Origin of the sequence: Roseovarius tolerans, from assembly GCF_900109855.1 — a bacterium.
Lineage (GTDB): Bacteria > Pseudomonadota > Alphaproteobacteria > Rhodobacterales > Rhodobacteraceae > Roseovarius > Roseovarius tolerans.
In genome coordinates this window covers 1-41,631 of the sequence record NZ_FOBO01000025.1, presented here as the reverse complement: position 1 = coordinate 41,631, position 41,631 = coordinate 1, and the positions used below count along the sequence as shown (strand labels likewise).

The 41,631-nt window shown below is 60.8% G+C and carries 41 protein-coding genes and 1 pseudogene; 26 read left to right on the top strand and 16 right to left on the bottom strand.

The genetic code is table 11. The features are described 5' to 3' along the window. Positions 1 to 146: 146 nt before the first annotated feature. The 3 genes from BMX04_RS17675 (at position 147) to BMX04_RS17665 (ending at position 3,104) form a co-directional block, all read left to right on the top strand. Complete coding sequence (locus tag BMX04_RS17675; protein ID WP_074788191.1) at positions 147 to 1,232, top strand: PLP-dependent cysteine synthase family protein; 1,086 nt, start codon at positions 147 to 149, stop codon at positions 1,230 to 1,232. Between the two features lie 28 nt (positions 1,233 to 1,260). Then, positions 1,261 to 1,545 (top strand): nickel-binding protein, encoded by a 285-nt coding sequence (locus tag BMX04_RS17670; protein ID WP_074788190.1) that lies wholly within the window; start codon positions 1,261 to 1,263, stop codon positions 1,543 to 1,545. A gap of 65 nt (positions 1,546 to 1,610) precedes the next feature. Then, the gene (locus BMX04_RS17665) at positions 1,611 to 3,104 is read left to right on the top strand and encodes a pyridoxal phosphate-dependent decarboxylase family protein (RefSeq protein WP_244888584.1); all 1,494 of its coding nucleotides are present in this window, start codon (positions 1,611 to 1,613) and stop codon (positions 3,102 to 3,104) included. Positions 3,105 to 3,311: 207 nt separating this feature from the next. Here the strand turns inward: BMX04_RS17665 and BMX04_RS17660 are convergent, their stop codons facing one another. The 3 genes from BMX04_RS17660 to BMX04_RS17650 all read right to left on the bottom strand — a co-directional run bounded on the left by BMX04_RS17660 (position 3,312) and on the right by BMX04_RS17650 (position 6,398). Further along, positions 3,312 to 3,599, bottom strand: a complete 288-nt coding sequence (locus tag BMX04_RS17660; protein WP_074788189.1) for a hypothetical protein — start codon at positions 3,597 to 3,599, stop codon at positions 3,312 to 3,314. A 562-nt stretch (positions 3,600 to 4,161) separates the two neighbouring features. Then, positions 4,162 to 4,923: a hypothetical protein gene (locus BMX04_RS17655; protein WP_074788188.1), complete on the bottom strand. Its 762-nt coding sequence runs from the start codon at positions 4,921 to 4,923 to the stop codon at positions 4,162 to 4,164. Next, a complete protein-coding gene (locus BMX04_RS17650) occupies positions 4,923 to 6,398 on the bottom strand; it encodes a metal-dependent hydrolase family protein (protein WP_244888583.1) in 1,476 nt (491 codons plus the stop codon). Before BMX04_RS17650 ends, BMX04_RS17655 begins: the two co-directional genes overlap by 1 nt. Before the next feature lie 529 nt (positions 6,399 to 6,927). On the opposite strand from BMX04_RS17650, the gene BMX04_RS17645 reads away from it, so the two are divergent. Continuing rightward, positions 6,928 to 8,175, top strand: coding sequence for a mechanosensitive ion channel domain-containing protein (locus BMX04_RS17645; protein WP_244888582.1), 1,248 nt, complete (start codon positions 6,928 to 6,930; stop codon positions 8,173 to 8,175). A gap of 48 nt (positions 8,176 to 8,223) precedes the next feature. Here BMX04_RS17645 and BMX04_RS17640 read toward each other — a convergent pair whose 3' ends face one another. Both BMX04_RS17640 and BMX04_RS19870 read right to left on the bottom strand, forming a co-directional pair. Beyond that, positions 8,224 to 8,832 (bottom strand): calcium:cation antiporter, encoded by a 609-nt coding sequence (locus tag BMX04_RS17640; protein WP_074788185.1) that lies wholly within the window; start codon positions 8,830 to 8,832, stop codon positions 8,224 to 8,226. After that, positions 8,799 to 9,047, bottom strand: a complete 249-nt coding sequence (locus tag BMX04_RS19870; RefSeq protein WP_420876416.1) for a hypothetical protein — start codon at positions 9,045 to 9,047, stop codon at positions 8,799 to 8,801. The genes BMX04_RS17640 and BMX04_RS19870 overlap by 34 nt, the downstream gene beginning before the upstream one ends. Positions 9,048 to 9,296: 249 nt before the next feature. Between BMX04_RS19870 and BMX04_RS17630 the strand changes: the two genes are divergently transcribed. The 5 genes from BMX04_RS17630 to BMX04_RS17610 all read left to right on the top strand — a co-directional run bounded on the left by BMX04_RS17630 (position 9,297) and on the right by BMX04_RS17610 (position 15,087). Beyond that, on the top strand, positions 9,297 to 10,250 hold the full coding sequence (locus tag BMX04_RS17630) for a magnesium transporter CorA family protein (RefSeq protein WP_074788183.1): 954 nt from the start codon (positions 9,297 to 9,299) through the stop codon (positions 10,248 to 10,250). A gap of 569 nt (positions 10,251 to 10,819) precedes the next feature. Further along, positions 10,820 to 11,968 carry an ABC transporter permease gene (locus BMX04_RS17625; protein ID WP_083398229.1) on the top strand — a complete coding sequence of 383 codons (1,149 nt, stop codon included), beginning with the start codon at positions 10,820 to 10,822 and terminating at the stop codon, positions 11,966 to 11,968. Next, positions 11,968 to 12,756, top strand: coding sequence for an ABC transporter ATP-binding protein (locus BMX04_RS17620; RefSeq protein ID WP_074788182.1), 789 nt, complete (start codon positions 11,968 to 11,970; stop codon positions 12,754 to 12,756). The genes BMX04_RS17625 and BMX04_RS17620 overlap by 1 nt, the downstream gene beginning before the upstream one ends. Next, the gene (locus BMX04_RS17615) at positions 12,756 to 14,471 is read left to right on the top strand and encodes an MlaD family protein (protein ID WP_074788181.1); all 1,716 of its coding nucleotides are present in this window, start codon (positions 12,756 to 12,758) and stop codon (positions 14,469 to 14,471) included. Before BMX04_RS17620 ends, BMX04_RS17615 begins: the two co-directional genes overlap by 1 nt. Positions 14,472 to 14,475: 4 nt before the next feature. Next, complete coding sequence (locus BMX04_RS17610) at positions 14,476 to 15,087, top strand: ABC-type transport auxiliary lipoprotein family protein (RefSeq protein WP_074788194.1); 612 nt, start codon at positions 14,476 to 14,478, stop codon at positions 15,085 to 15,087. 374 nt (positions 15,088 to 15,461) lie between these two features. Here the strand turns inward: BMX04_RS17610 and BMX04_RS17605 are convergent, their stop codons facing one another. From BMX04_RS17605 to BMX04_RS17590, 4 genes are all read right to left on the bottom strand, one after another. Then, positions 15,462 to 15,827, bottom strand: a complete 366-nt coding sequence (locus BMX04_RS17605) for a copper-binding protein (RefSeq protein ID WP_074788180.1) — start codon at positions 15,825 to 15,827, stop codon at positions 15,462 to 15,464. 32 nt (positions 15,828 to 15,859) lie between these two features. Continuing rightward, positions 15,860 to 19,039, bottom strand: a complete 3,180-nt coding sequence (locus BMX04_RS17600) for an efflux RND transporter permease subunit (RefSeq protein WP_074788179.1) — start codon at positions 19,037 to 19,039, stop codon at positions 15,860 to 15,862. Next, positions 19,036 to 21,222, bottom strand: coding sequence for an efflux RND transporter periplasmic adaptor subunit (locus BMX04_RS17595; protein ID WP_074788178.1), 2,187 nt, complete (start codon positions 21,220 to 21,222; stop codon positions 19,036 to 19,038). The genes BMX04_RS17600 and BMX04_RS17595 overlap by 4 nt, the downstream gene beginning before the upstream one ends. 85 nt (positions 21,223 to 21,307) lie before the next feature. Further along, positions 21,308 to 21,634 (bottom strand): hypothetical protein, encoded by a 327-nt coding sequence (locus BMX04_RS17590; RefSeq protein WP_074788177.1) that lies wholly within the window; start codon positions 21,632 to 21,634, stop codon positions 21,308 to 21,310. Positions 21,635 to 21,922: 288 nt separating this feature from the next. Here BMX04_RS17590 and BMX04_RS17585 point away from each other — a divergent pair, with 288 nt between their 5' ends. Beyond that, positions 21,923 to 24,268, top strand: coding sequence for a heavy metal translocating P-type ATPase (locus tag BMX04_RS17585; RefSeq protein WP_083398232.1), 2,346 nt, complete (start codon positions 21,923 to 21,925; stop codon positions 24,266 to 24,268). Positions 24,269 to 24,331: 63 nt separating this feature from the next. On the opposite strand, the gene BMX04_RS17580 is transcribed toward BMX04_RS17585, so the two are convergent. The 3 genes from BMX04_RS17580 to BMX04_RS17570 are packed head-to-tail and all read right to left on the bottom strand — an operon-like array spanning position 24,332 to position 26,302. Further along, entirely contained in the window at positions 24,332 to 24,757 is a 426-nt protein-coding gene (locus tag BMX04_RS17580; protein WP_074788176.1) for a c-type cytochrome, read from the bottom strand. 37 nt (positions 24,758 to 24,794) lie between these two features. Next, the gene (locus BMX04_RS17575) at positions 24,795 to 25,691 is read right to left on the bottom strand and encodes a c-type cytochrome (RefSeq protein WP_420876414.1); all 897 of its coding nucleotides are present in this window, start codon (positions 25,689 to 25,691) and stop codon (positions 24,795 to 24,797) included. Between the two features lie 11 nt (positions 25,692 to 25,702). Further along, entirely contained in the window at positions 25,703 to 26,302 is a 600-nt protein-coding gene (locus BMX04_RS17570) for a c-type cytochrome (RefSeq protein ID WP_074788174.1), read from the bottom strand. 562 nt (positions 26,303 to 26,864) lie between these two features. Between BMX04_RS17570 and BMX04_RS17565 the strand changes: the two genes are divergently transcribed. The 4 genes from BMX04_RS17565 to BMX04_RS17550 all read left to right on the top strand — a co-directional run bounded on the left by BMX04_RS17565 (position 26,865) and on the right by BMX04_RS17550 (position 30,382). After that, positions 26,865 to 28,070 carry a permease gene (locus BMX04_RS17565; protein ID WP_175477407.1) on the top strand — a complete coding sequence of 402 codons (1,206 nt, stop codon included), beginning with the start codon at positions 26,865 to 26,867 and terminating at the stop codon, positions 28,068 to 28,070. A gap of 555 nt (positions 28,071 to 28,625) precedes the next feature. Further along, positions 28,626 to 28,979: a hypothetical protein gene (locus BMX04_RS17560; protein ID WP_074788172.1), complete on the top strand. Its 354-nt coding sequence runs from the start codon at positions 28,626 to 28,628 to the stop codon at positions 28,977 to 28,979. 58 nt (positions 28,980 to 29,037) lie between these two features. Further along, entirely contained in the window at positions 29,038 to 29,754 is a 717-nt protein-coding gene (locus BMX04_RS17555; protein WP_074788171.1) for a HupE/UreJ family protein, read from the top strand. A gap of 16 nt (positions 29,755 to 29,770) precedes the next feature. After that, positions 29,771 to 30,382 carry a transmembrane anchor protein gene (locus tag BMX04_RS17550; protein ID WP_074788170.1) on the top strand — a complete coding sequence of 204 codons (612 nt, stop codon included), beginning with the start codon at positions 29,771 to 29,773 and terminating at the stop codon, positions 30,380 to 30,382. Between the two features lie 345 nt (positions 30,383 to 30,727). Here BMX04_RS17550 and BMX04_RS17545 read toward each other — a convergent pair whose 3' ends face one another. Next, on the bottom strand, positions 30,728 to 31,495 hold the full coding sequence (locus tag BMX04_RS17545) for an IclR family transcriptional regulator (RefSeq protein WP_074788169.1): 768 nt from the start codon (positions 31,493 to 31,495) through the stop codon (positions 30,728 to 30,730). A 69-nt stretch (positions 31,496 to 31,564) separates the two neighbouring features. Here BMX04_RS17545 and BMX04_RS17540 point away from each other — a divergent pair, with 69 nt between their 5' ends. The 9 genes from BMX04_RS17540 (at position 31,565) to BMX04_RS17505 (ending at position 37,471) form a co-directional block, all read left to right on the top strand. Further along, positions 31,565 to 32,923 (top strand): selenium-binding family protein, encoded by a 1,359-nt coding sequence (locus BMX04_RS17540; RefSeq protein ID WP_074788168.1) that lies wholly within the window; start codon positions 31,565 to 31,567, stop codon positions 32,921 to 32,923. After that, positions 32,920 to 33,288 (top strand): 2Fe-2S iron-sulfur cluster-binding protein, encoded by a 369-nt coding sequence (locus BMX04_RS17535; RefSeq protein ID WP_074788167.1) that lies wholly within the window; start codon positions 32,920 to 32,922, stop codon positions 33,286 to 33,288. The genes BMX04_RS17540 and BMX04_RS17535 overlap by 4 nt, the downstream gene beginning before the upstream one ends. Before the next feature lie 3 nt (positions 33,289 to 33,291). Beyond that, positions 33,292 to 33,756 (top strand): CoA-binding protein, encoded by a 465-nt coding sequence (locus BMX04_RS17530; protein WP_074788166.1) that lies wholly within the window; start codon positions 33,292 to 33,294, stop codon positions 33,754 to 33,756. A 39-nt stretch (positions 33,757 to 33,795) separates the two neighbouring features. Continuing rightward, positions 33,796 to 34,185: a rhodanese-like domain-containing protein gene (locus BMX04_RS17525; RefSeq protein WP_074788165.1), complete on the top strand. Its 390-nt coding sequence runs from the start codon at positions 33,796 to 33,798 to the stop codon at positions 34,183 to 34,185. A gap of 188 nt (positions 34,186 to 34,373) precedes the next feature. Beyond that, positions 34,374 to 35,528: a glycine cleavage T C-terminal barrel domain-containing protein gene (locus BMX04_RS17515; protein WP_074788163.1), complete on the top strand. Its 1,155-nt coding sequence runs from the start codon at positions 34,374 to 34,376 to the stop codon at positions 35,526 to 35,528. Between the two features lie 42 nt (positions 35,529 to 35,570). After that, positions 35,571 to 35,762 carry a hypothetical protein gene (locus tag BMX04_RS19210; protein WP_139194614.1) on the top strand — a complete coding sequence of 64 codons (192 nt, stop codon included), beginning with the start codon at positions 35,571 to 35,573 and terminating at the stop codon, positions 35,760 to 35,762. 48 nt (positions 35,763 to 35,810) lie between these two features. Further along, complete coding sequence (locus tag BMX04_RS17510; protein WP_175477406.1) at positions 35,811 to 36,584, top strand: methyltransferase domain-containing protein; 774 nt, start codon at positions 35,811 to 35,813, stop codon at positions 36,582 to 36,584. Positions 36,585 to 36,625: 41 nt separating this feature from the next. After that, entirely contained in the window at positions 36,626 to 36,973 is a 348-nt protein-coding gene (locus tag BMX04_RS19205; protein ID WP_139194613.1) for a hypothetical protein, read from the top strand. Between the two features lie 165 nt (positions 36,974 to 37,138). Beyond that, positions 37,139 to 37,471, top strand: coding sequence for an arsenate reductase family protein (locus BMX04_RS17505; protein WP_074788161.1), 333 nt, complete (start codon positions 37,139 to 37,141; stop codon positions 37,469 to 37,471). Here BMX04_RS17505 and BMX04_RS17500 read toward each other — a convergent pair. After that, positions 37,383 to 37,967: pseudogene (locus BMX04_RS17500) on the bottom strand (tyrosine-type recombinase/integrase). The gene BMX04_RS17505 and the pseudogene BMX04_RS17500 overlap by 89 nt on opposite strands. Before the next feature lie 165 nt (positions 37,968 to 38,132). Between BMX04_RS17500 and BMX04_RS17495 the strand changes: the two are divergent. After that, positions 38,133 to 38,564 (top strand): GFA family protein, encoded by a 432-nt coding sequence (locus BMX04_RS17495; protein WP_338101080.1) that lies wholly within the window; start codon positions 38,133 to 38,135, stop codon positions 38,562 to 38,564. A 137-nt stretch (positions 38,565 to 38,701) separates the two neighbouring features. Here BMX04_RS17495 and BMX04_RS17490 read toward each other — a convergent pair whose 3' ends face one another. Then, entirely contained in the window at positions 38,702 to 39,163 is a 462-nt protein-coding gene (locus BMX04_RS17490; RefSeq protein ID WP_074788160.1) for a hypothetical protein, read from the bottom strand. 381 nt (positions 39,164 to 39,544) lie between these two features. Next, positions 39,545 to 39,751: a hypothetical protein gene (locus BMX04_RS17485; RefSeq protein WP_074788159.1), complete on the bottom strand. Its 207-nt coding sequence runs from the start codon at positions 39,749 to 39,751 to the stop codon at positions 39,545 to 39,547. 180 nt (positions 39,752 to 39,931) lie between these two features. On the opposite strand from BMX04_RS17485, the gene BMX04_RS17480 reads away from it, so the two are divergent. Further along, positions 39,932 to 41,146, top strand: a complete 1,215-nt coding sequence (locus BMX04_RS17480) for a helix-turn-helix transcriptional regulator (protein ID WP_074788158.1) — start codon at positions 39,932 to 39,934, stop codon at positions 41,144 to 41,146. A gap of 88 nt (positions 41,147 to 41,234) precedes the next feature. Further along, positions 41,235 to 41,411 (top strand): hypothetical protein, encoded by a 177-nt coding sequence (locus BMX04_RS19520; protein ID WP_175477405.1) that lies wholly within the window; start codon positions 41,235 to 41,237, stop codon positions 41,409 to 41,411. Positions 41,412 to 41,631 lie beyond the last annotated feature (220 nt).

Genomic DNA, 41,631 nt, shown 5'->3' with positions numbered 1-41,631 from the left:
TCACCGAAAAGCCAAGCCATGATACAGCATAGCCCAGTTTTACGCGTTTCTACACGAAATCTTCAGATCTGCATCAAGCGTTTCAAGATCAAACCGAGTCAAGATCGAGCAATGGGAAACGAATTAAGGAAAAAAGGGAGATTGCAATGACCGCCAAGAACATCCGTACGACGCAAGGAAGGGGACGCCTGTTTGGGTCAGTGCTCGACACTGTCGGCGACACGCCCGTTATCCGTATCAACAACTTGGCACCAGAAGGTGTACGGGTTTACGTCAAGGCCGAGTTTTTCAATCCTGCGGCGTCTATCAAGGATCGACTGGCGCTGAACATCATCGAGGCGGCGGAACGCGCAGGCACGTTGAAACCGGGTCAGACCGTGGTCGAGGCGACCAGCGGCAACACCGGCATCGGCTTGGCCATGGTCTGTGCCCAAAAAGGCTATCCCCTGGTAGTGACCATGGCCGACAGTTTCTCGGTCGAGCGGCGGCGGCTGATGCGGATTCTGGGGGCGAGGGTGGTGCTGACGCCGCGTGCCGAGAAAGGTACAGGCATGTATCGCAAAGCTGCCGAGTTGGCTGAGAAGCACGGATGGTTCCTGGCCCGCCAGTTCGAGACCGACGCCAACGCCGACATCCACGAGGCGACCACGGCGCGAGAAATCATAAATGATTTTAAGGACGACAGGCTGGATTATGTCGTAACTGGCTTCGGTACAGGCGGCACGGTTGCGGGGTTGGCACGTGTTCTGCGCAAGGAACGTCCTGAGACCAAGATCATCCTAAGTGAACCGGCAAATGCCGCAATGATCGCCAGCGGTGTCGCGCAGGAGCGCGGCGGCGACGGTTCACCCGCAGGCAGTCACCCTGCCTTTGAGCCGCATCCGATCCAGGGCTGGACACCCGACTTCATCCCGTTGGTGCTGCAGGAAGCACTGGACAATGGCGGCTATGACGAACTGATCCCTGTCACTGGGGCGGACGGTGTCGCCTGGGCGAAGAAGCTCGCAGCGCAAGAAGGTATCCTGACCGGGATCTCAGGCGGGTCCAGTTTCGCCATTGCCATGCAGATGGCGGAACGGGCGGAAAAGGGCGCGGTGATCCTCGCCATGCTGCCCGACACGGGAGAGCGCTATCTGTCGACCCCGCTCTTCGCGGACATCCCCGAGGACATGGATGACGAAGAACGCGCCCTGTCCGACTCGACGCCCGGCTACCGTATGGCGGCCGAGTAGATACTTTGGCAACCCAAGGAGAAGACTCATGGACCTCTACATGATACGCCGTCCCAGTGCTTGGGCAGATGAATCAGAGCTTGAAAAGACCGCCGAAACCTCGGCCCGCATCGGCAACGAAGATATGCCGGACAAGGTACGCTGGATCCGCTCCTACGTGATCAAGGAGCGCGACGGACGGCTCGGGACGGCATGCATCTACGAAGCGGTGGACGAGGACGCCTTGCGGGAACACGCGCGCTGCGTCGGCATGCCGGGCGACGACATCCTGCCTATTGGCGCAACTGTGGTCGTGCGGCCCGACCCTGCCTGAGAGACTTCGAAACTGGACCTGCTGGGGGAGGCAGGTCCAGTTTCCGATAGAACGGAGAGCAAAGTATGGCTCAAGATACGCGGATCGATACGGAAGGCAGTCTTGATCCAGCCGACTGGGAGGACATGCGCAGGTTGGCGCATGTCATGGTGGACGATGCCATCTCGCGCCTGCAAGGCCTGCGCGACGAGCCGGTCTGGCAACCGATGCCGGATGCAATGAAGGCAGAGTTTCATAGCCCGCCGCCTGCAGACCCCGCCCCTATGGAAGCGGTCTATGCCGACGTGAAAAACAAGCTCTACCCCCATGCTATGGGCAACATCCACCCCCGTTTCTGGGCGTGGTACATGGGGGCGGGCTGCCTTACGGGCGCGCTGGCGGACTTTCTTGCCGCCATTGACGGCTCGAATCTTGGCGGGGGCGATACCGGCGCCAATCAGGTGGACCATCAGGTCACGGACTGGCTGCGTCAGATGATGGGATTTCCCGAGGGTGCGAGCGGCACGCTGGTCAACGGCGGATCAATGGCAAATATAGTTGGACTGACGGCGGCGCGAAATGCGATGGCCGACGTGGATCTGCATCATCAGAGTGTCGCCGATATTGGCGCGCCGCTGCGATTTTATGCCTCGGACCAGGTGCATTCCTGTCACATGAAGGCGATGAACCTTTTGGGGGTGGGTGGTACCGCGCTGACTCGAATTGCTACAGACGACGCGTTTCGCATGGACCTTGATGCGCTGCGCGCAGCAATCCGGACCGACCGCAGCCAAGGTGTGCGCCCCGCTTGCGTGATCGCCACGGCCGGCACAACCAACACAGGCTCGATCGACCCACTGCCCGAGATAGCGGACCTGTGCCGCGACCAGGGTATCTGGCTGCATGTGGATGGCTGTATCGGGGCGATGTTCTCGATCGCACCATCGAACCGGCATCTGGTTGCTGGGATCGAAAGGGCGGACTCGCTCGCCCTTGACTTGCACAAAGGGCTGCACGCGCCCTTCGACGTCGGATGCGCTTTGCTGCGCGACCAAAAGGTGCACCGCGCGACCTTCGCAGAGAACGCCGAGTACCTGCAGGTGGCGACCCGTGGTCTGGCAGCGGCCGAGTTCCTGCACGACTACGGCCTCGAAACGACGCGTGGTTTCCGCGCGCTCAAGGTCTGGATGATGCTGCGCCATCACGGGATGGAGACCTTCGGGCACATCCTCGACCGCAACATTGCGCAGGCCTGTCACCTGACGGCGCTGATTGATGCCGCGCCGGAGCTGGAGCTTATGGCGCCAACTGCAACCAGCGTTGTTTGTTTCCGCCACGCGCCCGGCGTCATGGGCGAAGCCGACCTGCGCGCCCACAACACCGAAATCATGCTGCGTATCCAGGAAAGCGGTATCGCGGTCATCACCGACACCACGATCCGCGGCCGACACTGCCTGCGCGTCGCAATATGCAACCACCGCACAAAGGACGAAGATGTTGATCTCTTGGTGCAAGAGGTGCTCCGGATCGGTGCAAAAATGACCCTGGCCGGCGCTTCGGATGATGCAAGAACCGACTGAAGCGACGCAGCGGCTCAACCGAGTTGCTGCGCCTTTGATCAATGACCGGTTTGGAGAGGCCGCACCGCGGCGTCAAAGCGCGGAATGCATGGCAAGTTTGGGCCGAAGCTCTGAATGACCCGCAGTTGGGTGAGGGTATTCTGTCCGGCTCCGTGCAGTAACGTCTCACAGGTCGGCGGGATAATCCCGCCGAGCGAGCCTTTGACCTCAGTTCACCCAGTTGGCGATGACGTCGTAGCCCTCGGCCGTAGGTGGGCCTTCCAGGTGCTCTGCGAACTGGCCCCATAGTGCCTGCACCTGTTCCGCGTTCGCATCTGATGTCTCTTCGCTCTCAACCACCGAAATCACGTAGCCACTGCCGTCCTCGTTCATCACGTTGACGAAGTTGTGCATGCCGTTCATGCCCATGATCGAGTCCTTCAACCGGTTCAGCAACACGGTCGCGGTATCCTGTGATCCAGGCTTCATCTTGTACTTCGTCACGCGTGCAAACATCGTCTATCTCCTCAAGCTTCTCTTTGGGTATCAATCCGCCGCAAGCAGCCCGCCATATGCACCTTAGCACATGGCGACCAACCGGCTCAGAAAATTTAGATCGAAATCGATTGAACGCTGCACGGGTTACGAAAAGAAGAATTGCGAAAGCTGCACCGCAACGTCGGTCGCTGAAGGTAAGCACGATGTCGGTGTCTCTGGTGTTCAGCACGAGAGCGCCCGTTTCGCTATCAGCGAACCAACGGCCAGCGTGGTCCGTCGCCGCGCCTTCACTGGATGTGCGCCGCAAATGAAAAGCCTGTTCCGGCCACAGGTCGAGATGCCACGCGCGGGACTCACGTTTGCCAGTGTAAGTCGCCGGGGCAAGGGCCCCATGCGGGCCGATTTATGGAGCTATGGATTGGGCGGCAGAATGGCCAGTCACCTGCGCCAGCAGGGCCGCGGCCACGACAATGCGAAATCCGTGCACTGGAAACCAACCTTCTTCCGTGTTCGGCGTTCGCATAATACAGAACGTCAACCTTTGTTGAGGCCAGCGCCGAAGAGCGGCCAGCGACGATTTTCAAAAGCGAAGGGTCGCTCCGATCAGGGGGCCGGTCATGCTCCCGTCAAAATCGGCCCCGTTGTCGCTGTAATCGACATACAGATGACGCCATCCCACCGAGAGGTAGACTTGATCGCTGACCTTGTAATTCGCAGTCACCGCAGCCTGCCATGTTAAATCGGAACCAACGCCAAAACCGCCTGCATCGAGATACGCCAGCAGGGACCAGCGCGGCGATAGCTGCGTGTTTGTCCGCAGCGCGAGGATGGGATCGGCAAAATTGGCCTTCCGCGCGACACTCACCCCTACGAGCGGGACAGACACCAATCCGTCAATGCTCCAAAACCGGGCGCCACCAAGTAGGTCAAGCGTGGTCTGTGGTCCGGCCTGGACGCGCTTGCCTGCCGCCAATGTTGCCGAGCGCATAGTCAACTTGCCCGAGGCCGCGATGCCGGGTGGCACGCGCCCGCTTCGTGACGAGGAGGAATACGTCAGATCGCTGAACAGGACGAGATCGCCCCGACGCGCGAGCGTCGTCATGAAGAAGGCCGCGTCAAGATCTTCGAGCACATCGGAAAAGGAATTGTCGAAAGACAGCCGCGGCGCACCCGGCAACGGCCTGAAATCTCCCAAAACGCCCGCGCCCCATCCATACAAGGTGACTTGCCCGGACCAGTCGCGCGGCCCCGCCTGTACCCCGGAGGATGCCAAGCACGTCGCGGCGCATAGCAGCCCCGCAGCGGCAATTGAACGGATTCTCGCAAGGCGCTCGAAAAGCATCACAGCGTCTCCTTGAAGACGCGCCCACCCTTCATGACAAGGCGCAAATTCGTTTCGGGATCGGCGAGGAAGTCCAGATTGGAGGCCGGGTCACCGTCCCAGACGAGTACATCAGCGAGCGCACCCTCTGCGATAACACCGAGCTTGCCGGGGTAGGGGGACCGCTCGCCCGACATCTCAAGCAGTCGGCCCGCATCGCCAGTGGCCATGCGCAAAGCATCGAAGGTCGACATGAAGCGCCCCAGCTTGCCAAGCTGGCGGCCCTGCGTGGCCGCACCGGTCGGGTTGAAAAGGACATCCGTACCAAAGGCCATGTTCACGCCTTCGGCGCGCCCTGCTTCGAAGGCTCGAACGGTGCCTTGGGCGACTTGTTGCTGTTTGGCGCGGCTTCTGGGATCGGAATATTGGTTCGCGTCCTCGTCGGCAAGGAACGGCTGAATGCTCCACCAAGCATCAGCCTTGGCCATGGCCTTGATGGTCGCTTCATCGGCCAGCTGTCCATGCTCGATGGACCGGACACCGGCCTCGAGACAGCGCATGATACCGGTGGGCGTGTAGACATGCGCGCAGACATAAGTGCCCCAGTCGGCTGCGGCCTCGACAGCTGCGCGCATCTCGTCCAACGTGTATTGAGCGGTATCCAGCGGGTCGTACGGCGAGGCGACGCCGCCACCGGCCATGATCTTGATCTGGCTCGCACCGCGCATCAGCTGTTCGCGGGTCCGGCGCAACACTTCGGTTCGCCCGTCCGCGATGGCCGCGACGCCCGAGCGTTCTGTATAGTCCAACGGATCGCCTGATGATTTTGGCAAAGCGGTCGTCATGCGAAAGTCACCATGGCCCGAGGTTTGCGACAACATGGCTCCGGACGGAAAGATGCGCGGTCCGGTCACAGCCCCCTGATCCACCGCCATCTTCAGGCCGAAGACCGGCCCGCCAGTGTCGCGCACGGTGGTGAAACCACGCATGAGCGTGGCGCCTGCCTCTCGGCCCGCCATGAGGTGGACCCAGCCGATATCCTGCGTAAGCGCTGCGACCTGACTGATGCCGACCAAGGTGGCATGCCAGTGGCAATCTATAAGCCCCGGCGTAACGGCGCGTCCGCCGCAGTCGATGACATCGGCGTCCTCGGGTCCCGTCCCGGTGGCTGGCATGGCGACAATGCGGTCCGCCTCGACAAGAATGTCGCGGCCTGTCTGCATTTCAGGCGTGGTGCCATCAAAATAGCGCAGGTTCGTCAGCAAGGTCGCCCGGCCCGGGGTCTGCGCCCGAAGATCGGTAGGGGCCAGCCCAAACCCGGCGAACATACCCACAACAGCCGACATGCCGCCCAGCATCCTGCGCCGCGAAATGTCGGCCTCTATTCGCTGCATGGCGGACTGTGTTTCGGGCGCCCCGCACAGGCATGGATTTATCGGCTCGATGCCGGCCTCTATGCTTTCAACGCATGACAAACACATAAGGTAGGCCTCCAAAACTGTTTTCGGCCCAGCCGAATATTCATTGTAAAGTAGTTTAGGTTGCTTGAAGTTATAGGCAACCAGAATGGGTGTATAATATCAGGAAATGGCCTTCGGGAACGTTCTTTGACCGATCCGGCGCCGGTTCGACTCAGCCTCACTTGAGGCCGTTGGAGCAGCCCATCTGAAAGCCATTGTCGCAATGGGTCATGAGTTTCTCGGACACGGCACGTCTCAAGGCGCATTGCGACCTTGGATTCAAGGCGGGCTGCACGAACGACGCGACACAACTGCCGCGTCGGAATTAGCTCCCGACTGCCTTAGGATGGATGACGTCGAGCGTCAAAAAGCCGTCGTGATAGGCACGCACCCAAATCTCAAAGGCAACTTGTAACGTGCGGCTGATGCATTATGCTCCCGAAGGAAACGTTTCGGGATAGAGATTATTCTGCGCACAATTTTTTCTTCGTTCGCTGCCTTTATCGTGCTGATTGCTCTCACGAACAACATAGCTCTTGCCCAACCGATTTCCGGCAACGTAGACTTGCCGGACACCACAATTGAACTCGAGTTCGGCGCGGAGAAGGACGCGGCCATCGTCGGCCGGATCCGGGCCGCGTTGGCTGCGCTGGACGGCTATGAGGCCGTCGACGTAGAAGTTGATGCTGGCGTAGTCACGCTCTCCGGCTCGGCAGTGGACGAAGCCGCAGTTCTTAGGCTCGAGCAGATCGTAAGGCGCATTGACGGCGTGGTGGCGGTGAACGACCGTGTCGCCGCTTCGACCGATCTTGCCGAGCGGCTCGCACCGATACGGGGCCGCTTCGTCAACCGGCTTTGGCAAACGGTATCCTATCTGCCGCTCCTCACCGTCGCTGTGGTCGTCTTCATCCTCGTTTATCTGTTGGGCGCGGCGATTGGGCGGATAACCAGCGTCTGGCGGTCACTCGCACCCAACGCCTTCATTGCAAGCATATACGCCCAACTCGTCCGCCTCGTCTTTGCGATCCTGGGCATCGTGGCCGCACTCGACATCCTCGGTGCCACGGCCCTGCTCGGCTCCATCCTTGGGGCAGCCGGTATTATCGGGCTTGCGATCGGCTTCGCGGTCCGTGACACGGTGGAGAACTTCATCGCTTCCGTCATGCTTTCTATCCGACAACCTTTCAGTCCCTTCGATACGATCGGGATAGATGGTGACGTGGGCAAAGTGGTCCGGCTGACGTCGCGAGCGACGATCCTCATTTCGCCAGAAGGTAATCTTGTCCGAGTGCCGAACGCCACGGTTTTCAAGTCCCGGCTTGTGAACTTCTCGCGCAATCCTGAGCGCCGCTTTTCCTTCTCGCTTGACGTTGATCCCGGCGCGGAACTGGCAGGGCTGCGGGACGCGTTGCAGGCGAAGCTCGCCGCGCTGCCCTTTGTTCTTTCCGAACCTGCCCCGCTTGTCTGGTTGCAGGAAGACGCGGGTGATAGAGTTCGGCTTGGCTTCGCCGGTTGGATTGATCTGCGCCAGACCAACTGGGACCTTTCACGCGGCGAGGCGATCCGGATCCTGCGCGCAGAAGTGGCTGCGAGGAACGCCACCGTGCCGCCTCCACTCAGCCGCGTCATTACTGTCGATCCCGGAAGAGATGCTGAGGCTGCACAACATTTGGCCGCGACGTCCGATCTCGACGAAGCTACGCTGCCGGAGCTCTCGAACCGGGAGGAGCGGGACCTCGAACGCCTCGTGGAGGCCGAACGGCAGGAGCCGCAAACCCACGACCTTCTTGCCACCGAGGCCCCAAAGGAGTGAAGATCACGATCTTGACCGGGGTATGCTTGGGCCTTGCAATTCAGTGCGTCAAGGGATTGCAGAGAGCGTCAGGAAGGCGCCGAAGATTACCAGATGAATGCCGCCCTGCAGTGAGGTGGTTCTACCGTTGGCCAGAGACAGCGTGGCCATGAACAGGCTCAACACCAATAGCACGATATGCTCGGCATCGAGGCCGAGAACCAGGTCCTGCCCCAGTGCCAGTGAAAGGATTGCAACGGTCGGAATGGTCAGACAAAGGCTTGCGAGGGCGGAGCCCAGGGCGAGATTGACGCTTGTTTGAAGCCGGTTCTCCCGTGCGGCACCCAAGGAGGCCAAGCCCTCCGGCATCAGGATGATAAGCGCGATCGCGACACCGACGAGCGCCTCTGGAAGCCCTGCCTGGCCGATGGCCCCCTCGACGGGAACCGATAACATCTCTGCGAGAAGCACGACCGCAATCAGCGCCAGCGGTAGAAGGAAGAGGGCAACAAGAAAGTCCCGACACGCGATCGGTTCGTGTTGCGTCCCGGCGTCGGCAAGATCCTGATAGTCATCGCGGTGGAGAACCGTTTGGGCATGCAAGAAAAAGCCGTAAAGCGCCAGTGAAACCAGTGCGACGAAGATCAGTTGGGCGGGTGCGTAGAGTGGTCCGGGCACGGCCTTTGTGTAGTTCGGGAGAATAGAGCAAGGACTGCGAGAGTTCCCAGAACACCAAGGGCCGCGATCGCACTGTGGGGCTGAACTGTCTGCCGATGATATTGGGCCCCGCCGACAAGAAGACACAGACCGACAATTCCGTTGAGCACGATCATGGTGGCAGCAAAGACCTTGTCGCGAGCGATCGTGCTCTCGCCCTCGGGGGCCGAGAGGATTGCCTCAATTCTATCCCACGAGTGCTGACGTCAGACAGTAATATGTGCGATGACAGGGTGTAAGGCGGCTATATGGAAGGGCGGCATCAGGCGTAAGGATCGCGTAAGATATGCATCTGCGGGTCTTTCAGGTGCCCGTGTGCCAGGCGCTGGTCTGGCTTTTCGGACCGCGGTATTTCATGGCCTCCAACCAAGAGTGCCGACGCGCAGGCTCCAGACTATTTAACGGAATGGACAAGGGATTCAGAAATGATTCGAAGCTTTGCGAATACCGGTGGGCAACTCTCCGGCCCGAACGAGGACATTTCGAACGCCCTATGGCTTGACCTCCTGAACCCCGAGAGGGAAGAGGAGAAGGCTGTCGAGGCGCTGCTCGGGCTCGAAATCCCGACCCGCGAGGAGATGGAAGAAATCGAAATATCGTCGCGTCTCTACCTTGAAGGTGTCGGCGCCTATATGACCGCGGTCTTGCCGGCGCATGCGGATGGCGACGACCCTGCGATGGCTCCAGTGAGTTTCGTTCTGACCCCTGAAGTCCTTGTGACCGTCCGGTATCACGAGCCGCGGGCTTTCGTGTCATTTCCGCCACACGCCGAGCGCACGGGGGCTGAAATGCCCGATGCGGAGAGCGTTCTCGTCGCGTTGATCGAAGCAATCGTGGACCGGCTCGCTGACATACTCGAACGCGCGGCGCGGGAAATTGATGTCATCTCGCGCCGCATATTCCGTCCCTCCAAGGAACAATCACGTGATAATCCAAAGACACTCGAGGAAATCGGTCGAAAAGGCGATCTGACTTCCAATATTCGCGACAGCCTTCTGACGCTGGAACGGCTCGCCAGTTTTCTGGGGCAAGTGACAGTGCAGCGGAAGAGCACGAAGGAGCTTCGCGACCGCGTGAAGACCCTGTCGCGGGACATTCGGTCCCTGCTGGACCACGCCGGGTTCCTGTCTCAGAAGGTCACTTTCCTGCTCGATGCAACCTTGGGCATGATCAACATCGAGCAGAACGCGATCATCAAGATCTTTTCGGTGGCGGCAGTCATTTTCCTGCCGCCGACATTGATCGCCTCGATCTACGGGATGAACTTCGAGCATATGCCCGAACTGGGTTGGATGCTGGGATATCCCTTCGCGATCGGCCTCATGATCGTGTCGGCGACCTTGCCATATGCCTTCTTTAAGCGTCGCGGATGGCTCTGAGACTGGGGGCATGAAACTTGGTTCCGGGCTCTGGCAAGGTGCGGCGTGAGGCAATGTCTCCTTAGCAGCGCTGCTTCGCAGCGGAAGAGTCCCCAACGAACTTCCGCTTTGGGCCGTGAGCGTGGGCGATGTCGCCAGTCAATCAGGGCGGAAACCGGACTTTCTCTGCGGTTGCGAAGAGCTTGTGTCATAGGTCAATGAGCAGCCATTCTTCAACCGATGGAGAAGTGCCTCCGAGCCTGCACCGAGGTCGGCAGTGAGGCCACTTCGACCGCAAGCCGCAACTTCGGGTTTGCGCCTGCAGCGAAGTTGCTGGGTCACTAACGGCCCCTTGGCTATTGTTCATCCTTCGCGCGACACCGCGCCGGCGCGTTCGCATTGCCGCCATTCGTGCTTCTTTCAGCATCTCGAGGTTTGAGTGAAATAAAGATTATTACTTTGGGTTGGCGGCTTCGCTCATTCTTTGCGAACATGGTCCCGGCGCGGGGTCGACGCCTCTTGGCCTTCCCAGGCGCATGGCGGCAGCCGGTGACGTCGGCAGACACGTCCAGACGAGGTAGAGGCAAGCAATGGTTCAGCAAGGCGAGGATACATCTCGCGACCAGTTCCGTCGCCAAGGGGCAGATGTCGCCGCCATCGCCAAGCTCGAAGACGGGCGCCTGGTTCTGTCAGGGCGTCTGTTGATCGACACGGTCGCGACCCTGGCGCAGGACAGCCACGGCGCGGAGGCTATCGATATCGCGCAGGTCAGCCAAATGGATACCGCCGGCGCGTGGTATGTCGTCGATGCGCAAAGGCGCATGACCGACGGCAAGGACGATGTGCCGATCCTTGGCGCCGACGACATGCAGCAACAGCTGATCGAGGTGGTGCGCCGAAACATGCCGCTCGAGGATACAGGATCCGCGACGCGTGTGTCGCTGGCGGACCGGGTCGAGGCGCTGGGTCGCAAGACGGCTGCCGGTGCGCGGATTGCCGTCGAATTGACCAGCTTTCTGGGTCAGGTCATCGCGGCGCTGGGCAGCATGGTAATCCACCCGCGCCGCCTGCGGCTGACCTCGCTGGTGCATCACATGCAGGAGGTTGGGTGGAACGCCATTCCAATCGTCGCGCTGATGTCCTTCCTGATTGGCGTCGTGCTGGCCTTTCAGGGCTCGGTCCAACTTCGACAGTTCGGGGCCGAGGTATTCGTCGTCGATCTCATTGCCATTTCGGTGCTGCGTGAATTGGGCATCCTGCTGACTGCCATCATCGTCGCGGGGCGCTCGGGCTCGGCCTACACAGCCGCTATCGGATCGATGAAGATGCGCGAGGAGGTCGATGCGATGCGCACGATCGGCCTCGATCCCATTGATATCCTGGTGGTGCCACGGGTGCTGGCGCTGATCCTGATACTGCCGGTCTTGGGATTGATCTCGGACCTGGCGGGACTGGTGGGCGGTGCCATGATGTCCTGGATCGAACTGGGCGTGTCACCTGCCGTCTTTCAGGCTCGGCTGGTCAGCAACACGGATGTCTGGCACTTTCTGGTGGGCATGATCAAGGCACCCTTCTTTGCAATGATCATCGGCATCATAGGCTGCTATGAAGGGCTGAAGGTGGGCGGCAACGCCGAGTCGCTGGGGCGGCTGACATCGACCTCGGTTGTGCTGTCGATCTTCATGGTGATCGTAGCGGATGCCATTTTCTCGGTCGTTTTTGCGCTGATAGGAATTTGATGAGCGACGCAGAACCGATCATAAAAGTGCGCGGCCTCACCAAGGGCTTTGGCAGCCATCTGGTGCATAAGGGTCTGGACCTTGATGTGCGCCGGGGCGAGATCATCGGAATCGTCGGTGGCTCGGGTACAGGCAAATCGGTTCTGCTTCAGCAGATCGTTGGCCTGCTGAAGCCCGACAGTGGCAGTATCGAGGTGTTCGGGCAGAGCGTTCAGGGCACGCCGCCCGAGCAATACAAGCAGTTGCGCCGCCGCTGGGGCGTCATGTTCCAGGACGGTGCGCTTTTTTCGTCCCTGACCGTGCGCCAGAATGTCGAGGCCCCGATGCGGGAGCAACTGGACCTACCCAACGCGCTGCGCGAGACCTTGGCCGGGATCAAGGTGCGCATGGTCGGGCTGGAAGAGGTCGCGCACAGCAAGTTCCCATCCGAGCTTTCGGGCGGCATGCGCAAGCGGGCGGGGTTTGCGCGGGCTATTGCGCTCGATCCCGAGATCGTGTTTCTGGACGAGCCAACGGCGGGGCTCGACCCGATCGGCGCGGCCGCCTTCGACACGCTCATCCGGAAATTGCAGACGACGTTGGGGCTGACCGTGTTTCTGGTGACGCATGATTTGGACTCTCTGCACGCAATCTGCGACCGTATCGCCGTGCTGGCCGAGAAGAAGGTGCTGGCGGTCGGCACAATGGCCGAACTGATGGAGGTGGATCACCCTTGGGTCCACGAGTATTTCCACGGCCCCCGCGCCCGGGCAGCCCTGAAAACCGAACAAGATGAAAAGGTGCCGTGATGGAAACCCGCGCAAATTACATCCTGATCGGCGCCTTCACGCTGCTCGGCATCATCGGCAGCCTCGTATTTGCCGTATGGCTATCCAGTGTCCAGCTCGATCGGCAATATGCCTATTACGGTATCCTTTTCGAGGATGTATCGGGGCTGGATTCGTCGGGCGACGTGGTTTTTAACGGGATCAATGTGGGCCGGGTGATCGATGTGCGGATACACGATCCGGACCCCACCAAGGTCTATGTCGGGATCGAGGTGGATGCGACCACGCCAGTGCGCGAGGATACCGTCGCGCAGCTTAGTTCGTCGGGCGTGACGGGGGTTGCCTATATCTCGCTGACCAACAAAAGCTCCGATGCGCCGCCACTGACCTCCGAGAATGATATGCCGCCCATCATCCCGTCGCGCCGCTCGACCGTGCAGCAGATGATCGAGGATGCGCCCGACCTGATCACCGAGGCAACGAACCTCCTGAGACAGTTTCAGCAGATCGCGGGGCCGGAAAACCAGGCCTATGTGCAGAACATTCTCAACAATCTCAGCAACGCTTCCGGCGGGCTGGATCAGGCGCTGACCGATTTTTCCGAGATTACCAAGACCGTGGCCGATGCGACCCAGCAGATCGCCGGATTCAGCGAACGTCTCGACACGCTGGGTGCGGCAGCCGAGACGACGCTTGGCAACGTGGACGAGACGCTGGCCTCGGCCAGCGGTGCGTTCGACTCGGCCAAGGCGACCATCGACACGACCGGCACAGCGATCGACAGCGCGGGCGCCGCCTTCGCGGAGGCTGAGACGCTCATGCGCGATCAGGTGCCGCAGATCGCCGCGCAGATATCGCAAACGGTGGGTACGCTTGACCAGGCGGTTGCTGATATCTCCGAGCGGTCGGTCACCACGCTTGACGAGTTCGATCAGACGGCGGCCCTTCTGAACGCGCGGTTGCAGGAATTGGAGCAGACGCTGTCGGATGCCAGCACCTCCTTTACGTCCGTAACGAATGCGTCCAACAGCGTCAGCTCGCTGGTTGCGGGCGATGGCACGCTCATGGTGTCGGATGCGCGCGAGGTTCTGGCAAGCGCGCAAAGCGCGATCTCCAAGATCGAGGCGGTCATTGATCAGGATGTGCCGGCTGTGGTCGAGGATATCCGCAGTGCGGTCTCTTCTGCCTCGGTCGCGGTGGATAATGCCGCGCGCGATCTCACTGATTTCACCGAAGGCCTGACGCCCTTGGCGGACGACACGCGCACGGCCGTCAACGCAGCCACGGGTTGGTTTGAGCGGGCCAACATCACGCTTGCCAGCATCGACCGCTCGCTGGTTGCGGCGGACCGCATGCTGAGCTCGGCGGAAAAAGCGTTCGACGGTGCCGAAGAGGTGATCTCGGCCGATCTGGGTCCGGTGCTGTCCGATATTCGCGCGGCAACAGATCAGATCGGCGGCGCGGCCAACCAGATATCGGACGATCTGCCACAGATTTCCACCGATCTGCGCGCGTTGATCAGCCGCACGGATGACGTCGTCGCACAGGTTCAGACGACGGTCGCCGACGCCGCACCGGGCATACGCAATTTTACCGCAAATGGCCTGAACGAGTTGGGACGCCTCAGCGCCGAGGCGCGCACATTGGTCCAATCCCTCGAAACGCTGGTGCGCCGCATTGAAAGAGATCCTGCACGTTTCCTTCTGGATGACCGCGTGCCTGAATACCGGAGATGAGAAGATGCAGATCATGACCCTTACCCGCCGCGCCATGATCCTGGGCGCCGCTGCCAGCCTCGGTGGTTGCAGCGCGCTGTCCTCCATCAACGAGGCGGCAACGCCCCTGGACACCTATGATCTCTCGCCCGCCGCGGGATCTGGCGCCGGCCGCAGATCGGGCGTCACGTTGCTGGTGGCATTGCCCAATGCGCCCGCTTCGATCGCAACCGACCGGATCATGGTCAAACCAAGCGCCGCTGCGGTGACCTACCTTCCCGATGCGCGCTGGTCCGATGAATTGCCCGCTCTGGTGCAATCGCTGCTGGTCCGCTCGATCGCGGGAACAGGCCAGATGGGATATGTCGGGCCGAGCGAGGCGGGGCCAATGCCCGATCTGGCACTCTTGTCGCGTATCGACGCGTTTCAGGTGGAGGTCAACAACGCGGCCTTGATCGCCAAGATCGACGTCAGTCTGACCTTGTTGCGCGACAGCGATCAAAGCGTGATCAAGACGGCGGCTTTCCAAAACGAGGTCACCGCGGGGAATGACACCCCAGCCGCTATCGTGGCGGCGTTTCAGGCGATCCTTGACACGCTGTTGCCGCAGATGGCGACATGGGCCGCCAAGGGCTGAAAGGCAGGCCCCTCGAAGCAGATCAATCTGGAAAGCTCTGCAATCTGCGCCGTTCTCAATGTCCCGTCCTTGACATCGTTGCCTCATAGGATCGCATGTGCAGCGAACGGTAGGAAGGTCCGCTGACCGACGTTTTAGTCGCTGAAATGCTGCGCAATGCACGAGTGGCCGCTTCGACGGGCCGCACCGCAGCATTGGGAAGGCATGGTCAATGGCTGTAATGGGCCGTTCTTAACGGCTCGGCAGTCACGGCGGAAAGAGATCATTCGCCGCACTCGGTCCCAGTGTCCGCTTTTCGACGTACACACGATTGTAGAGGATCGAGCGCGCCCAACTTCTTCGGTAAAGGGCGCGCGCTCCACGGCGGGTCCGCCTTACTCTTTCGGCGAAAGCGCGCGGATGGCGTACATGCCGTCCTCGCCCTTCTCCAACATCATCATGACCTCGTCGCCGGGTTCGACACCCTCGACCTCGGCACCCTCCATCATGGGCAGGTCCATCGTCATTGCGGGCCAGCCGATCTCGGTGATGGGGCCATGGCTGATATTGGCCATGCCGTCAGAGATGCTGTTGACGGTCGCTTCGGCATGGACGCCCGCCATGCCTTCGTGACTGCCCATATCGTCGTGAGACGACATATCGCCATGTGAGGACATGTCGTGCCCCATGGTGTCGTCGCTGGCCAGGACAAACGCCGGGACAGCCGTGGCGACGGTCAGGGAAAGTAGGAATTTACGCATATTCAGTCTCCTTCTGCGTGAACATAGCCCGATCATTCGCCGGGCTGGGGTGAGTGGAAGGGGCGGACGGGCTGCAGCATCTGGCGGTTGACCCGCCCGAGTGAGAAGCGTTTCCAGATGACGAAGATCGCCGGGATCACGAAGAGCGTCAGAATCGTTGCCGTCGCCATGCCGCCGATCATCGGGGCCGCGATGCGCTGCATCACCTCGGACCCGGTGGCGTTGCCATACATGATCGGGATGAGGCCGGCGAAGATCGTGGCGACTGTCATCAGCTTGGGCCGAAGCCGCAGAAGCGCGCCCTCGAAAACGGCGGTTTCGATATCCTCGCGATTCACCTCGCGATCCTGCTCCTTGGCGACCAACACGCGCCGGTCCCAGGCCAGATTGAGATAGAGCAGCATCACGATGGCCGTCTCCACCGCCACGCCCGCCAGCGCGATAAAGCCCACCAGCACGGCAACCGACACGGCATAACCCAACGTGAAGATCAGCCATACACCGCCGGCCAACGCCACGGGCAGCGCCAGCAAGATGATCGCCACCTCGGTGACGCGGTTGAAGGCCAAAAACAGCATCAGCGTTATGATGAGCAGGGTGGCGGGCGCCACGAGGCCAAGCCTCTCTTGCACGCGCTCAATATACTCGTACTGTCCCGACCAGGCGATGGAATAGCCGGGCGGCAACTCGACCTCTTCGGCGACCACCTGCTGCGCCTCGGCCACGTAACTGCCCAGGTCGCGCCCGGCGATGTCGATGAAGACGAAACCCGTGCGTCGCGCGTTTTCCGAGCGGATCATGCCGGGGCCATCCACGAGTTTCACCTCGGCCACCGCCCCCAGCGGAATGTGCGCTCCCGAGGGCGTGACCATCGGCAGATCGGCCAACCGATCCGGGCTGTCGCGCCAGTCGCGCGGATAGCGCAGGTTGATCGGAAAGCGCTCAAGCCCTTCGACCGATTCCGCGATGTTCTGCCCGCCGATGGCCGTCTGCACGACCTGTTGCACATCCTCGATCGACAGAGCATAGCGCGCCGCCGCCGCGCGGTCGATGTCGATCTCGATGAATCGCCCGCCGACGGGCCGCTCGGCATAGGCCGAGGCCGTACCAGGAATGTCCGACACCGCCTTTTCCACGGCGACTGCGATCTCTTCGATCACGTTCAGATCGGCGCCGGACACCTTGACGCCCACGGGCGTCTTGATGCCCGTGGCCAGCATGTCGATCCGGTTCTTGATCGGCTGGATCCAGACATTCGTGACACCGGGCACTTGCACGCGGGCGTCGAGCTCATTGCGGATGTCGTCCATGGTGACGCCGGGGCGCCAATCCTCGCGGTCCTTCAGCTGAATGGTCGTTTCGATCATCGTCAGTGGTGCGGGGTCGGTCGCGGTGTCGGCGCGGCCCAGCTTGCCATGCACGGTCTCGACCTCTGGCACCTGCTTGATCATCCGGTTGGTCTGTTGCAGCACCTCTCGCGCCTTGCCGATGGACACGCCGGGGTAAAGCGACGGCATATACAGGAAATCTCCCTCGTTCAGCTCCGGCATGAACTCAGTTCCGAGCCGCTGTAGCGGATGCGCCATCGACACCACCAATGCTGCAGCAAGCAGGACCGTCGCCCAGGGCCACGCGACCGCGGCATCGAGGAAGGGCCGGTAGATCCACTGACACAGGACGTTGAGCGGGTTGCGCCGCTCAGCCACGATCTTCCCGCGCACGAAATAGCCCATCAGTACCGGGACCAGCGTGATCGACAGGATCGCGGCGGCGGCCATTGCGTAGGTCTTGGTGAAGGCCAGCGGCTTAAAGAGCCGACCTTCCTGCGCCTCCAGCACGAAGACGGGCAGAAAGCTGACCGTGATGATCGCCAATGAGTAGAAAAGCGCCGGACCCACCTCTGCCGCCGCATCGCGCGCGGCCTGCCATCGCTCCTCGGCGGACAGGCGTTTGCCCTCCATCTTGCGGTGCATCGCCTCGATCATCACCACGGCGGCGTCGACCATCGCACCGATGGCAATGGCGATGCCCCCCAACGACATGATGTTGGCATTGACACCTTGCAGCCGCATCACGGCAAAGGCCGCGAGCACGCCCAAGGGCAAAAAGAGCACGATCACCAGCGACGAGCGCAGGTGCAGAAGGAACGCGCCGCAGACCAGCACGACGACGATGAATTCCTCAGTCAGCTTTTTCTGCAGGTTGTCGATTGCCCGCTCGATCACGCCGGAGCGGTCGTAGGTGGTGACGATCTCGACTCCCTCGGGGAGCGAGCCGCGCAGTTCTTCGAGCTTCTCCTCGACAGCATTGATCGTCGCCAGAGCGTTCTCGCCCCAGCGCATGACGATCACCGCGCCCACCGCATCGCCCTCGCCGTTGAACTCGCCCACGCCGCGCCGCATCTGCGGGCCCAGCCGGATTTCGGCCACATCCCCAAGGGTCAGCGCTGCGCCCCGGTCGTTCACCATCAGCGGGATCTCAGCCAGATCCTCGATACTGTCCACATAGCCGGTGGCTCGCACCATATATTCGGCCTCGGCCATCTCGATCACGCTGCCGCCGGTTTCGCGGTTGGCCGCGCCAATGGCGGCGCTGAGCTTGGCCAGCGGGATATCAAAGGCGCGCAGCTTGTTGGGGTCGACGACTACCTGGTACTGCTTGACCATGCCGCCGATCGTGGCGACCTCGGAAACGCCCTCGATGGTTTGCAGTTCGAATTTCAGGAACCAGTCCTGCAGGGTGCGGAGCTGCGAAAGGTCATGCCCGCCGGTGCGGTCGACCAGCACGTATTGATAGATCCAGCCCACCCCGGTGGCATCCGGACCAAGCTCCGGGTTCACACCATCGGGCAGACGAGACTGCACCTGCGCGAGATATTCCAGCACCCGCGAGCGCGCCCAATAAAGATCGGTGCCGTCCTCGAAGACGACATAAACATAGCTATCACCGAAAAACGAAAAGCCGCGCACATCGACCGCGCCGGGTACGGACAGCATCGCGGTGGTGATCGGGTACGTCAACTGATCCTCAACCACCTGCGGCGCTTGGCCCGCATAGGGAGTCTTGATGATGACCTGCACGTCCGACAGATCAGGGATGGCGTCAACCGGCGTGGAGCGCAGCGACCAGGCGCCGGCGGCCCCAAGGAAAAGCGCCAGCACGATGACGAGGAAGCGGTTGGCGATTGACCAGCGGATGATGGCGGGGATCATTGGCCCAACTCCACGGTGCCGGCGAGTGACAAGGACATGTCGGCCCCCTGTAAGAGAAGCAGGCCGGTTTCCTGACCGACCGGCAGGCTACTCGCGTCCAGTGCGCCGGCAAGCGCGAAGTCCATGGTCATGCTGGGCATGCCGATGGCCTGAATGGGGCCATGGGTGATGTTGGCGGTTCCCGCCTCGGCGTCGATACTGTTGATCGTGCCGGTGACGGTCATCGGTTCTGGCGTCGCCTCAACCGCATCCAGCACCATGGCCATGCCGTCAGGCCGCAGAAAGGTCAGGCTCAGGTCCTGCCCTGTCGGCAGGTCCGCAGGATCAACCGCATCGGACAGTGCAAAGTCCATCGTCATGCCCGGCATCCCGATCTCCTTGATCGGGCCATGGTCAATTGTGGCGGTCCGCGCCTCTGGATCAACTGCTTCGATGCGCCCCTCAACGGTGATCGGCGGGGTGGAAGGTGCCTCTTCCGCCATGTCCTCAGCCTCGGCCATCTTCATCTCGCCCTCGGCCCGTACGGCGACGATGGCGAACATGCCGTTCTCGTCCGAGGCCAGGTCGAAGGTCACGGGCGTGTCGAGCGGCACCGAATCCGTGTCCACCCCGGCCACATCCAGGTCCATCTTCATCGCCGGCCAGCCGAGCGCCGGGATGGGCTCGTGGCTGACGGTCAGCTTGCCCTCGGGCGTGACCGCGTGAACCATGCCGGTGCCCGTGGCATCGACGCCATCATCACGGCCAAGCTCCGTGAGCGCGATCAGGCCGTCCGCGCCGCGCACGGCGGTGAACTCCACCTCGTCGCCCTCAGCCAGGTCCTCCAGATACACATCCGAGCGAATGGCAAAGCGTGTTTCCATTGCGGGCCAGCCAAGGGCCTCGATCGGCTCATGTCCAATCCGCGCCAGCCGCCTATCACTGTCGAGCGAGGCCAGAACGCCCTTGCCCATCGCCGGCTCGGCATCAGTTGGGGCAAAGCGCATCATGCCCGCATTGAGCGCGCTTTCGCTGTCGATCAGGAACTGGGCCGAGGCCACTACCTCGTCGCCAGGTGCCAGGCCCTGCACGATCTCGGTGCGTCCGCCCGCGCCGAACCCGCCGCGCAGCCCGGTCGTCACCAGCCGGGGGCGGAACGTGTCATCGGCCTGCTTGAGGATCACGCGCTCGGCCCGGCCAGTGCGGATCACCGCCTCGGATGGCACGGTCAGCGCCTCTTGAGCCTCCGCCGGGATCAGCGAGACATTGGCGAACATGTTGGGCCGCAGGAGCCCGTCCTCGTTGTCGAACCGCAGCCGCACCCGAAGCGTGCGCGTTTCGGTGTCGAGTTCGGGGAAGATATAGTCGATCTCGCCGGCAAAGACCCGTCCCGGCAGATGATCGAACCGCGCCTCGGCGCGCATGTTGGACGAGAGCCGCCCCATGTCCCGCTCGAACACGTCGACGATCAGCCAGACCGAGGACGTATCGGCCAGCGACATCGCCCGCGTCTGCGGATTGAGGAACATGCCGTCCGCCGCCGCCAGCGCAAAGACCACACCATCCTGCGGCGCGTAAAAGCGGATGCGTTGCGAGGGGCTCACGGCCTGGGCCATCTCTTCGATCTGTCGCGCATCGACGCCGAAATTCATCAGCTTCGTGCGGGCGATGGAGATATTGGCGGCATTGCCCGAGCGCGTCGCGCGCTGCAACTCGGAACTGGCAATGGTGATCTCGGGCGCGTAGAGATCGAACAGCAGATCGCCCTCGGCTACCTCGTCGCCCACCGCGCGCACCTCCAGCCGCTCGATCCAGCCATCCACGCGGGTGTGGATATGGCTGGTGGCGTGCTCGTCGTAATCGACGAAGCCCACCGTATCGATCCGGCGCGAGATCTCCTCGACGCGCGCCACGGCGCTGCGCACCCCGATGGTGTTCACCTCGGCGGGCGAAAGCGTCACCTCTTCGGGATCGCCCGAGGGTTTCTGACCCTCGTAGACCGGGACAAGGTCCATGCCCATCGGCGACTTGCCGGGGCCGTCCTTGCGGAAGTTCGTGTCCATCGGCGCGACCCAGTAAAGGATCTCGGGCCCGTTGCTGCCCGCCTCCATCGACTGAGCCAGCCGGTCGCGTTCGTACCAAATGCCACCGGCAACTCCGGCGCCAAGCGCCATGATCGCCAGCGCGGCGTATCGTCCACGCATGAGATTACCTGTCTTTTTGACTGCCATGGTCGCGCCACGGCATTGCAAACACCCGGGTCAGAGGACCCGGACCGAATGGGAGAGATCAGGTGTGTTTCGGGGGTTTCTTGGCGCGCTCTGGCTCTGACTGGGTCAGGCGGCGCTCGGCGAGAGGCTGATAGAGGGTCGGCATAACCTCGAAATCCGGCGATAGCGCAGACAAATCGGGGCCTTCGGAGAAACAGCACACGGTCATCGCGCAGGCCTCATGGCCCTTTTGCCCGTGCATCCCCGCTTCGGCCTCGGTCGGACAGTCTTCGTCCATCGGCATCTCTGCGTGAGCGGTCTCGTGCGGCATGTCGCTCGACGTCGCAGCGCCAGAGGCGCCCACGCCCACTGAGGCCGTGACGAACGTCGCCACGAGCCAGACCATAAGGAGCCGTGAGAGGGCAGACCGAAGCTGTCTCATGAGCTGCGAAAATACCCAAGTTTTCGGGGCTGTCCAGCCAAACTGTCGTGGGAGTGCGGGAAACCGCTCCAAACGTTCGTGAACGCTGCGGGTGGCCTCCGGCCCGTTTCGAAATGAATACAAGGGCTTGCGACGTGACAAGAGTGTATTTCCGAGCTTGTCACACAAGACACCGGGCAAGGCCTTGACGCTCCAGTGACTGGAATCCCTATGTTGTGAGCGCAATGAAAGGAGCGCACGATGACCGGGGAGATGCAGCACGACCCTGATAACCAGCACCGCGGCCGCGATGGCGACATGCCCACAGGCGCGAAGACGGCGACCGATCCGGTTTGTGGCATGACGGTGGAGGTCACCGAGAAAACCCGTACCGAGACCTATGACGGGCAGAGTTTTCATTTCTGCTCTGACGGCTGCCAGGAAAAGTTTCGCAACGATCCATATTTCTATGTCTCTGGCAACGCCGAAATGGCCAAGGGTAATGTGGCACATGACACGCAATGGACCTGCCCGATGCATCCCGAGATCATCCGGGACGAGCCCGGTGCCTGCCCGATCTGCGGCATGGCGCTGGAGCCGATGGTACCGAGCGACGAGCCCAGCGAGGAACTGACCGACTTCACCCGCCGCCTCTGGGTCAGCGCGGCGGCGGCGGCGCCCCTCATTGTCCTGACGATGGGCGAGATGGTCGGCCTGAATCTGCGGGGTTGGCTGGGTCATCAGCTATCGGTCTACATCGAGTTCGTGCTGGCCACGCCGATCATCTTCTGGGCCGCGCTGCCCTTCTTCAAGCGCGGGATCGACTCGATCCGCAATCTCTCGCCTAACATGTGGACACTGATCTCTCTCGGCGTGGGCGCGGCTTACATCTACTCGCTCTTCGCTACCTTCGCGCCTGGTGTCTTCCCGGAGGATTACCGCATAGGCGAAGGTGTCGGCACCTATTACGAGGCAGCCGTGGTCATCGTCACGCTGATCTTCGTGGGGCAAGTGCTGGAGCTGCGCGCCCGTGAGCGCACCGGTGATGCCATCCGCGCGCTGATGGATCTTGCGCCCAAGACCGCCCGGCGCATCCTGCCGGATGGCTCGGAATACGACGCGCCGCTGGAAAATGTGGTCGAGGGCGACATGCTTCGCGTGCGTCCCGGTGACAGCGTGCCGGTCGATGCGGAAGTGATCGAGGGGCACTCCTCGGTCGATGAAAGCATGATCACAGGCGAGCCTGTCCCGATCGAGAAGACCGAGGGCGATCATGTCACTGGCGGCACGATCAACAAGAATGGAACCCTCGCGATCCGGGCCACGCAGGTGGGCGCCGATACCGTGCTCGCGCAGATCGTCGACATGGTCGCAGGTGCGCGGCGATCCAAGGCGCCGATCCAGGGGCTGGCCGACAAGGTGTCGGAGATCTTCGTGCCCGCGGTCGTGGCGGTGGCCGTGATCGCCTTCGTCACCTGGCTGAGCGTCGGGCCCGCCCCCGCGCTGGCCTTCGCCATCGTCTCTTCCGTCTCGGTGCTCATCATCGCCTGCCCTTGTGCGCTTGGTCTCGCGACGCCGATCTCGATCACCACCGCCGCCGGACGGGGCGCGCAGGCGGGCGTTCTCATCAAGGACGCCGAGGCGCTGGAACGCATGGCCAAGGTCGACACGCTGATCGTTGACAAGACCGGCACGCTGACCGAGGGCCGCCCGCGCCTGACCGACGTTGTATCCCTTTCGGATCGGGACGAGAACGATGTGCTCGCCGTCGCCGCCGCGTTGGAAATGGGGTCCGAGCACCCGTTGGCCGATGCCATCGTCAGCGGCGCGCGTGACCGGGGCCAGATACCCGCGCGCGCCTCGGATTTCGAGGCGGTGACGGGCAAGGGCGTGAAGGGTCGCGTCGATGACGAGGACGTCGCGCTCGGCAACCCGGCGATGATGGAGAGCCTTGGCATAGACACGCGCAAGGCAGAGGACACAGCGGATGCGCTGCGCACGGAGGGCAAAACCGCGATGTTCATAGCCATTGGCGGCAAGCTCGCCGGGATCGTCGCCGTCGCCGACCCGATCAAGGATACGACCGAAGGCGCGATCCGCGATCTGCACGCTCAAGGGCTGCGGGTCATCATGGCCACTGGCGACAACCAGCGCACCGCCGAGGCGGTGGCCGCCAAGCTGGGTATCGACGACGTGCGCGCCGGGGTCCTGCCGGAGGACAAGAAGGCGCTGGTGGACGAGCTGCACGACAAGGGCGCGCGCGTGGCCATGGCCGGCGACGGGGTCAACGACGCCCCGGCACTTGCCGCGGCGGATGTCGGCATCGCTATGGGCAGCGGCGCGGATGTGGCGGTGGAAAGCGCCGGCATTACGCTGTTGTCGGGCGATCTGACCGGCATTGTTCGCGCCCGCAAGCTCGCCCTCGCAACCCTGCGCAACATCAAGCAGAACCTGTTCTTCGCCTTCGTCTACAACGCGGCGGGCGTTCCGGTCGCGGCAGGCATCCTTTACCCGGTCTTCGGCCTGCTGCTGTCGCCGATGATCGCGGCGGCGGCGATGTCGCTCTCGTCCGTCTCGGTGATAGGCAACGCGCTCCGGCTGCGTGGCGTGAAGCTGTGAGGGATTCCCAAAATGCCTGCCGCAGTCGTCTGCGGCAGGCCTGGGTCTTGAGAGCGGGCGGCTTCAGTTGATCTCGTTGACCTGTTGGACTTCGCGCACATAGGCGATGATGCCCTCCACGTCGGCGCGCGTGAGCCCCTTTTGCGCGGGCATATTTCCAAAGCGCCAGTGATGCGCGCGCACTCCGTTCTGCACGGCCATGTGAAAGGCCATGTCGCCGTGATGCGAGGGTTCGTAGATCTTGTGAATGAGCGGTGGTCCATTGCCCATCTTTCCCGCCGCGTTCTGTCCGTGGCAGTCGGCACAGACGGCGTTGAAGGCCTTCTTTCCCATTTGTGCGGTCTGCGATAGCTCTTGGGGCAGCGTGACCTCGACCATCGCCGCGCCATGCGCGGGCGCGCCCGGGCCGCTCTCGCCGGTCTGGGTGGCGTAATAGGCAACGCCGGCAAGTGCGGCGGCGAGAACGCCGATCATCAGCGTCTTGTTCATTGGTCTCTCCAAGTGTTTTTTTGCGCCGGGACGGGGATCAGCCCCCATCGCCGGTCTCGTCTTTGCCCAGAAGGAAGGCGGCCATCGCGCGGCGGTCGTCTTCGCTGAGCCACGCCGTGCCGTGCCGCACGACCTCGCCCATGCCGCTGCCGAAGGTGTCGCCATCCGGCATGACCCCGGATTTCAGCCCATAGGCCAGGGAAGACACCATCCAGCCCGCTTGCGCCAAATCCCTGGGCCTGATCGCCGGCACCTTGCCGCCCCCTGGCAGGTCATCGCTTCCGGCGAGGGACTGGCTCGCGCGGCGCCCGCCCAAGAGGTTGCGGTCTGTATGACAGGCCCCGCAATGCGCGACGCCATTGACCAACCAGCGGCCCCGGTTCCACGCCTCCGACCGTTCGGGATCGGCGTCGGTCGGTGGTCCCTTGGCATAGGCCGCGCGCCAGAGCTTCAGCCCGAAGCGCAGGTTGAAGGGAAAGGCGATCTCGCTCTCCCCGCCCGTCACCTCCTGCGCCGCGACACCCTTGAACGCCGCCCACATGTCGGCGATGTCCTGATCACTGAGGTGGCCATAAAACGCATAGGGAAAGGCGGGATAGTAGGGCACGCCATCAGGCGCCACGCCCTGCCGTACGGCACGGGCGAAGTCATCGATCGACCACGCGCCGATGCCAGATGTCTCGTGCGGGGTCAGGTTCGGCGGCACGAAGCTGCCGAACCCGGTCTTGATCGGCGCCCCGCCGGTCAGCGCGGGCCGGCTCGAGTCCGGGTCCGAATGGCAGGCAATGCAGCCCCCGGCGCGCGCCAGGTAGCCGCCCCGCTGCGCGTCGCCTTCAAGCTCCGCCAGCCTGGGCGGTTCGCCGATAGGCCAGACGGCGAGGGACACACCGCTCAGCCCGGCCACCGCAACGATGGCCAGGAGTCCAGTAAACACCGGTCGCATGATCAGTCGTCGTCCTTGCGGTAATGGTCATGGCAGGCCGAGCAGGTCTGCGTCAGCATCATGAAGGCCCCGTCGGCCGGCATCTGGCCAATCTGGCTTGCGGTCATGTGCTCTGGGAACTCACCGTTGCCCATCATCATGCCGCCGCCCATCATGACTGACTGGCCGCTCATCATGTCTTGACCCATCATGCCCGATTGATCGCCCATCATGTGGCCGTCGCCATGCCTTCCGTTCCCAGCGGCCCGGGCCAGCCCGTTCGCGGCCACTTCGAGCTGTTCGGCCAATCCCGTGAACCGCTCCCACTCGTCCCAGGTGCGCGGCAGCACCTCTGACGGGTGATCGGTCGATCCCTCTGGGAACTTTTTCGTCATCGCCGTACCTGCCTCTTCGGCAATGGCCTGCGCGGCCTCGCGCACGGCGGCTTCGTCATAGGCGGCCTCGCCCGACATCATCGGTTTGATCCGTTTGACGGCGTCGCCCATCGTTTTCATCGCGTCCATGCGCTCCTTGACGAGGCCGGTGGCGCCCGAATGCGCGAAAGCCGTTACGGAAAGGCTCGCGATGGCGGCCCCGCCAAGTACCAGTTGTTTGAATGTCATTCCTGATTTCCCTTGATCCGACAGAATTTGCCCCGGAGGGCGGGTGTCCATCGGTCAAAGTCGCGGCGGGGGCGGGTCTGCTGTGTGAGCCACGGAAGCATACCGCTCAGCACTGTAGCTCCGCTGCGCAAGGCTCATTGCGGCATCCGAAGAAAAATTGGCCGGACCAAACTGCAAAAATTGCACGATACAGGTGCCAGCCTTGTGACAGCATGTGTCGACGTGGCGCAGATCACCGCCCCCGGCAAGTTCCTGCACGGGGGCCGAGACATCATGCGAATGCGCTACATGCGCTGACGCAGGCGCGCTCATCGCTGCGAGAACAACAACGAAGGCAACCGACAAAAATGTGACCAGTCCGACCATTCGACATGCAGTAGATATCATGCTGCAGACCATGCGTATGCGGCGGTGGTCTTGTCAAGAGGAGGGCAAAACGGCTGACAAGGCTGGGCTCTGCATGCAGATGCCAAAGTCGCAACTTCGCAAGATGCGTGCTGGTCACCAGAAGGAACACCCCGCGACGGGCTCGCGTTAGCAACGTAATGGTGGAGGGGTGACTATGGAATTCATTCAAACCTGGGCCGACGCGGCCCTGACCACACTCGGCTTCTTCTGGGTGGCCTTCTGGGCCTTTGGCCTGGGCTATCTCATCAGCGCGGCGATCCAGCTTTTCGTCAGCCGGGACCAGATGCAGCAGGCGATGGGCGGAGGGAATGTCAAGTCCCTGTCGTTGGCCAGCTTTTTCGGGTTCGTGTCTTCCTCTTGCAGCTTTTCCGCCTTGGCCTCTACCCGTGCGCTTTTCGCCAAGGGAGCGGGGTTCGTGCCGTCGATGGCCTTTCTGCTGGCGTCCACCAACCTCGTGATCGAGCTCGGCATCGTAATCTCGGTCTTTCTCAGCTGGCACTTCGTGGTCGCCGAGTACGTGGGCGGCCTCATCCTCATCGCCGTGATGTGGGCGCTGGTGACGCTCTACCGGCCGCAAAAGCTCATTGAGAACGTGCGCAGTTCACTGGAGGCGGGCGAAGAGGACGACCCCGAGGACCCCAAGGACCTGATCGAAAAGCCGTCTCTCTGGCGCAAGCTGGGCATGGCCTATCTCATGGAATGGCAGATGGTGTGGAAGGACGTGACCGTAGGCTTCACCGTTGCGGGCATCATCGCGGCCTTCGTGCCGGCCGAGTTCTTCACCTGGCTCTTCCCCGGCACCGGCGAGGAGGGCGCGCGCAGCTTTGGCGAAGTGATCTCGCACACGCTCATTGGGCCCGTCGCGGCGTTCTTCACCTTTATCGGCTCAATGGGCAACATCCCCCTGGCCGGGCTGCTCTTTACCAATGGCGTGAGCGTGGCGGGCATTATGGCATTCATCTTTTCCGACCTGGTGGTGTTTCCGGTGATCCGGGTGCACGCGCAGTTCTACGGATGGAAGATGGCGCTTTACATCGCTGCGCTCTTCCTCGGCGCACTCGTAATCACGGCACTAATCGTGCATTACGGGTTCGCGCTTCTGGGTCTTGATCCGCAAAGCGCCTCGAAGGGGCTGATCGACCCGATCGAGCGGTTCGAAATCGACTATACGTTCTGGATGAACCTTGCCTTCCTGTTTCTCTCGGCGGTCTTCGGCTGGCTGGTTTGGCAAGGCTCTGACGGGCATGGGCATCACCACGACCACGATCACGGCGGTGTCCTCGACACGGCGCTCTACTGGCTGGCGCTCGCGGCCTTTGGCTGGCTGGCGGTCGGCGTGGCGATATACGTACTCACCTGACTTTGCCCTCGGCGGCACCGTTGAGTAGTCCGCTTTGACCTTATTCTAAACACAAGACCAACCATGGTTCTTCCAAAGCATGCACCAAGGTGTCGCCCGCCGGCATGCCCCGCGGCGACGCCGCGTGAATGGGCCTGAAGCCGACATTCGCCGGGAAGTACATGAGCGCTTGCCAAGGGCCGTACATGAAGACGGCCCGACTCCCTAAATTTCAATGGCCTCTGCAATCGTAAGAGCATCCTCAAGCTCGACGCCGAGGTATCTGAAGCGTGCGAATGGCAGGTAAGTTTGGTGTTTCCATGGCTGATCCTCCGATCCGCCACGCCCTCCCACAACGACAACCCGACGTTGACAATCCATCATACCACGGGAATGCTGCGCTGCATCCGAGGCTGGCAGTGACCTCTCACTGCATGATGCCGACGCTTGCTTTAATATCGCCCGCTGCTTCTCGGCAGATGACGGCCGTTCGCAGAAGACGGCTTGTTGCCGCCTTTGATCGACGGTATTTAAGAGAAAAGGTCGGAAAACGGCGGCTTCGAGCAGGTACGACACATGCTAATCATGCCGGAAAGCTTCAAAAGCGTCTTGGCAGCACTGATGTGCCTGGCACTCGTGGTCTGGTCTGCCGTGCCATCTTTCACACATGCACCCGCAGTTTTCGAGACGATCCAGGATCACCTGGAAATGGTTGAGGACCACGGCCATTCGCATGAGGTCGAGGAAGACCTGTATTGGGCCATGCACGGACATAGTCACGACACGGCCGATCACGACCACAACCCGGCTTTCTTGCTGGCAGGCAGGAACGCCGATACAGCGCCCGACACGAACAAGGTCTGGCGTCCTTCCGTGTCGCAGACCGGACCGTCCCGAAAGTTCCGCATAGACCGGCCTCCGCGCGCTTGATCGGTCCTGCGCAAATCTGCGCATCACCGATCATTTCAAAGAAAAGCGGAGTCTCTCCATGAAAACTCTCTCAAGGGGCAGCAGGGGCGCACTCGTGCCGCTGGCACTTCTTGCCCTTTTCACACTGGTGCTGATCCCCAGCACAGCCTTGGCCCATGACGTCACGCCCGGTGACGCGGGCTATATCCAGGAGATCTGGGGGGTACACGTCATCCCCTTCATCTACCTGGGGGCCAAACACATGATCACGGGATATGACCATATCCTGTTTCTTCTGGGCGTCGTCTTCTTCCTGTATCACATGAAGGACGTGGCGATTTACGTCAGCCTGTTCGCTCTTGGCCATTCCGTCACCATGCTTCTCGGCGTATGGTTCGGATGGGGCATAAACGCCTATATCATAGACGCCATCATCGGGCTGTCGGTGGTCTACAAGGCGCTCGACAACCTCGGTGCGTTCCAGAAGTGGCTGGGATTCCAGCCAAACACCATGGCGGCGACGCTGATCTTCGGCCTCTTCCATGGCACCGGTCTCGCCTCGAAGATCCTCGAGTACCAGATTGCCGAGGATGGGCTTCTGGCCAACCTTCTGTCGTTCAACGTGGGCGTCGAGCTGGGCCAGCTTCTCGCGCTTTTCGTGATCCTGATCGTCATGGGCTATTGGCGGCGCAGCCCCAATTTCATGCGTCAGGGCACCTACGCGAATATCATCATGGCTGGTCTGGGCGTGCTGCTGACCTACCAGCAGATCGCCGGATACATCGCCAGCACATAAGAAAAGAAGAAACCTCATGCACAACGCACCCAAACCCAAGCTCGAAGATCTGCCGACCAATGCACAGCTTCGCCGTTCGTCGATCATAGCCTGTATCGGGGCGCTCGCAATCGGCGTCATGGTCTACATGCCCGCCGAACTGGGGAAAGACCCCACCGGGGTCGGCAGCCTTCTCGGGCTGACAGAGATGGGAGAAATCAAGCAGCAGCTCGCCGCAGAGGCCGCCGCGGACGCGGAGACACACGGCGATGAAACCTCTTCGCTTGTGAACGACATTCTTGGTCTCTTCGTCGGGACGGCCCATGCTCAGGAGGCATGGCAGGATCAGATCACCTTTACCCTCGCGCCGGGCGAATACACCGAGATCAAGGCGACGATGGAGGAAGGCGCGAGCCTGTTCTACGCATGGAGCTCTGAAGGGGGTCGGATCAATTTCGACCTTCATGCCCATGCGGACGGGCAGGACGTGACCTATGAAAAAGGGCGCGGCAAAACCTCGGGCGAAGGGAGCTTCGAGACGCCTTTCTCCGGGAACCACGGCTGGTTCTGGCGAAATCGCGACGACGAGGCGGTCACAGTGACGCTTCAACTGCGCGGCGACTATAGCGCCATCGTCCGGGACGAGTAAGCAAATGCCCGGCGCACGCCGAACGCAGCGTGCGCCGGACCAAGCCAATATTGGTCCGGTGAAAGCCCGGGCCCACATTGTGGCCACTCGGACCTCAAAAATGCTGCGCTATGCATGAATGACCGGTTTGGTGAAGCTGCGTTGCAGCGTCGCAACTGACTGCAGAGGTCGGCTCCGGGCCGTTATTGACGCCCCTCAAGCGGTGCACGCCGATGCCTGCCAGATCGTGGAAGGAGATGTCCCTACGTGGATCGATGACTGAGTCCCATGTCTTCTTGATGTATTTCAAGACATTGCGGAGCATTCTTCTTGATATGGTGCATAGGAGAGGCTCAAGAGCGGACGTCAGGACCTTCTTCTTGTCGTGGTATCTTGTTCGTTATCCCAGTCGAGTATTGTCGATATTTCATGCCCGATCTGGATGATCTGAGGGCCAAGGTTTTCGCGAAGCGCGGGCGTGAACACGCGGACCGATCCTGTCGCACCAATCGACAACGCAGCACCTGGGCCACTTGGTGAAAGCGGGGCCGCGACCGAACACATGCCGCGTTCGATCTCTTCGACGCATTCGGCAAAACCGCGTTGGCGGATGGTTTCGAACTCCGCTTGAAGATCATGCACATTTGTCAGGGTGAATTCGGTGTAGGCGCGCAACCGGCCTTCCATTTCGCCGGTCGAGAACAGATCTGGCGAAAAGGCGGCAAGCGCCTTCGAGCAGGAACACGCATGGAGTGGGCGTTTTCCCAACCCCGGATGAAGAAACGACACACCGGTGTCAGGCGTCTCGACGTGAATGATTTCGACCGACTTACCACGCAAGCGCGACAGGAAAAACGCAGCTCCATATCGCGTGGCGGCCTGTTTCAGTGTGGGCGCAATCACTTCCAGCAAGGCACGGTCGGATTGATTGCTGTATGTTATTTGCTTAAGGCGTGGGCCGATCGTGAACCGTCCGCGTGCGACAGGCTCCAGCAAGCCAACGCCAACAAGATCCTGCACCAATCGGTAGCCGGTCGGCTTGGGCAGGTCTGAATGGGTACAAATCTCGGCCACGGTTGCCTCGCCCTTCTGGCCGACGATTTCGAGGATCCAAATGAGTCGTTCAAGATGCATGTTTTTACCTTGCGAGAATCTGATTCTCGATCTACGAGAAAGAAGCTATGATCGCAAGGGAGGAGTGTGATGATGGACGGCGCATGTTGCGGCCCGGGCTATGCAAGCCCGGCCGAGGCTATCAAGGCCCCACGCGAAAAACTGCTTTATACGATCGCTATCTATACGGGGACCGGCATTCAGAAACCGGACTACCTCGCGACGGTCGATGCAGACCCTGACAGCCCGACCTACAGTCAGGTCATTCACCGCCTCGAGATGCCGGGTATCGGGGATGAGTTGCACCACATGGGCTGGAACGCCTGTTCCTCCTGCCATGACGATTCGGGCATGTCGCGCAAGTACCTGCTGGTGCCCGGCGTGCGGTCCAACAACATCCACGTCATTGACACGGCCACCGATCCCCGCGCACCGCGGTTGCACAAGGTGATCGACGGGGCCGAGATTAAGTCGAAGACCAATCTCAGCGGCCCGCATACGGTGCATTGCCTCGGGTCCGAGATCATCATTTCCTTCCTCGGGGACGCGCAGGGCGAGGCACCCGGCGGCTATCTGCATCTCAACAAAGAGTTCGAAATTCAGGGCCGCTGGGAAGAGACGATGGGCGACATCCCGTTTTCCTACGACTTCTGGTATCAGCCGCGCCATAATGTGATGGTATCCTCGGAATGGGCGGCGCCGAACACGTTTATGCCGGGGTTCGATCTGGAGGAAGTCGGACACCTGAAATATGGCCGACGCCTGCATATCTGGGATTTCGAAGCACGCAAACCGGTCGAAACGATGTATCTGGGCGAGGACGGCCTGATCCCGCTTGAAGTCAAATTCCACCATGATCCTGAAAGCAGCCACGGCTTTTGTGGGGCTGCCCTGTCGGCCAATGTGATCCACTTCTGGAAGTCCGAGGCTGGCAAGTGGGAGTGGGAAAAGATCATCGACGTCGAGAACGAGCCGCACCCGGAATGGCCCATTCCGGTTCCGGGCGTGATGAGCGCAATCCTCGTGTCGATGGACGACAAGTACCTGTATCTGAACAACTGGCTCCACGGAGATATGCGTCAGTACGATATCTCCGACCCGCACAACCCGGTGCTGACCGGGCAGGTCTGGATGGGCGGTCTGCTGGGTAAGGCACCCGAGGTCAACGGCGTCAAAGTCGCGGGCGGACCCCAGATGTATCAGCTCTCGCTCGATGGCAAGCGGCTCTATGTCACGACATCGCTGTTCTCGACATGGGATAATCAATTCTACCCCGAGATCCGCACGCAGGGCGGTGTCATGCTGATGATCGATTGCGACGTGGAAAACGGCGGTATGAAGATCAACCCTGACTTCATTGTCGATTTCGGTCAGGAGCCGAATGGCCCCAGCCGCTGCCACGAAACCCGCTACCCCGGTGGCGATTGCACCAGCGATATCTGGCTGTGACCGAGACCCGCACAATAACCATCTCCAACAGGGGCGGTGCGACCTATCAGGTCGACGCGCGTCGCCCGCTGCTCGATACCCTGCGCGAACAGGACGTTGATCTGCCCTATGGCTGCAAGTACGGAGGCTGCATCACCTGTGCGGCCAAGCTGACCGCGGGCGATGTGGATCAGCGCCGTCAGGTGGCACTGAACAACCGTCAGATCAACAACGGTTATGTCCTGCTCTGCGTCGCACGCGCCGTCACCGACATCACGCTCGAGATCGGCGTTGAAAGCCACGACAAACTCTACCGCAACCCGTTTCTCGATCCGCTGGAGCCTCATGAGCTCAAGGCGGATATCGCGACCCCCAAGGAGGCCTAAGCCATGCCCGCCCAAGCGCTGGATGACCTTTACGATTATGACCCCAAATACCTGGCCGATATCCTCAAGTCGGTGAAGACCATCGCGATGGTCGGGGCCAGCGCTGACAAGACCAAATTCAGCTATGGGGTGCTGCGCGTGCTGCACGAGACCGGATATGATATGATCCCGGTGAACCCGAACCCGCAGCTGACGGAAATTCGCGGGATTCCGGTGGTTCATTCGCTCGAAGAGATCGACCGCCCAGTTGACATGGTCGAGGTCTTTCGCCCCAAGGAAGAACTCTATGCCATCACCGAACAGGCGATTGCCATCGGGGCCAAGGTGATTTGGGGGCAAATCGACGTTTACGACGATGCCGCTGCCAAGTTGGCTGAGGACGCGGGCCTAAAGGTGGTGATGAACCGCTGCCCCAAGATCGAATTATTCCGCCCGTTCTGGAAGCCCCGGCTCGATCTTGCGATCTGAAAAGGGCGGCCTGACGCCGTTCGGACAAGGACACCAAACATGACTCAGACGATCACCAAAAGCGCCAAGGATATCGTGAAGGACGCTATGGAGCGCGTGCCCGCAATCAGTGCGGAGGAGGCTTTGGCGCTGTCGGGTTCGCCAGATCACGTTTTTGTCGACCTGCGCGATGGCATTGAGCAGGCCAAGACCGGCGTGATCCCCGGTGCCGTGGCCTCGTCGCGCGGCATGATGGAGTTTCATATCGATCCCGAAAGCCCCGCGCACAAACCCGAATTCAATCAGGCCAAGACCTATGTCTTTTACTGCGCGTCCGGCGGACGCTCGGCCATAGCAGCGCTGGTGGCCATGGAGATGGGCCTCTCACCGGTTGTGAACATGTCCGGCGGTGTCAGCGCGTGGAAAAAAGCCGGCGGAACCTTGGAGTAGATCATGGTCGGCACCCCGGAGAGGAATTGCGTGCCCATGCCAAGGCGCGCCTGGCCCGGGACATGCGCACGAAGAACGTGATCTTTGGTGATCTGGCAAAGACCATCAACGGACAGACCAGAAAGAACGAACTCCGCGATCTGGTCCGCCAGCCGGGCTAACCCCTTATTCCTGAATGGATATGCATCATGGCTCACGAACTCGAATTCGCCCACTTCAGCTTCGGCACTCAAGTCCGGAAATCCCCCTATTCCGACGCGGCTCTGCGTTGGGGTGCCAAGGGCTTTTCGGTCTACAACCACATGTACATCCCGCGCGATTTCGGCAATCCGGAGCAGAACTTCTGGAACCTGATTCATCACGCAACCTTGGCGGATGTGTCGGTAGAGCGGCAGGTCGAAATCACTGGGCCGGATGCGGCGAAATTCACTCAGTATCTATGCTCGCGCGATCTGTCCAAATGCGAAGTCGGTCAATGCAAATACGTGCTGATCACGGATCAGGACGGCGGGATCATCAATGACCCGATCTTGCTCAAGCTGGCCGAGGACCGTTTCTGGCTCTCCATCGCGGACAGTGATGTCCTCCTCTGGGCGCGCGGCGTGGCCGTGAATGCCGGAATGGATGTTCATCTATCCGAGCCCGACGTCTCGCCGCTTCAGCTTCAGGGCCCAAAGTCCCGCGACATCCTGCGTGCGTGCTTTGGCAACGCCGCGACCGAGCTGAAATACTTCCGGTTCATGGAGTACGACTGGAATGGTGTTCCGCTCATCATTTCGCGCACCGGCTGGACCAGTGAACTGGGCTACGAAATCTACCTGCGCGACGGGTCCGCGGGTGGTCGGCTTTGGGAATACATTCTGGACAAAGGCTATTCCATGGGCCTTAGACCGGGCCACACCTCGGGCATTCGCCGGATCGAGGCGGCAATGCTGTCGTATCATGCTGATATGACCCTTGCGAACAATCCTTATGAGCTGGGTATGGACCGTCTGGTCAATCTTGACATGGAGGCCGATTTCGTCGGCAAGGACGCTCTGATCAAGATCAAGGAAAAGGGTGTGAGACAACGGATCGTTGGGCTGGAAATCGAAGGGGTTCCTTTCGTCGGCACGAATGATTTCTTCTGGCCGGTCATGAAGGATGGTACACAGGTCGGCACGGTGACCTCGGCGGTCTATTCTCCGCGGCTGGCAAAAAATATCGCGCTCGCAATGCTGAGTGTCGAACATGCAGCGCTCGGCACGGAGCTGACGGTAGACAAGCTGGGCGAAACACGCGGCGGGACCGTTGTGCCTATCCCTTTCCACGACCCGAAGAAGTCACTTGCCTCTGCAAGTTGATCTTGATCGTGTCACCTACGCCCTTTGCAGATGCAGTAAAGTATGAATGCGCGCACGCTGAAGGCAAAAATCATTGCGTGCATGGCGGTATTGAAAAATCCAGTCATTGGCGCTGCCGCAGCGAAATGGCGCTTTGTCCGCAAGTGTGCAGAAATGCTGCATACTGCGCGAATGCCTGAAGAACAGCGTAGCGACACCAATGTTCGTTCAGCGCTACGTTTTGTGGTCACATGAAACGATGCTATCCTAAAAGGCAGTAAATGCGGGGCTAACAGGATGGGCATGGAGTATGACGATGCGGCGGCAGAGCGGCTGGAGGCGGTTTATCTTGGATCGGACATCATCTCGCAACGCGAGGATACTCTTCAAAGGATTGCCGTCCAGAAGGGCGAACGGGTCTTGGATATCGGAAGCGGACCTGGTTTCCTCACTGCCGAAATCGCCGCTCAAACTGGCTCAAATGGGAAGGTCGTCGGCGTAGACATCTCCCAACAGATGGTGGAGCGTGCAAGCCAAAGAAATGAGTGTAAATGGCTTAGTTATCAATGTGCGGATGCAACCGCACTCCCATTTGAGGAAGATTATTTTGACGTCGTCGTCAGCACGCAGGTCGCCGAATATGTTCCTAATTTAGATGCGTTTTTGAGTGAGGCTCAACGTGTGCTTAAGCCGGGCGGTCGCGGGTTAATCCTTGCTACAGATTGGGAAGGCGTCTGCTGGCATAGCGAACACCCAGATCGCATGGAAAAGGTACTTAAGGCTTTTGCGCCTCATTGCGCTGACAGCAAGCTACCGCGCACACTCGCCGCCCGCGTCCGAAAGGCTGGGTTAGTTGTTGACGATGTAAGCTACTTCTCAATCGTAAATGTGGACCGGTATGAAGGTTGCTATGGAGGAGGGCTGGTTCCATTTATCGTTGCTTACGTGAAAGGACAGAACACGGTGCCAGAACAAGAACTCCAAGCGTGGGCCGAAGAACAAGCTGCCTTAGACGCTCGAGGGGAGCACTTTTTCTCGACCGGGCGATTTAGCTTTTCCATCGGCAAGCCTGCCTAAATCGACAGCCAACGTTTGATCGCGCAAAATCCAAGATCGCTTTGTCCCGCTCTGCTGACCTCCGGCAAAGCGTCTATCTCACGGGAGCAGCGAATGGCCGGTTCGGTGAAGCTGCGCTGCAGCGGCAAGCAACATGGCAAAAGGCAGCAGAGGGCTGGAAACGGCGGGCATCACTTGGGAACAATCAGTGTCCGCTGAAAGGATCACTTTTTCTCGCGCGCTGCTTTTTCTTCCTTGGTCAATTTGTTGTTCCAGGAATTATTGCTCAAACCCAACTCGCGTGGAAGAGGCTTGGTTTTCCCGATGCTGACCTTGCCGCCGTTGTTCAGGAATTCCTGAATAAGCGCATCATCTGTGGTTTCTTTGGGGACTTTTTCATGAGCACATGACTACCCCATCACGCGCACTTGTGTCACGCCTCATCTGGGGAAAGATCGCTTGGGTCGCTCATCATTCGGAAGAACCAGCAGAGCTGCATCAACACCTATCTAATTGGTTGCGCTGGCGGCGTGGATGCATGCACTTGCAAAAATATCGGCAGAGGGAATTGCAACATGATGATCTATGGATTGAACACCTGCGCTGTTTGTCAAAAGGCCCGAAAGGCGTTGGAGTCACACGGCAAGGACGTCAATTTCCGCGATGTCCGGGCCGACCCACTGAGCGAAGCTGAATTGGCTGAGTTGATTGCAGAGTTCGGGGATCGGCTCGTGGACCGCAAGTCGAATGATTACCGAGCGCTCAATGACTGGCTGAAAAATTCGGAGGCAGAGGCGCAGATCGCGGCTCAACCCAAGGTCATGGCCCGCCCGGTAATCCGTGACCGGGACAAGTTTTTTCTGGGTTGGGATGAGACTGTTCGGCAGGCTTTGCTTGCAGGCTCCTGATGCCGCATGTGCGCCGAATCGAATGCGTGCCGTATGCGCTCGCCTCCAGCCCAATGGACGTCACCCAGTCACGAACTATCCGCGCTTACTGCCGCGTTGAGATGTGAAGCCGTTCATGAAAACGACCGGGCCAAAGATACTCCGATCCTACCATCAGCGGCTCTCGCATCCACCTGGCGAGCGATGCACGGATGCCGTCAGAAATTTCGAAGCGCACGGGTTTCTGGGTCTTACTTTGCAGAACCGACGCGCGCTCCTTGATTAGGCCTGACGCCATGACATCGACCACCTTCATCTTCACGAGATCGCAACCGCGAAGCTTGCTGTCGATGGCCAGATTGAATAGCGCGAGGTCGCGGTGGTTCCCGGCCAGTTCAAGCCGAACGCGGATGGCCCAAACATGCTTGGGCTTTAGAGGTCGTTTCTGCCCGACGATCCGGCCCTCGTTCCAGGCAGGGCGAAGCGCGCGGATGGCAGGTAGGTTTGGTGTTTCCATGATGGATCCTCCGATCCACCACGCCCTCCCACATCGACAACCCGACGTTGACAAGACAGGATATCACATGATGCTGCGTTGCATTCGAGGTCGGCTTCGAGCCCAAATTGGCCAATTTGATTGCTTGGTTTTTTGCATCGGTGCAAGGTGTAGACTCTTCGTCCAATGCGTTGTCCTGCGAGGTTCAAAATGAAAGTCGATGGCGTTTGTCTTTGTGGGAAGGTCACATTCGAGGCGGAAATCGACCCCGATAGAGTGGCAATCTGTCACTGTTCTGACTGCCAGGTGAACTCAGGCTCTGCCTATGGGGTGGTCGCGAGCGTAACTGACGGCCAGTTTCAACTTATGACCGGGAAACTCGAAGAATACGAGAAAACAGCCGAGAGCGGACGCATACGTCACCTGAGCTTCTGCCCAGATTGCGGAACCAGAATCCATGCCCGCACAAAAGACGACCCCACGGCATTTTTTGGTTTGCGGATCGGCACAATACGACAACGGGCCGAATTGACGCCAAAAGTTCAGGTCTGGTGCGGATCGGCCCTTCCGTGGGTTTTCGACTTGTCAGTGATCTTGCGACATGACGCTCAGGGTTGACGGGCCCAATGTCCCCAAGAGCCGTGAGCAGATGTCTGATGGCAGCAAGGCCCCGTTCGCGATGATCCGATCGACGGGCGGAAAGCCTTCATTGCTGCTTCCGCCTCTTTCGGCGCTAATTTTGACACGAGGGCGGCTTATTCAACCGATACCGGCTTCTGATCAAGAACCTGCTCGACAAGCTCAAGGGCAGAGCTTCGGCCACCTTGCAAGACCTCGAAGCAGCCGGTGAGGTCGATGATCCGCATCAGTTGTTTTGATGTTAGTTCGACGCCAAGATAGAGCGCTTCTTTGCTGACAGCCCACGTTGCGTCAATGACGCGTCCGGATTTGGGGCAGAGATTCCAGGCGTGATAGAATGGGAGCGCGCCCAGCTTGCAGTCCCAACCGTAGCCTTCACAGTACGGTAGCCCGTGCCGAAGGCTCAATTCCCAAGCGTTTCTAAAGCACTGGCCGCTGGGCTTTTTTTTAACGTTTTGCGGCAGATCACGGCCTTCCCAGCGCTTGCCGTGCCTGTGCAAAAAATCTGCGAGAGGTAGGGCTCCGAAGGGACCGGCCAGTGTTTCGTCGATCAAGTTGCTTTGTATGGTCGCAGTCATGTCGTGTCTCCCGTTTGATACTTGGGAGATTGGTCTCGTCCGGTCGGATGAAAAATGACGATCGGCATTACGGGCCGTTCGCGTCGTTACCGTCCTCACGTACACAAGGGCGAAAAGTGTGAGTTCGTTGCACCTGCAAGGGCTTCTGTCAAAGACATGAAAGCTGCCATTCACGGCTCAGGCTCAACGTCCCCATGCTGCACCAAGCACCAAGGTCAGTGCGCGGAGAGCGGAGTTTGTAAAGTTTCCCACCGCGTGCATGATTGACGGACCATCCAATCCATAAGCGACATTCAACGGGTGCATCACTCTGCAGTTGTTGTCGAGCGCCGGAAGGCCGAGGGCGGCACGGGACCGATTTCTGAAGGCGCACAGTATGCATTAGCGATCCTGACGGACGGCTTTAGGGGCCGCTGCGGGGCGGGTCGTTGTCTGCGTCCGCGTGACAGTAGCCTGTGTCTTGCGCTTCGTTTCGAACGCGCCCTCGGCGGGCCAGAGTGACGGGACATCGAGAGTGACATTCATCGCCGAGGCACCGGAGGCAAGCGTCAGGCCGAAGACTGTGGCGATCAAAGCAAGGCGGGTCATGATATCGTCCTTTCAATGGTGCGGGCCTGTTTGGCGCGCTGTGATCTTGTGTCATTGAGGTTAGGCCGGGGCGACGAGTGACGCATGGGCAACTTTACCCAAGGCGATCGGATTTTTTGCGGTTAAGATGAGTCTACGGCCTGTGATTTCGCCGCGTGATTTCCCCCAGGGGTATTCGAGATGAAACCTGTCGAGATATCGCATGAAGAGCTGAGCGACCTGATCGGGCTGATCTACGAATCGGCCCTTGAGGACCCGCAGTGGAAACGGTTTCTGGACAGGATGGCGCAGCTTTTTCCGGCGACGAGTGCCATGGTTCTCGGTCATCAGGGCAACAGGTTGTTTCCCGCCTATACGGGAACCGGGGTGCGGCATGAGAGGTTCGAGCGCGCGGGCATCGAATGCGATTTGGTCAATCGCCGGAACGAGAATGCGCTGGCGTCACTCGTGACGATGCCAAACGGTTTTGTCGCGCGCACGCGCAAGCTGACCGATCCCGAGGTGTTTTTCAGCTCGAACTTTCACCGCACCCTGATGGCCCCTGTAGGGCAGGGCCATTTCATGACCCTCAAGCTTGATTCTCACAGTGATCGCGGGGCGTTCATCGTATTCTCGGTCTCCGCCGATCCCGAATTGGAGGCGGCCACGCATGATCCGCTCTTCGAGACGCTTAAGCTGCTCGCGCCGCATGCGGTGCGCGCGCTGAAGATGGCGCGGGCGCTGACCCTAACGCGCAACGCGCTGAGCGTGATGGGCGGGTTTCTCGACACCATCGTGCTGCCGATGGTGGTGGTGACGGGCCGGGCCGAGTTCGTCTTTGCCAATGCCGCCGGGCGGCGATTGCTGGCGCGCGAGGTGCCGATGCGGGTGGCGGGCGACGGTCGGCTCGCGATGCGGGACGCGCGGGATGCCCGCGCCTTTGCCGCCCGCTTGCGTGAGATGGAGGGGCAGCCGGTGGCCGGCGGGCTGCGCATCGAGGGCGCGGGGGGCCCGCTCTCGCTCTGCTTCACGCCGTTCCGGCCCAGCCTGAGCGATGTGAGCCCGCTCGACCGCGATCTGTTGCAGGAGGAGCGGCTGTTCGCGGTCTTCATTGGACAGCGCGGCGGGGACGCGATCAACCTCGGGCTCTTGCGCGATGTCTATGAGCTGACCGCGCGCGAGGCGGAGGTGTGCGCTGCACTCTTGGCCGGTCAAAGCCCGGCGCAGATCGCCGACGGCTCGGGGCGCGCGCTCAAGACGGTGCGCAACCAGATCCAGGCGGTGCGTGAGAAGGTCGGCGTGACCACGGTGGCGGACCTGAGCGAGGCGCTGTCGGTGTTTCGCACGGTGGGGGCGGTGTTTGACGGGGGCGTGGGGCCACCGCAATTGACAGGGGGCGGGCGCCATGTAGGTTGAAATCAGCCATGAAGAGCTGAGTGGCCTAATCGGGCTGATCTACGAGTCGGCCCTTGAGGACCCGCAATGGAAACGGTTTCTGGACCGGATGGGGCAGCTTTATCCGGGTATCGGCGCGCTGGTTTATGGGCACGAAAGGGAGCGGATGTTTCCGGCTTACGTGCAGACGCAAGACTTTTTGTCGAATGAAGCCGAGGTTGATGTTTTTACACACGACAAGCAGTCCGCTCTGGCGGCGACACTTCGTGCCCCCAACCCTGTTTGACACGAGCGGCGGAGACTGGTCATTCGCTGCAAGCGTGCGATAAAGAGCTTGTAGAGGCAAGAGCGGTCATTGAAAGCTGAGCGCTCTTCAGGCTTCTGTTGCGACCGTGAATGATGGGTGCCGGACAACCGGACAGCTGCCGTGGTCGGCACTTTGGTCAGTGCATGACTCTTCGGTCGTCCGGAGAAAGTTCATCCTCTTCGATGTCACCGCCATCTCG

What these genes read in the sequence shown, in the direction of transcription:
- BMX04_RS17480 (WP_074788158.1), top strand. Translation starts at nt 39,932, where the DNA reads ATGAAACCTGTCGAGATATCGCATGAAGAGCTGAGCGACCTGATCGGG.
- BMX04_RS17570 (WP_074788174.1), bottom strand. Translation starts at nt 26,302, where the DNA reads ATGACATTCAAACAACTGGTACTTGGCGGGGCCGCCATCGCGAGCCTT.
- BMX04_RS17525 (WP_074788165.1), top strand. Translation starts at nt 33,796, where the DNA reads ATGACTCAGACGATCACCAAAAGCGCCAAGGATATCGTGAAGGACGCT.
- BMX04_RS17555 (WP_074788171.1), top strand. Translation starts at nt 29,038, where the DNA reads ATGAAAACTCTCTCAAGGGGCAGCAGGGGCGCACTCGTGCCGCTGGCA.
- BMX04_RS17615 (WP_074788181.1), top strand. Translation starts at nt 12,756, where the DNA reads ATGGAAACCCGCGCAAATTACATCCTGATCGGCGCCTTCACGCTGCTC.
- BMX04_RS17495 (WP_338101080.1), top strand. Translation starts at nt 38,133, where the DNA reads ATGCGTTGTCCTGCGAGGTTCAAAATGAAAGTCGATGGCGTTTGTCTT.
- BMX04_RS17610 (WP_074788194.1), top strand. Translation starts at nt 14,476, where the DNA reads ATGCAGATCATGACCCTTACCCGCCGCGCCATGATCCTGGGCGCCGCT.
- BMX04_RS17580 (WP_074788176.1), bottom strand. Translation starts at nt 24,757, where the DNA reads ATGAACAAGACGCTGATGATCGGCGTTCTCGCCGCCGCACTTGCCGGC.
- BMX04_RS17585 (WP_083398232.1), top strand. Translation starts at nt 21,923, where the DNA reads ATGCAGCACGACCCTGATAACCAGCACCGCGGCCGCGATGGCGACATG.
- BMX04_RS17605 (WP_074788180.1), bottom strand. Translation starts at nt 15,827, where the DNA reads ATGCGTAAATTCCTACTTTCCCTGACCGTCGCCACGGCTGTCCCGGCG.
- BMX04_RS19210 (WP_139194614.1), top strand. Translation starts at nt 35,571, where the DNA reads ATGAATGCGCGCACGCTGAAGGCAAAAATCATTGCGTGCATGGCGGTA.
- BMX04_RS17620 (WP_074788182.1), top strand. Translation starts at nt 11,968, where the DNA reads ATGAGCGACGCAGAACCGATCATAAAAGTGCGCGGCCTCACCAAGGGC.
- BMX04_RS17655 (WP_074788188.1), bottom strand. Translation starts at nt 4,923, where the DNA reads ATGCTTTTCGAGCGCCTTGCGAGAATCCGTTCAATTGCCGCTGCGGGG.
- BMX04_RS17490 (WP_074788160.1), bottom strand. Translation starts at nt 39,163, where the DNA reads ATGACTGCGACCATACAAAGCAACTTGATCGACGAAACACTGGCCGGT.
- BMX04_RS17670 (WP_074788190.1), top strand. Translation starts at nt 1,261, where the DNA reads ATGGACCTCTACATGATACGCCGTCCCAGTGCTTGGGCAGATGAATCA.
- BMX04_RS17565 (WP_175477407.1), top strand. Translation starts at nt 26,865, where the DNA reads ATGGAATTCATTCAAACCTGGGCCGACGCGGCCCTGACCACACTCGGC.
- BMX04_RS17595 (WP_074788178.1), bottom strand. Translation starts at nt 21,222, where the DNA reads ATGCGTGGACGATACGCCGCGCTGGCGATCATGGCGCTTGGCGCCGGA.
- BMX04_RS17665 (WP_244888584.1), top strand. Translation starts at nt 1,611, where the DNA reads ATGGCTCAAGATACGCGGATCGATACGGAAGGCAGTCTTGATCCAGCC.
- BMX04_RS17510 (WP_175477406.1), top strand. Translation starts at nt 35,811, where the DNA reads ATGGAGTATGACGATGCGGCGGCAGAGCGGCTGGAGGCGGTTTATCTT.
- BMX04_RS17675 (WP_074788191.1), top strand. Translation starts at nt 147, where the DNA reads ATGACCGCCAAGAACATCCGTACGACGCAAGGAAGGGGACGCCTGTTT.
- BMX04_RS17550 (WP_074788170.1), top strand. Translation starts at nt 29,771, where the DNA reads ATGCACAACGCACCCAAACCCAAGCTCGAAGATCTGCCGACCAATGCA.
- BMX04_RS17545 (WP_074788169.1), bottom strand. Translation starts at nt 31,495, where the DNA reads ATGCATCTTGAACGACTCATTTGGATCCTCGAAATCGTCGGCCAGAAG.
- BMX04_RS17625 (WP_083398229.1), top strand. Translation starts at nt 10,820, where the DNA reads ATGGTTCAGCAAGGCGAGGATACATCTCGCGACCAGTTCCGTCGCCAA.
- BMX04_RS17540 (WP_074788168.1), top strand. Translation starts at nt 31,565, where the DNA reads ATGATGGACGGCGCATGTTGCGGCCCGGGCTATGCAAGCCCGGCCGAG.
- BMX04_RS17530 (WP_074788166.1), top strand. Translation starts at nt 33,292, where the DNA reads ATGCCCGCCCAAGCGCTGGATGACCTTTACGATTATGACCCCAAATAC.
- BMX04_RS17660 (WP_074788189.1), bottom strand. Translation starts at nt 3,599, where the DNA reads ATGTTTGCACGCGTGACGAAGTACAAGATGAAGCCTGGATCACAGGAT.
- BMX04_RS17630 (WP_074788183.1), top strand. Translation starts at nt 9,297, where the DNA reads ATGATTCGAAGCTTTGCGAATACCGGTGGGCAACTCTCCGGCCCGAAC.
- BMX04_RS17600 (WP_074788179.1), bottom strand. Translation starts at nt 19,039, where the DNA reads ATGATCCCCGCCATCATCCGCTGGTCAATCGCCAACCGCTTCCTCGTC.
- BMX04_RS17590 (WP_074788177.1), bottom strand. Translation starts at nt 21,634, where the DNA reads ATGGTCTGGCTCGTGGCGACGTTCGTCACGGCCTCAGTGGGCGTGGGC.
- BMX04_RS17560 (WP_074788172.1), top strand. Translation starts at nt 28,626, where the DNA reads ATGCTAATCATGCCGGAAAGCTTCAAAAGCGTCTTGGCAGCACTGATG.
- BMX04_RS17485 (WP_074788159.1), bottom strand. Translation starts at nt 39,751, where the DNA reads ATGACCCGCCTTGCTTTGATCGCCACAGTCTTCGGCCTGACGCTTGCC.
- BMX04_RS17515 (WP_074788163.1), top strand. Translation starts at nt 34,374, where the DNA reads ATGGCTCACGAACTCGAATTCGCCCACTTCAGCTTCGGCACTCAAGTC.
- BMX04_RS19520 (WP_175477405.1), top strand. Translation starts at nt 41,235, where the DNA reads ATGGGGCAGCTTTATCCGGGTATCGGCGCGCTGGTTTATGGGCACGAA.
- BMX04_RS17505 (WP_074788161.1), top strand. Translation starts at nt 37,139, where the DNA reads ATGATGATCTATGGATTGAACACCTGCGCTGTTTGTCAAAAGGCCCGA.